The sequence below is a fragment of the Mesorhizobium sp. genome, from assembly GCF_004963255.1.
Lineage (GTDB): Bacteria > Pseudomonadota > Alphaproteobacteria > Rhizobiales > Rhizobiaceae > Mesorhizobium.
Window position 1 is genome coordinate 135,433 of record NZ_SUGA01000008.1, and the last position, 55,903, is coordinate 191,335.

55 protein-coding genes and 1 pseudogene (1 of these 56 cut by a window edge) are annotated in these 55,903 nt (G+C 63.5%); 13 read left to right on the plus strand and 43 right to left on the minus strand.

Annotated features, from left to right (window positions below):
- From E5X34_RS11950 to dusB, 4 genes and pseudogenes are all read right to left on the minus strand, one after another.
- A pseudogene (locus E5X34_RS11950) lies at positions 1-1,041 on the minus strand (PAS domain-containing sensor histidine kinase); the annotation flags it as partial.
- 127 nt (positions 1,042-1,168) lie between these two features.
- Positions 1,169-2,629 carry a nitrogen regulation protein NR(I) gene (ntrC, locus tag E5X34_RS11955; RefSeq protein ID WP_042642300.1) on the minus strand — a complete coding sequence of 487 codons (1,461 nt, stop codon included), beginning with the start codon at positions 2,627-2,629 and terminating at the stop codon, positions 1,169-1,171.
- A complete protein-coding gene (locus E5X34_RS11960; protein ID WP_292564547.1) occupies positions 2,626-3,768 on the minus strand; it encodes a nitrogen regulation protein NR(II) in 1,143 nt (380 codons plus the stop codon). Before E5X34_RS11960 ends, ntrC begins: the two co-directional genes overlap by 4 nt.
- Complete coding sequence (dusB, locus tag E5X34_RS11965; protein ID WP_292564550.1) at positions 3,765-4,793, minus strand: tRNA dihydrouridine synthase DusB; 1,029 nt, start codon at positions 4,791-4,793, stop codon at positions 3,765-3,767. The genes E5X34_RS11960 and dusB overlap by 4 nt, the downstream gene beginning before the upstream one ends.
- 254 nt (positions 4,794-5,047) lie before the next feature.
- Here dusB and E5X34_RS11970 point away from each other — a divergent pair, with 254 nt between their 5' ends.
- Both E5X34_RS11970 and E5X34_RS11975 read left to right on the plus strand, forming a co-directional pair.
- Positions 5,048-6,277, plus strand: coding sequence for a bifunctional 2-C-methyl-D-erythritol 4-phosphate cytidylyltransferase/2-C-methyl-D-erythritol 2,4-cyclodiphosphate synthase (locus E5X34_RS11970; RefSeq protein WP_292564553.1), 1,230 nt, complete (start codon positions 5,048-5,050; stop codon positions 6,275-6,277).
- Positions 6,274-6,780, plus strand: coding sequence for a CinA family protein (locus tag E5X34_RS11975; protein ID WP_292564556.1), 507 nt, complete (start codon positions 6,274-6,276; stop codon positions 6,778-6,780). The genes E5X34_RS11970 and E5X34_RS11975 overlap by 4 nt, the downstream gene beginning before the upstream one ends.
- On the opposite strand, the gene E5X34_RS11980 is transcribed toward E5X34_RS11975, so the two are convergent.
- The 10 genes from E5X34_RS11980 to eno all read right to left on the minus strand — a co-directional run bounded on the left by E5X34_RS11980 (position 6,759) and on the right by eno (position 16,757).
- Positions 6,759-7,214 carry a type II toxin-antitoxin system RatA family toxin gene (locus E5X34_RS11980; protein WP_040982927.1) on the minus strand — a complete coding sequence of 152 codons (456 nt, stop codon included), beginning with the start codon at positions 7,212-7,214 and terminating at the stop codon, positions 6,759-6,761. The two genes, E5X34_RS11975 and E5X34_RS11980, sit on opposite strands and share 22 nt — an antisense overlap.
- A 6-nt stretch (positions 7,215-7,220) precedes the next feature.
- Positions 7,221-8,186, minus strand: a complete 966-nt coding sequence (gene lipA, locus E5X34_RS11985) for a lipoyl synthase (RefSeq protein ID WP_292564559.1) — start codon at positions 8,184-8,186, stop codon at positions 7,221-7,223.
- A 122-nt stretch (positions 8,187-8,308) separates the two neighbouring features.
- Positions 8,309-8,566 carry a GlsB/YeaQ/YmgE family stress response membrane protein gene (locus tag E5X34_RS11990; RefSeq protein ID WP_042642286.1) on the minus strand — a complete coding sequence of 86 codons (258 nt, stop codon included), beginning with the start codon at positions 8,564-8,566 and terminating at the stop codon, positions 8,309-8,311.
- A gap of 174 nt (positions 8,567-8,740) precedes the next feature.
- Entirely contained in the window at positions 8,741-10,189 is a 1,449-nt protein-coding gene (gene lpdA, locus E5X34_RS11995; RefSeq protein ID WP_292564562.1) for a dihydrolipoyl dehydrogenase, read from the minus strand.
- Positions 10,190-10,217: 28 nt separating this feature from the next.
- Complete coding sequence (locus E5X34_RS12000) at positions 10,218-10,856, minus strand: SGNH/GDSL hydrolase family protein (RefSeq protein ID WP_292564565.1); 639 nt, start codon at positions 10,854-10,856, stop codon at positions 10,218-10,220.
- Positions 10,857-10,973: 117 nt separating this feature from the next.
- Entirely contained in the window at positions 10,974-12,344 is a 1,371-nt protein-coding gene (locus tag E5X34_RS12005; protein ID WP_292564568.1) for a pyruvate dehydrogenase complex dihydrolipoamide acetyltransferase, read from the minus strand.
- A gap of 18 nt (positions 12,345-12,362) precedes the next feature.
- Positions 12,363-13,754: a pyruvate dehydrogenase complex E1 component subunit beta gene (locus tag E5X34_RS12010; protein WP_292564570.1), complete on the minus strand. Its 1,392-nt coding sequence runs from the start codon at positions 13,752-13,754 to the stop codon at positions 12,363-12,365.
- Positions 13,755-13,769: 15 nt separating this feature from the next.
- Positions 13,770-14,825, minus strand: coding sequence for a pyruvate dehydrogenase (acetyl-transferring) E1 component subunit alpha (gene pdhA, locus E5X34_RS12015; RefSeq protein ID WP_292078825.1), 1,056 nt, complete (start codon positions 14,823-14,825; stop codon positions 13,770-13,772).
- Positions 14,826-15,001: 176 nt separating this feature from the next.
- Positions 15,002-15,325 carry a septum formation initiator family protein gene (locus E5X34_RS12020; RefSeq protein ID WP_292564572.1) on the minus strand — a complete coding sequence of 108 codons (324 nt, stop codon included), beginning with the start codon at positions 15,323-15,325 and terminating at the stop codon, positions 15,002-15,004.
- Positions 15,326-15,482: 157 nt separating this feature from the next.
- Complete coding sequence (gene eno, locus E5X34_RS12025) at positions 15,483-16,757, minus strand: phosphopyruvate hydratase (RefSeq protein WP_292564575.1); 1,275 nt, start codon at positions 16,755-16,757, stop codon at positions 15,483-15,485.
- 200 nt (positions 16,758-16,957) lie between these two features.
- On the opposite strand from eno, the gene E5X34_RS12030 reads away from it, so the two are divergent.
- Positions 16,958-17,080: a hypothetical protein gene (locus tag E5X34_RS12030; protein WP_280952541.1), complete on the plus strand. Its 123-nt coding sequence runs from the start codon at positions 16,958-16,960 to the stop codon at positions 17,078-17,080.
- Positions 17,081-17,141: 61 nt separating this feature from the next.
- Here the strand turns inward: E5X34_RS12030 and E5X34_RS12035 are convergent, their stop codons facing one another.
- The 6 genes from E5X34_RS12035 to E5X34_RS12060 all read right to left on the minus strand — a co-directional run bounded on the left by E5X34_RS12035 (position 17,142) and on the right by E5X34_RS12060 (position 21,344).
- Positions 17,142-17,507, minus strand: a complete 366-nt coding sequence (locus E5X34_RS12035; RefSeq protein WP_292564578.1) for a PRC-barrel domain-containing protein — start codon at positions 17,505-17,507, stop codon at positions 17,142-17,144.
- A gap of 128 nt (positions 17,508-17,635) precedes the next feature.
- Positions 17,636-18,481, minus strand: coding sequence for a 3-deoxy-8-phosphooctulonate synthase (kdsA, locus tag E5X34_RS12040; RefSeq protein ID WP_292564581.1), 846 nt, complete (start codon positions 18,479-18,481; stop codon positions 17,636-17,638).
- A complete protein-coding gene (locus E5X34_RS12045) occupies positions 18,478-19,353 on the minus strand; it encodes a VOC family protein (RefSeq protein WP_292564584.1) in 876 nt (291 codons plus the stop codon). The genes kdsA and E5X34_RS12045 overlap by 4 nt, the downstream gene beginning before the upstream one ends.
- 72 nt (positions 19,354-19,425) lie before the next feature.
- On the minus strand, positions 19,426-19,716 hold the full coding sequence (locus E5X34_RS12050; protein WP_292564587.1) for a Dabb family protein: 291 nt from the start codon (positions 19,714-19,716) through the stop codon (positions 19,426-19,428).
- Between the two features lie 102 nt (positions 19,717-19,818).
- Positions 19,819-19,947, minus strand: a complete 129-nt coding sequence (locus tag E5X34_RS12055; protein WP_278161972.1) for a hypothetical protein — start codon at positions 19,945-19,947, stop codon at positions 19,819-19,821.
- A 131-nt stretch (positions 19,948-20,078) separates the two neighbouring features.
- A complete protein-coding gene (locus E5X34_RS12060) occupies positions 20,079-21,344 on the minus strand; it encodes an NAD(P)/FAD-dependent oxidoreductase (RefSeq protein WP_292564590.1) in 1,266 nt (421 codons plus the stop codon).
- Between the two features lie 172 nt (positions 21,345-21,516).
- Here E5X34_RS12060 and E5X34_RS12065 point away from each other — a divergent pair, with 172 nt between their 5' ends.
- The gene (locus tag E5X34_RS12065; protein WP_292564592.1) at positions 21,517-22,176 is read left to right on the plus strand and encodes a 5-formyltetrahydrofolate cyclo-ligase; all 660 of its coding nucleotides are present in this window, start codon (positions 21,517-21,519) and stop codon (positions 22,174-22,176) included.
- On the opposite strand, the gene E5X34_RS12070 is transcribed toward E5X34_RS12065, so the two are convergent.
- Positions 22,173-22,523, minus strand: a complete 351-nt coding sequence (locus tag E5X34_RS12070; RefSeq protein WP_292564595.1) for a hypothetical protein — start codon at positions 22,521-22,523, stop codon at positions 22,173-22,175. The two genes, E5X34_RS12065 and E5X34_RS12070, sit on opposite strands and share 4 nt — an antisense overlap.
- A 39-nt stretch (positions 22,524-22,562) precedes the next feature.
- Positions 22,563-23,036, minus strand: a complete 474-nt coding sequence (locus E5X34_RS12075) for an Lrp/AsnC family transcriptional regulator (RefSeq protein WP_040994689.1) — start codon at positions 23,034-23,036, stop codon at positions 22,563-22,565.
- Between the two features lie 198 nt (positions 23,037-23,234).
- Here E5X34_RS12075 and ald point away from each other — a divergent pair, with 198 nt between their 5' ends.
- Positions 23,235-24,350 (plus strand): alanine dehydrogenase, encoded by a 1,116-nt coding sequence (ald, locus tag E5X34_RS12080; protein ID WP_292564598.1) that lies wholly within the window; start codon positions 23,235-23,237, stop codon positions 24,348-24,350.
- Between the two features lie 464 nt (positions 24,351-24,814).
- Here the strand turns inward: ald and E5X34_RS12085 are convergent, their stop codons facing one another.
- The 6 genes from E5X34_RS12085 to E5X34_RS12110 form a co-directional block, all read right to left on the minus strand.
- Positions 24,815-25,282, minus strand: coding sequence for a DUF1203 domain-containing protein (locus tag E5X34_RS12085; protein ID WP_292564601.1), 468 nt, complete (start codon positions 25,280-25,282; stop codon positions 24,815-24,817).
- Between the two features lie 242 nt (positions 25,283-25,524).
- Positions 25,525-26,082: an OmpA family protein gene (locus E5X34_RS12090; RefSeq protein ID WP_292564604.1), complete on the minus strand. Its 558-nt coding sequence runs from the start codon at positions 26,080-26,082 to the stop codon at positions 25,525-25,527.
- 108 nt (positions 26,083-26,190) lie between these two features.
- Positions 26,191-26,754: a GNAT family N-acetyltransferase gene (locus tag E5X34_RS12095; protein ID WP_292564673.1), complete on the minus strand. Its 564-nt coding sequence runs from the start codon at positions 26,752-26,754 to the stop codon at positions 26,191-26,193.
- Entirely contained in the window at positions 26,754-27,605 is an 852-nt protein-coding gene (sseA, locus tag E5X34_RS12100; RefSeq protein ID WP_292564607.1) for a 3-mercaptopyruvate sulfurtransferase, read from the minus strand. Before sseA ends, E5X34_RS12095 begins: the two co-directional genes overlap by 1 nt.
- 23 nt (positions 27,606-27,628) lie before the next feature.
- A complete protein-coding gene (locus tag E5X34_RS12105; RefSeq protein WP_292564610.1) occupies positions 27,629-28,372 on the minus strand; it encodes an alanyl-tRNA editing protein in 744 nt (247 codons plus the stop codon).
- On the minus strand, positions 28,372-29,406 hold the full coding sequence (locus tag E5X34_RS12110; protein ID WP_292564613.1) for a cysteine synthase A: 1,035 nt from the start codon (positions 29,404-29,406) through the stop codon (positions 28,372-28,374). Before E5X34_RS12110 ends, E5X34_RS12105 begins: the two co-directional genes overlap by 1 nt.
- A 191-nt stretch (positions 29,407-29,597) precedes the next feature.
- On the opposite strand from E5X34_RS12110, the gene E5X34_RS12115 reads away from it, so the two are divergent.
- Entirely contained in the window at positions 29,598-30,446 is an 849-nt protein-coding gene (locus E5X34_RS12115) for an SDR family oxidoreductase (RefSeq protein ID WP_292564616.1), read from the plus strand.
- A gap of 84 nt (positions 30,447-30,530) precedes the next feature.
- Positions 30,531-31,520, plus strand: coding sequence for an alpha/beta fold hydrolase (locus tag E5X34_RS12120; RefSeq protein ID WP_292564618.1), 990 nt, complete (start codon positions 30,531-30,533; stop codon positions 31,518-31,520).
- A 55-nt stretch (positions 31,521-31,575) separates the two neighbouring features.
- Here E5X34_RS12120 and E5X34_RS12125 read toward each other — a convergent pair whose 3' ends face one another.
- A complete protein-coding gene (locus E5X34_RS12125) occupies positions 31,576-33,033 on the minus strand; it encodes a DEAD/DEAH box helicase (RefSeq protein ID WP_292564621.1) in 1,458 nt (485 codons plus the stop codon).
- A gap of 388 nt (positions 33,034-33,421) precedes the next feature.
- Between E5X34_RS12125 and E5X34_RS12130 the strand changes: the two genes are divergently transcribed.
- The 3 genes from E5X34_RS12130 to waaF are packed head-to-tail and all read left to right on the plus strand — an operon-like array spanning position 33,422 to position 36,979.
- Positions 33,422-34,954, plus strand: a complete 1,533-nt coding sequence (locus tag E5X34_RS12130; RefSeq protein ID WP_292564624.1) for an acyl-CoA carboxylase subunit beta — start codon at positions 33,422-33,424, stop codon at positions 34,952-34,954.
- 19 nt (positions 34,955-34,973) lie between these two features.
- Positions 34,974-35,915: a glycosyltransferase gene (locus E5X34_RS12135; RefSeq protein ID WP_292564627.1), complete on the plus strand. Its 942-nt coding sequence runs from the start codon at positions 34,974-34,976 to the stop codon at positions 35,913-35,915.
- 59 nt (positions 35,916-35,974) lie between these two features.
- Positions 35,975-36,979 (plus strand): lipopolysaccharide heptosyltransferase II, encoded by a 1,005-nt coding sequence (gene waaF / locus E5X34_RS12140; RefSeq protein WP_292564630.1) that lies wholly within the window; start codon positions 35,975-35,977, stop codon positions 36,977-36,979.
- 18 nt (positions 36,980-36,997) lie between these two features.
- On the opposite strand, the gene E5X34_RS12145 is transcribed toward waaF, so the two are convergent.
- Complete coding sequence (locus tag E5X34_RS12145) at positions 36,998-38,515, minus strand: NAD(P)H-hydrate dehydratase (RefSeq protein WP_292564675.1); 1,518 nt, start codon at positions 38,513-38,515, stop codon at positions 36,998-37,000.
- A gap of 346 nt (positions 38,516-38,861) precedes the next feature.
- On the opposite strand from E5X34_RS12145, the gene E5X34_RS12150 reads away from it, so the two are divergent.
- Together E5X34_RS12150 and glnA are read left to right on the plus strand one after the other, a co-directional pair.
- On the plus strand, positions 38,862-39,200 hold the full coding sequence (locus E5X34_RS12150) for a P-II family nitrogen regulator (RefSeq protein ID WP_018428041.1): 339 nt from the start codon (positions 38,862-38,864) through the stop codon (positions 39,198-39,200).
- 61 nt (positions 39,201-39,261) lie between these two features.
- Positions 39,262-40,671, plus strand: a complete 1,410-nt coding sequence (gene glnA, locus E5X34_RS12155; RefSeq protein ID WP_292564633.1) for a type I glutamate--ammonia ligase — start codon at positions 39,262-39,264, stop codon at positions 40,669-40,671.
- A 321-nt stretch (positions 40,672-40,992) separates the two neighbouring features.
- Here the strand turns inward: glnA and E5X34_RS12160 are convergent, their stop codons facing one another.
- The gene (locus E5X34_RS12160; RefSeq protein ID WP_042642239.1) at positions 40,993-42,030 is read right to left on the minus strand and encodes a glutamine synthetase beta-grasp domain-containing protein; all 1,038 of its coding nucleotides are present in this window, start codon (positions 42,028-42,030) and stop codon (positions 40,993-40,995) included.
- Between the two features lie 312 nt (positions 42,031-42,342).
- On the opposite strand from E5X34_RS12160, the gene E5X34_RS12165 reads away from it, so the two are divergent.
- Positions 42,343-42,534, plus strand: coding sequence for a DUF2735 domain-containing protein (locus tag E5X34_RS12165; protein ID WP_292564636.1), 192 nt, complete (start codon positions 42,343-42,345; stop codon positions 42,532-42,534).
- A 182-nt stretch (positions 42,535-42,716) separates the two neighbouring features.
- On the opposite strand, the gene E5X34_RS12170 is transcribed toward E5X34_RS12165, so the two are convergent.
- From E5X34_RS12170 to rplQ, 12 genes are all read right to left on the minus strand, one after another.
- On the minus strand, positions 42,717-44,606 hold the full coding sequence (locus tag E5X34_RS12170) for an MFS transporter (protein ID WP_292564639.1): 1,890 nt from the start codon (positions 44,604-44,606) through the stop codon (positions 42,717-42,719).
- A 149-nt stretch (positions 44,607-44,755) separates the two neighbouring features.
- Positions 44,756-45,577 carry an ATP12 family chaperone protein gene (locus tag E5X34_RS12175; RefSeq protein ID WP_292564641.1) on the minus strand — a complete coding sequence of 274 codons (822 nt, stop codon included), beginning with the start codon at positions 45,575-45,577 and terminating at the stop codon, positions 44,756-44,758.
- Between the two features lie 10 nt (positions 45,578-45,587).
- A complete protein-coding gene (locus tag E5X34_RS12180) occupies positions 45,588-46,463 on the minus strand; it encodes a DMT family transporter (RefSeq protein WP_292564676.1) in 876 nt (291 codons plus the stop codon).
- Positions 46,464-46,506: 43 nt separating this feature from the next.
- Positions 46,507-47,487 (minus strand): RluA family pseudouridine synthase, encoded by a 981-nt coding sequence (locus E5X34_RS12185; RefSeq protein WP_112129151.1) that lies wholly within the window; start codon positions 47,485-47,487, stop codon positions 46,507-46,509.
- 123 nt (positions 47,488-47,610) lie between these two features.
- Positions 47,611-47,976, minus strand: coding sequence for a DUF779 domain-containing protein (locus tag E5X34_RS12190; RefSeq protein WP_292564643.1), 366 nt, complete (start codon positions 47,974-47,976; stop codon positions 47,611-47,613).
- Positions 47,977-48,046: 70 nt separating this feature from the next.
- Positions 48,047-49,564: an aldehyde dehydrogenase gene (gene adh / locus E5X34_RS12195; RefSeq protein WP_292564646.1), complete on the minus strand. Its 1,518-nt coding sequence runs from the start codon at positions 49,562-49,564 to the stop codon at positions 48,047-48,049.
- A gap of 142 nt (positions 49,565-49,706) precedes the next feature.
- Complete coding sequence (locus E5X34_RS12200; protein ID WP_292564648.1) at positions 49,707-50,675, minus strand: helix-turn-helix domain-containing protein; 969 nt, start codon at positions 50,673-50,675, stop codon at positions 49,707-49,709.
- Positions 50,676-50,845: 170 nt separating this feature from the next.
- Positions 50,846-51,673 carry an aspartyl/asparaginyl beta-hydroxylase domain-containing protein gene (locus tag E5X34_RS12205; RefSeq protein ID WP_292564650.1) on the minus strand — a complete coding sequence of 276 codons (828 nt, stop codon included), beginning with the start codon at positions 51,671-51,673 and terminating at the stop codon, positions 50,846-50,848.
- A gap of 149 nt (positions 51,674-51,822) precedes the next feature.
- Positions 51,823-52,404, minus strand: coding sequence for a DUF930 domain-containing protein (locus tag E5X34_RS12210; RefSeq protein WP_292564653.1), 582 nt, complete (start codon positions 52,402-52,404; stop codon positions 51,823-51,825).
- A gap of 94 nt (positions 52,405-52,498) precedes the next feature.
- A complete protein-coding gene (locus E5X34_RS12215; protein WP_292564656.1) occupies positions 52,499-53,809 on the minus strand; it encodes a replication-associated recombination protein A in 1,311 nt (436 codons plus the stop codon).
- 124 nt (positions 53,810-53,933) lie between these two features.
- On the minus strand, positions 53,934-55,421 hold the full coding sequence (locus tag E5X34_RS12220; RefSeq protein ID WP_292564658.1) for a DegQ family serine endoprotease: 1,488 nt from the start codon (positions 55,419-55,421) through the stop codon (positions 53,934-53,936).
- 192 nt (positions 55,422-55,613) lie between these two features.
- Positions 55,614-55,903, minus strand: the 3' portion of a protein-coding gene (gene rplQ / locus E5X34_RS12225; protein WP_292564659.1) for a 50S ribosomal protein L17. Its footprint extends 142 nt past the window's final position; only the last 290 of its 432 coding nucleotides appear in the window; its start codon lies off the right edge, out of view; it ends in the stop codon at positions 55,614-55,616.

Consider the following 55,903-nt stretch of genomic DNA (forward strand, 5'->3'; position numbering starts at 1 on the left):
GACGTCGAGATTGCCGGTGGCCACCTCGTCGGCGGCGCCGATCAGCTGGCGGATCGGCCGCACGATCCGGTCGGCGACGGCGATGCCGGTCCAGATGGCCGACAGGATGATGATCAGCGTGAGCGACAGGTAAGGCAGCGCAAAGGCAACCTGCGAGGTCCGCCGGTTGTCTTCCAGGTTGCGGTATTCGTCGGTGTTGGCCTTGACGATCTGGCGCGCCTTGATGACGTCGGGATCGACCAGCCGGATCGTATAGAGGTAAAGCCCTTCGATCTCGCGCAGCTTGATGATGGCGCCCATGATGTTGCGGGTGCGCGGCTCGATTAGCACCGGCTTGCCGGCCGCCGCGGTGTCGACGGCGCCCGCCGGCGGTTCAGGCATGGCGAAGTCGGCGTCGGTCTTGGCTTTCATGACGAACGAGCCGTCAGGGTTGATCAGGGCGGCGTGCGCCAGTCCGCGGCCAACGGCTTCCTTGTTCAACAGATCGAGGAAACCACTACGGTCGAGGCCGTAGAGCGTGCGCGAGGCATCGAGATCGTATGCCATCGACAATGTCGTGCCCTGCAGGTTGCGCGCGTTCTCCTGCACATAGGCATCGGCTATCGACAGCGACGAGTTCACGATCGTCTTGGTGCGGATCTCGAACCAGCGGTCGAGACCGATGTCGAGCGTGATCGAGGCGATGATCGCTACCATGATGGCCGGGATGGCGGCAACCAGCGCGAACATCGCGACGATGCGCACATGCAGCCGCGAGGCGGCCCGACCGTGGCGACGCGCCAGGACGATGCGGCGCACCTCGCGGGCGATCAGCGCGATCAGGAACAGGACGAAGACGGCGTTGGCGGCGACCAGGGCCCAGGTCGTGTCGGCGGTCGGCGCGATCGGCGTTGCACCGACCAGGATGGCAAACGAGATCGCCGCCGTGATCACCGCGCCGGCGATGGCGACCACGCCGGGCAGCGCCAGCAGCCGTCGGCCGTCACGCGTGCCGGCCTGGCTGAAAAGCGGTTGGTTCAGGGTCGGAGCCTCAGCTGCCATGTCGCGCTACAGAGTCGGTCATTGCGTCGGATGTATGCAACGCATTGTGGCGATTATGCAACAAGTGTGGCCGAGGACGAAATCTTTCCCCCGTCAATTCGCCAATTACCGAAGGCAAGAGGCGGCGCTATGGCTGCCTGGACGACTTGTAGACGTTGACGCCAAGCTCGCGGATCTTCTTGCGCAGCGTGTTGCGGTTGAGTCCCAAAAGCTCCGCGGCCTTGATCTGGTTGCCCCGCGTCGCCGTCATCGAGGCCAGCACCAGCGGATACTCTACCTCGGCGAGAATGCGCTGGTAGAGCCCCGACGGGGGCAATTCGCCGGCAAAGGAAGCGAAATAGCGCTGCAGGAAATGCTCGACCGCCTGGCCGATCGACAGATCGTCGGGGATGAGCGCGCCGCCATCCGGCACGACCGGCCTTTCGCCGGTCTTGAGCTCGGACTCGATGATCTCCGACGAAATCTCGTCCTGCGAATAGAGGGCGGCCAGCCGGCGCACCAGGTTTTCCAGCTCGCGCACATTTCCCGGCCAGGGATAGCGCTTCATGAGCTCGATGCCGCCGGACGAAATACGCTTGGTCTGCAGGCCCTCGCTGGCGCCCTGCTTGAAGAAGTGCCGGACCAGATCGGGAATGTCCTCGGAACGCTCGCGCAGCGCCGGCAGCCTCAGCGGCACGACGTTGAGGCGATAGAACAGGTCTTCGCGGAAGAGGCCCTGGTTGATCAGCGTGCGCAGGTCCTTGTTGGTGGCAGCGACGATGCGCACGTCGGTCTTGATCGGGGTGCGGCCGCCGACCGTCGTGTACTCGCCCTGTTGCAGCACGCGCAGCAGCCGGGTCTGCGCTTCCATCGGCATGTCGCCGATCTCGTCGAGAAACAGCGTGCCGCCCTCCGCCTGCTCGAAGCGGCCGCTGGAACGGTTCTGCGCGCCGGTGAAGGCGCCCTTCTCGTGGCCGAACAGTTCCGATTCGATGAGGTCACGCGGTATCGCCGCCATGTTGATGGCCACGAACGGGCCGCCGCGGCGTCGGCCATATTCGTGCAGTGCGCGCGCCACCAGCTCCTTGCCGGTGCCGGACTCGCCGCTGATCATGACCGTGAGATCGGTCTGCATCATGCGCGCCAGCATGCGGTAGATGTCCTGCATGGCGGCGGAGCGGCCGACCAGCGGCATCGTTTCCGGCTGATCCTCCGCGCGCGCGTCGAGCTTCGGCCGCTTCGGCTCGGACAGCGCCCGGTTGACGATGTTGAGCAGCTCGGTGAGGTCGAACGGCTTCGGCAGATATTCGTAGGCGCCCGTCTCGGACGCGCGGATGGCGGTCATGAAGGTGTTCTGGGCGCTCATGACGATGACCGGCAGCTCGGGCCGAGCCTTCTTGATGCGCGGCAGCATGTCGAAGGCGTTTTCGTCCGGCATTACCACATCGGTGATGACGAGGTCGCCTTCCCCCGCCGCCACCCAGCGCCACAGGGTCGAGGCGTTCGAGGTGACACGCACTTCGTGGCCGACGCGCGACAGCGCCTGGTTCAGCACGGTGCGGATGGCCGCATCGTCGTCGGCGACCAAAATATTGCCGCGAACGCTCATTTGCGGTCTCCTTCTGCTTCATCGCCTGAGCCGGGCGAAGTCTCCTTCCAGGCCGGCATCAGGACGCGGAACGTAGTGCCCCGCGGCGTCGAATCGCATTCGATGATGCCGCCATGCTCGCCGACGATCTTGGCGACCAGCGCCAGCCCGAGGCCGGAGCCATTCGGCTTGGTGGTGATGAACGGATCGAACAGGATCGGCAGGATGTCTTCCGATACGCCGGGACCGTTATCGTGCACGCAGAATTCCAGCGGCAGCGAGACGCGGTCCTGCGTTCCAGGTACGGAAACGCGAATGCCGGGACGAAATGCCGTCGACAGCACAATCTCACCCTGCGGATCCGATCCGATCGCCTCTGCGGCGTTCTTGACCAGGTTGAGGAAGACCTGGATCAGCTGGTCACGGTTGGCGAAGACCGGAGGCAGTGATGGATCATATTCCTCCAAGATCTTGATCCGCCTGGCAAAACCGTTCTTGGCGATCGCCTTCACATGATCCAGAACCACGTGGATGTTGACAGGAAAACGCTCGATCGGCCGCTCATCGGAAAACACTTCCATGCGGTCGACCAGCGATACGATGCGGTCGGTTTCGTCCGTGATCAGGCGGGTGAGCGCGCGATCCTCGTCCGAAGCCGACAATTCGAGCAACTGCGCCGCGCCCCTGATGCCGGAGAGCGGGTTCTTGATCTCGTGCGCCAGCATGGCGGCCAGGCCGGTGACGGAGCGCGCAGCGCCGCGATGCGTCATCTGGCGGTCGATCTTGTCGGCCATCGACCGTTCCTGGAACATCACGACGACGGAACCCGGAAACTCCGGCACAGGCGCGACATAGAGATCGACCATCTTCTCGATGCCGAGGCGCGGCGACGAGACGTCGACGCGGTATTCGTTGACCGGCGCACGGCGCTCGCGCACCTGGTCGACCAGCGTCAGCAGCGGGCTTCCGAAGGGCACCAGCTTGGACAGCGTGTTGCGGGCAAGCATGGTCGCGCTGGAGCGGAAGAAGTCCTCGGCATCCGCATTGGCGAAAGTGATGAAGCCCTCGGGATCGACCATGATCACCGGGCGGCGGATGGTGTTGAGCACGATGTTGGCGGCGTCCGCCATGCTAGTCGGCTGTGGGGCGTCTGCCTTCATGCCGCGCTCCGCAGGCCGGTCGACTGGGCGCCGTCGACAAAGGTGCGGCGCAATTCGGCAACGACCTCGCCCGGCTCGAAGGATGTGAGAATGCGTTTCCGCTGCTCGGCAGAAACATCGGGAGCATGGCGGTCAAGATACCAGCCGAGATGCTTGCGCGCTTGGCGCAGCCCGCTTTCGATGCCGTAGAGCGAAAGCATGTCCTCGTAGTGCGAGACGACGTAATCGGTTAACTCTTGCGCCGTCAGTGGAATACCCTGTGTCTTTGCGCCGCCCGCGGCTGCCGCAATGCCGCCGGCGATCCATGGCGCGCCGTAATGCGCGCGGCCGATCATCACCGCGTCGGCGCCGGATTGATCGAGGATCGCCGCTGCTTCCTCAGGCGCGCCGACATCGCCATTGGCCACCACGGGAATCGACACGACTTGCTTGATGCGGGCGATGGCGCGCCAGTCGGCCTTGCCCTGATAGAACTGGCAGCGCGTGCGGCCATGCACGGTCACCATGCTGACGCCGGCCTGTTCGGCGCGCCGCGCCAGCATCGGGGCGTTTAGCGCGCTTTCGTCCCAGCCGAGCCGCATCTTCACCGTTACGGGCACCGAAACGGCGCCGACCACCGCCTTGATCAGGGACAGCGCATGGTCGAGGTCGCGCATCAGCGCCGAGCCGGCATAACCGCCGGTCACCTTCTTCGCCGGGCAGCCCATGTTGATGTCGATGATATCGGCGCCCTCGCCCGCCGCGATTCGCGCGGCCTCGCCCATATGGGCGGCCTCGCGGCCGGCTAGTTGCACCATATGTACCGGCAGGCCGGAATGACGTATACGCAGGTCGCAGCCCGCCCTGCCCTTGGCCAGTTCGCCGCTCGCCACCATTTCCGACACGACCAGCCCCGCGCCATGCGCGTGGGCGCGCCGCCGGAACGGCTCGTCGGTGATGCCCGACATCGGCGCGAGGAAAACCCGATTGCGGATTTTCACCCTGCCGACATCGAGTGGCGATGCCAATGTGGTCAGTTCAGCCATGCACAAAAACCAAGCATGTTCGATCGTTGCACATTCTCTAGCCAGAAGTGTGGCATTGTGCAACGCGCAATGACGTCACATTAAGGCGCATTTTGGAAAATGCTGGCCTTCGGCCATCACCCCGACTAGAGCATGATGCCGAAAAGTGTGAGCGGTTTTCGGCCGACATCATGCTCTACTTCTTTGATTTAGAGACGGATTCAGATTTCAGGTCGAAATCGACCTGAAATCATCCGTCTCTAGGACCGATCGGAATGAGCGAGGCAAGCGAAAAGCAAGCGGCGTCCCCAGGCGGCGGGATCGGAGTGGTGATCGTGGCCGCCGGCCGTGGCGCGCGTGCCGGTCAGGCCGACGGTCCGAAGCAATATCAGCGCATCGGCGGCCGAGCCGTTATCGCTCATACTCTGGATATCTTTCTTTCGCATCCGTCGATCGGCCCGGTTGTTGTCGCCATCCACGCCGACGATGCCGAGCTGTTGCAACGCGCCGCGGGGGCACACGCCGAACGTCTCATCACTGTCATCGGTGGCCCGTCGCGCCAGGCCTCCGTCCGGCTCGGCCTCCTCGCGCTGAGGGACCAGGCACCCGAAAAGGTGCTTGTGCATGACGCCGTGCGCCCGTTCGTCGATGCCGGGCTGATCGATCGCACCATCGAGGCCATCGGCGAGCGCCACGGCGCCCTGCCGGCACTGCCCGTGGCCGATACGCTGAAGCGGGAATCGGCCACCGGCATGATCGACGAGACGGTGTCGAGGGCCGGCCTTCATGCAGCGCAGACGCCGCAGGGTTTTCCGTTCTGGCCGCTGCTTGCGGCGCATGAGAAGGCGCATCATCTGGGCAAGACCGAGTTCACCGACGACGCGGCGATCGCCGAATGGGCGCAGATACCGGTCAAGATCGTTCCTGGATCGCCGGACAACGTCAAACTCACCTGGGCAAGGGACATCGCATTGGCCGACGAGCGGCTCTCCAGCGCGCAGCAGCGCTTCCCCGATATTCGCACCGGCAACGGCTACGATGTGCATGCGTTCGAGCCCGGCGACCATGTCACGCTCTGCGGCGTCGCCATTCCCTATGATCGCAAGCTCTCCGGCCATTCGGATGCCGATGTCGGGCTGCATGCGCTGACCGACGCGCTGCTTGCCACCTGCGGCGCCGGCGACATCGGCACGCATTTCCCGCCATCGGACCCGCAATGGAAGGGTGCAGCCTCAAAAATCTTCGTCGAGCACGCGGCCAAGCTGGTGCGCGAGCGCGGCGGCCGCATCGCCAATGCCGACATCACGCTGATCTGCGAGGCGCCGCGCGTCGGGCCGCATCGCGCGGCGATGACGCAGGCGCTTTCCGCCATGCTCGGCATCGCGCCCGAGCGCATTTCGATCAAGGCAACGACCAACGAGAAGCTCGGCTTTGTCGGGCGCGGCGAAGGCATCGCGGCGATCGCCACGGCCTCCGTCGTCTATCCGGGAGAGGTTCCGGCATGAGCAACGCCGAACTTGCCATCGCTTTGCTCCAGGCCTGTCAGCAGCGCGGCATCATGCTGGCGACGGCCGAAAGCTGCACCGGCGGCCTGATCATTGCCGCGCTGACCGACATCGCCGGATCCTCCGCCGTGGTCGATCGCGGCTTCATCACCTATTCCAACGAAGCCAAGATGGAGATGCTCGGCGTCTCCGCCGCCACGCTCGAGGCGCATGGCGCGGTCTCGCGCGAGACAGTGCTGGAAATGGCCGCGGGCGCGCTGGCGCATTCGCAAGCAAGCCTCTCGCTCGCCGTCACCGGCATCGCCGGTCCGAGCGGCGGCTCAGCCGACAAGCCGGTCGGCCTTGTCTGGTTCGGGATTGCATTGGCCGGACAGCCGGTTGTCGCCGAACAGCAATTGTTCGGCCAGAAGGGCCGCGAATTCATCCGGCACGAGACGGTGCGGCACGCGCTGCAACTCGGGTTGCGGGCGCTCGGCGAAAGTCAGGCTGGCTTCGCGCCATAGATGACATCGGCGCGCTTCTCGAAGGCTTCCGAGAACATGCGGAAGGCGCGGTCGAACATCGTGCCCATCAGCGCGCCGAGAATGCGGCTCTTGAATTCGTAGTCGATGAAGAAATGCACCTCGCAGCCGCTGTCGGCGGGATCGAAGCGCCAGATGTTGCTGAGGTATTTGAACGGGCCGTCGATGTATTTGACGTCGATGGCGTTCTCGTCCGGCTTCAGCAGCACCTGCGTCGTGAAGGTCTCGCGGATCGCCTTGTAGCCGATGCTCATGTCGGCAACCAGGATGGTGCGGCCGTCCCGCTCCTTGCGCGAGCGCACGGTGAGCGATTCACAGAGCGGCAGGAATTGCGGGTAGGCCTCGATGTCGGCCACCAGCGCGAACATCTCTTGCGGTGTATGCGCGACGCGGCGTGTCGCCTCGAATTTCGGCATTGAAGATCAGCTGGCCTTCGCGAGCTGCGCCTCGCGCGCCGCGCGCAGCCTGGCGAAATCCTCGCCGGCATGGTGCGAGGAACGCGTCAGCGGGCTCGATGCCACGAGCAGGAAACCCTTGGTCTTGCCGATCGTCTCGTAGGACTTGAACTCGTCCGGCGGGATGAAGCGGATCACCGGATGGTGCTTCTTTGAGGGCTGCAGGTACTGGCCGATGGTCATGAAGTCGACATTGGCCGACCGCAGATCGTCCATCAGCTGCAGCACCTCGTTCCGCTCCTCGCCGAGGCCGACCATGATGCCGGATTTGGTGAAGATCGACGGATCGAGTTCCTTGACCCGCTGCAGAAGCCGGATCGAGTGGAAATAACGCGCGCCAGGACGGACCGTCAGGTAATTCGACGGCACGGTTTCGAGATTGTGGTTGAAGACGTCGGGCTTGGCGGCGACGACGATCTCCAGCGCGCCGTCCTTGCGCAGGAAGTCGGGCGTCAGGATCTCGATCGTCGTCGAGGGCGTCGCCGCGCGGATGGCGCGAATGACGTCGGCGAAATGCTGCGCGCCGCCATCTGCAAGGTCGTCGCGATCGACAGAGGTGATGACGACGTGGCTCAGCCCCATCTGCTTGACGGCGTGTGCCACGCGCGCCGGTTCATCCGGATCGAGCGCTGTCGGAATGCCTGTGGCGACATTACAGAAGGCGCAGGCGCGCGTGCAGATCTCGCCCATGATCATGAAGGTGGCGTGCTTCTTGTCCCAGCACTCGCCGATATTCGGGCAGCCGGCCTCCTCGCACACCGTCACCAGCTTGTGCGACTTCACGATCTCGCGCGTCTCGGCATAACCCTTGGAAACCGGCGCCTTGACGCGAATCCAGTCGGGCTTGCGCAGCACCTCCTGGTCGGGCCGGTGCGCCTTCTCGGGATGCCGCGGGCGCGGCCGGCTGGCGATCGTGTCGACGACTGTGACCATCTCAAACCCTTCGCGGCCGCTATTTTCAGCCGCCTTCCTTCGTCATCTAGGACTTTTCGCGGCAAAGAAAAAGGCCGGGGCAGCGCATGCCGCCACGGCCTTTTTCGCATAGCGCCTTTCCTTCAGCGGCGAACGAGCCGCCCGACGAAGATCAGGAGGCAGGCCCCGATGAAGCCGGTGATCAGATAGGCGACCCAGCCGACGCCGAACGACTGAATGTTGAGAGCCTGCAGGATCGCGTTCAACACGATCGCGCCGACGATGCCCATGATGATGTTCATGAAGATCCCAGTGTTGCTCTTCATGACCATCTCGGCCAGCCAGCCCGCCAGGCCGCCGACGATGATGGCTGCGATCCAGCCGACGCCATTCAAATGCATGTGCCAGTTCCTCCTCGATCAGGTGAAAATGCATCCGGATACGAACTGCCTTGCCGGCGGCTTTCTCCGGCTGCCGCATGTGAGTCTCACCCGACCAATCTAGCATGGATTGGCCATCTATCGCCGATCGGCGGCCTATCACCGATTGGTGACCTGTCATCGGTTGATGACCTGTCATGCGTTCAAAGCGCGGCCATAGGCGTCGAGCACGCTCTCTTTCATCATCTCCGAAAGCGTCGGATGCGGGAAGATCGTGTGCATCAGCTCTTCCTCGGTGGTCTCCAGGTTCATCGCCACCACAAAACCCTGGATGAGCTCGGTCACTTCGGCGCCGACCATATGCGCGCCGAGAAGCTGCCCGGTCTTCTTGTCGAAGATGGTCTTGACGAAGCCCTGGTCCTCGCCGAGCGCGATCGCCTTGCCGTTGGCGCTGAACGGAAAGCGGCCGACGCGGATGTCCTTGCCTTCGGCCTTGGCCTTCGCTTCCGTCAGGCCGACGGACGCGACTTGCGGGCTGCAATAGGTGCAGCCGGGGATCTTCAATTTGTCGATGGCGTGCACGCCCGGGAAATTGGCGATCTTCTCGATGCAGACGACGCCCTCATGCTCGGCCTTGTGGGCAAGCATCGGCGGGCCGGCGACGTCGCCAATGGCATAGATGCCTGGCACATTGGTCTTGCCGTAACCGTCGACGACCATGCAACCGCGGTCCGTCTTCACACCGAGCGCTTCCAGGCCGAGGTTTTCGATGTTGCCCTGCACGCCGACGGCGGAGATCATGCGGTCGGCGGTGATCTTCTCGACCTTGCCGTCCTTCATCTCGACATGCGCGGTGACCGAATTGGCGCCCTTTTCGACCTTGGTCACCTTGGCCTCGAGGATGATCTTCATCCCCTGCTTCTCGAACTGTTTTTGCGCGAATTTCGAGACTTCCGCGTCCTCGACCGGCATGACCTGGGGCAGCAGCTCAACCACGGTCACGTCCGCGCCCATGGTGCGATAGAAGGAGGCGAACTCGATGCCGATGGCGCCGGAGCCCATGACCAGCAGCGATTTCGGCATCTCCTTCGGCACCATCGCCTCGAAATAGGTCCAGATCAGCTTGCCGTCCGGCTCGATGCCGGGCAGCGCGCGTGGCCTGGCGCCGGTCGCCAGGATGATGTGCTTGGCGGTATAGGTGCCCTCGCCCTTGACGCCTTTCGGCACCGGCGGCTGCGGCTCCATCGCCTTCTTCGCCGTCTTCGAAACGACGACCTCGCCGGGCTTGGAAAGCTTGGCCTCGCCCCAGATGACGTCGACCTTGTTCTTCTTCATCAGGAAGCCGACGCCGGTGTTCAGCCTGAGCGACACTTTGCGCGAGCGGTCGACCACGGCGGCGGTGTCGGGGCTGACCTTGCCGCCTTCGAGCTTCAGGCCGTAATCCTTGAGGTGATCCGAATAATGCATGATCTCGGCCGAGCGCAGCAGCGCCTTGGTCGGGATGCAGCCCCAGTTCAGGCAGATGCCACCCAGATGCTCGCGCTCGACGATCGCCGTCTTGAAGCCGAGCTGGGCGGAACGCACCGCCGTGACATAGCCGCCGGGGCCTGAGCCGATGATGATGACGTCGTAGGATTCAGCCACGGGGTTTTCTCCCTGATCTTTCTGAAGGTTAGAGTGAGAGCATCACGCGCACGAGCGGCGCCAGCGCCTTGCCTATGTTGCGCGTGTTCTCGGCATCGAGATGGACGCCGTCGAGCGGCGTGGTGGTGGCGACGGTGCCGGCGTCGAAGAAGCCGCAGCCGGCCTCGTCGGCAAGTGCCGAATATTGCGGCGCCAGACGCTTGGAGGCGTCGTCGCCGCCGGCGAACATTTCCTTGAATTCGGCATTGTCGGTGCGCGTCACCACCGGCGGCGCGACGATGAGGATCTGCGGCGCGGGCCAGTCGAACGGATAGTCATGGCCGCGCACGATGTCGATCAGGCGCTGGATGCCCTGTTTGGCGGCAACCGGATTGCCGTGGATCCACGGCTTCATGTCGTTGGCGCCGAGCATGATGATGATCAGGTCGAGCGGCGCATGGCTGGTCAGGACCGTCGGCAGCACACGGGCACCATTGCGGTCCGCGCCGGCCAGATGGTCGTCGAAGGCCGTGGTGCGACCATTGAGACCTTCGGCGACGACCTGGATATCATCGCCGAGCTCAGCTCCGAGCACGCTCGGCCAGCGATCCTCGAGCGCATGGCGCCCGAGGCTGGCGGCGTCATAGCCCCAGGTGAGAGAGTCGCCATAGCAGAGAATCGTCTTCATGCCTTCGCCCACACCCCTGCCGTCAACTGTCGACCAGGCCGCCAGCGCGCGATCCGCCCGACGGCAAGAACAAGGCGAAAAGGCCGGTGAAGAATGTCCGCACCGCCTTTTCCCGTCCTACACCAGCATGCCCATCGGGTTTTCGATCATGCGCTTGAAGGCGCCGAGCAATTCCGCGCCGAGCGCACCATCGACGGCGCGGTGATCGGTGGACAGGGTCACCGACATCACGGTGGCTATCTTGATCTCGCCCTTCTTCACCACCGCCCGCTCCTCGCCCGCGCCGACCGCCAGGATCGTCGCATGCGGCGGGTTGATGACGGCGGCAAAGTCCTTGATGCCGAACATGCCGAGGTTCGACACTGCCGTGGTTCCGCCCTGATATTCTTCGGGCTTCAGCTTGCGGCTGCGGGCGCGGCTCGCGAGATCCTTCATCTCGTTGGAGATGACCGACAGCGTCTTTTCGTCCGCGTGCCGGATGATCGGCGTGATCAGGCCGCCAGGGATCGACACGGCGACGCCGACATCGGCATGCTTGTGCTTGACCATGGCGTTCTCGGTCCAGGAGGCATTCGCATCCGGCACCGCCATCAGCGCCATGGCCATGGCCTTAATCACCATGTCGTTGACGGAAAGCTTGTAGGCGGGAACTTCGCCTTTGTCGGTCTTCTTCATCGGTGCTGCGGCATTGAGCTGCGTGCGCAGAGCCAGAAGCGCATCGAGCTCGCAGTCGAGCGTCAGATAGAAATGCGGGATGGTGGACTTCGCCTCGACCAGGCGGCGCGCGATGGTCTTGCGCATGTTGTCATGCGGCACGAGCTCGTAGGAGCCTTCGGCGAACAGCTTCAGCACCTGATCGTCCGACATCGGCTTCGGCGCGGGCGCCGGAGCGGACGGGGCGCCGGTGGGCGCCTTCGCAGCCGGCGCGGCCTGGGCGCCGCCGGAAGCGATCGCCGCCTCGACGTCGACCTTCACCACGCGGCCATGCGGACCGGAGCCGGTCAGCGCCGTCACGTCGACGCCGGCATCCTTGGCGATGCGGCGGGCGAGCGGCGAAGCAAAGACGCGATCGCCGGCGGCGTGGCCGTTGGCGACGGGAGCAGGTTCGGGCTTCGCCGGCGCGGGCGCCGCGGTCGCCGCTTTCGGAGCCTCCTTGGGCGCTTCGGCCTTCGGGGCTTCCGCTTTCGGCGCTTCAGCCTTGGGCGCGGCAGCGCCGCCGCTCTTTGCCGCAGCGCCGGCATCCTCGCCCTCGCCGGCCAGGATGGCGATCAGAGCGTTGACCTTGACGCCTTCGGTGCCGGCCGGAACCACCAGCTTGGCGACCGTGCCTTCATCGACCGCTTCGACTTCCATCGTCGCCTTGTCGGTCTCGATCTCGGCGATCACGTCGCCCGGCGAAACCTTATCGCCTTCCTTGACCAGCCATTTCGACAGATTGCCCTCTTCCATGGTCGGAGAGAGCGCCGGCATAGTGATGTTGATTGGCATGATGTCCTCCCGACCGGCTCAGCGATAGGTAACGGCTTTGACCGCCTCGACGACCTCGCCGACATTGGGCAAAGCCAGCTTCTCGAGGTTCGCCGCGTAAGGCATCGGCACGTCCTTGCCGGCGATGGTTATCACCGGCGCGTCGAGGAAGTCGAAGGCGCGCTGCGAGACCTGGTTGGCGATGTGATCGCCGACCGAGTTCTGCGGAAAACCTTCCTCCACCACCACCAGCCGGTTGGTCTTCTTCACCGAGGCGATGATTGTGTCGAAGTCGAGCGGCCGGACCGTCCTAAGATCGATGATCTCGGCATCGATGCCCATGCCGCGCAGCTCGGCCTCCGCCTTGACGGCATAGGTCATGCCGATGCCGAAGGAGACGATGGTGACGTCCTTGCCCTTTTTGTGGATGCGCGCCTTGCCGATCGGCAGCACGAAATCGTCGAGCTTCGGCACATCGAAGGAATGGCCGTAGAGGATCTCGTTCTCGAGGAAGATGACCGGGTTCGGATCGCGGATCGCCGCCTTGAGCAGGCCCTTGGCGTCGGCCGCGGTGTACGGCATCACCACCTTGAGGCCGGGGATGTGGCTGTACCAGGCGGCGTAGCATTGCGAGTGCTGCGCGGCGACGCGGGCTGCTGCGCCGTTCGGGCCGCGGAAGACGATCGGCGCGCCCATCTGGCCGCCGGACATATAGAGCGTCTTGGCGGCCGAGTTGATGATCTGGTCGATCGCCTGCATGGCGAAGTTGAAGGTCATGAACTCGACGATCGGCTTCAGCCCGGCCATCGCAGCGCCCACGCCGACGCCGGCAAAGCCGTGCTCGGTAATCGGGGTATCGACCACGCGGCGCGGCCCGAATTCCTGCAGCAGGCCCTGCGTGATCTTGTAGGCGCCCTGGTATTCGGCGACCTCCTCGCCCATGACGAAGACGTCGCCGTCGCGGCGCATTTCCTCGGCCATGGCGTCGCGGAGCGCCTCGCGCACCGTGGTCGAAACCATTTCGGTGCCGGCGGGAATGTCCGGGTCGGCCGCGACTTCCGTCTTCGGTGCGGCGGCGACAGGGGCCGGAGCTTCGCTCTTGGCGGCAGCGGGCGTCGGCCCAGGCGCGGCTTCAACCTTGGCAGGTTCTTCCTCGCCGATGCCTTCCCCGGCCTTGTCGACGTCTTCGCCGTCGACCGCGAGCACGGCGATCACCGCGTTGACCTTGACGCCTTCGGTGCCGGCGGGAACGACGATCTTGGCCAGCGTGCCTTCGTCGACGGCTTCGACCTCCATCGTCGCCTTGTCGGTCTCGATCTCGGCGATGACGTCACCGGCGACGACCTTGTCGCCCTCGTTCTTCAGCCATTTGGACAGATTGCCCTCTTCCATCGTCGGCGAGAGCGCGGGCATGAGAATTTCGATCGGCATGTCCTTGCCCTCCCCTTAGAGTACGATGTCGGTCCAGAGCTCGGACGGATCCGGCTCGGCGTCGTTCTGGGCGAATTCGGCGGCGTCGGCGACGATGTCGCGAACTTCCTTGTCGATGGCCTTGAGCTCGTCCTCGCTTGCCCACTTCTTGTCGAGCAGCCGCACCCGAACCTGTTCGATCGGGTCGTGCTCGGAGCGCATCTTCTGCACCTCCTCCTTGGAGCGGTACTTCGCCGGGTCGGACATCGAATGGCCGCGATAGCGGTAGGTCTGCATTTCGAGGATGAGCGGGCCATTGCCGGCGCGGCACCATTCGGTGGCGAGATCGGCTGCCGACTTCACGGCGCGGACGTCCATGCCATCGACCTGGATGCCCGGGATCTTGAAGGAGGCGCCGCGATGCGAGAAGTCGGTCTCTGCCGACGAGCGCGACACCGACGTGCCCATGGCGTAACGGTTGTTCTCGATGATGTAGATCACCGGCAGCTTCCACAGCGAGGCCATGTTGAAGCTCTCATAGACCTGGCCCTGGTTGGCGGCGCCGTCGCCGAAATAGGTCAGCGAGACGTTCTTGTTGTCGCGGTAGCGGTTGGCGAAGGCGAGACCGGTGCCGAGCGACACCTGGGCGCCGACGATGCCGTGGCCGCCATAGAAATGCTTCTCCTTGGAGAACATGTGCATGGAGCCGCCCTTGCCTTTCGACAGGCCGCCGCGGCGGCCCGTCAGTTCGGCCATGACGCCGCGCGGCGACAGGTCCATCGCCAGCATGTGGCCATGGTCGCGATAGGCGGTGATCATCTGGTCGCCTTCGACAAGCGCCATCTTCATGCCGGTGACGACGGCCTCCTGGCCGATATAGAGATGGCAGAAGCCGCCTATGAAGCCCATGCCGTAAAGCTGGCCAGCCTTCTCCTCGAAGCGGCGGATCAAGAGCATATGCCGGTAGGCGGAGAGCTCTTCCTCCTTGGTGAAATCAGCGGGCTTGGGCGCTGACAGATTGGGCTGCTTGTCGGATCTGGACTTGTTGTCGGATCTGGATTTGGCGGGCGCTTTTTTGGCGGCGGTGGCCATGCGTCACTCCCTGTTGGCGTCTCTTTGCGGACATTCAGGGAGATCGAAAAGTCTCCCCACCGATTTGCGCGAGGCTAACATGCAAGGATGCATTGCGCCATGCTGAAAAATGCATGGCTGGCATGCATCTAAGCGATTAGAATCATTGCAAATAACGGCGATTAACCGAAATTCGGTTATTTCGTCGCGGAGGGCAGCATGATGGTGATTTCGTCGGGCTGAGACAGATTGAGCGCCTTTCGGGCCTGCTCGTCAAGCATATCCTTTTCCAGCGTGCCTTCATGAATCAACTGGACACGGCGCTCGAAGTCGACCCGGCGCGCCTTCACGGCATCAAGCTGGGCCTGCAGTTCGGCCGCCCGGGCCTCGAGCCGGTATTTGGAATAGATCCCGAATTCGCCGTGATAGGCGTGGAAGCCGAAATAGGCCAGGAACAGCACGCAAAGCGAGGGGATGATCAGCCTGCCGGTGTTTCTCTGCTTGTGCTGACGTGTCCACATGACCCGAACCCTCGCGGCCGCGAACGCAAACGACCATGAGTCGTATTTCGCCTGATTGTGCTTAATGGACGGTTACGGGCGACCTGGTGCGGGGCCGCCGGAAACGAAAAAGGGCGGGAATGCCCCGCCCTTTCCGAACTGTTCCAAACAGGCTGGATCAGCCTTTGAACACCGACTTGCCGGCGTAACGCGCCTGCTTGCCGAGCTCTTCCTCAATGCGGATGAGCTGGTTGTACTTGGCCATGCGGTCCGAGCGCGACAGCGAGCCGGTCTTGATCTGCCCGCAATTGGTGGCGACCGCGAGGTCGGCGATGGTCGAATCCTCGGTCTCGCCCGAGCGATGCGACATGACGGCGGTGTAGCCGGCCTTGTGCGCGGTCTCGACCGCGTCGAGCGTCTCGGTCAGCGAACCGATCTGGTTGACCTTGACCAGGATCGAATTGGCGACGCCCATGCGGATGCCGTCGCGCAACCGCGCCGTGTTGGTGACGAAGAGGTCGTCGCCCACGAGCTGGGTCTTCTTGCCGATCAGGTCAGTCAAATACTTCCAGCCTTCCCAGTCGTCCTCGGCAAGGCCGTCCTCGATGGTGATGATCGGATAGTCGGAAGCGAGCTTGGCAAGGTACTTGGCCTGCGCCTTCGGATCGCGGGTCTTCTTCTCGCCCTCATAGACGTAGTTGCCGTCCTTGAAGAACTCGGTCGCCGCGCAGTCGAGGCCAAGTGCTACATCCTCGCCGGGCTTGAAGCCGGCCTTCTCGATCGATTCCATGATGAAATCGAGAGCCGACGGCGCGCTCTTCAGGTTGGGGGCAAAGCCGCCCTCGTCGCCGACATTGGTGTTGTGGCCGGCATCCTTCAGCTTCTTGCGCAGCGTATGGAAAATCTCCGAGCCCCAGCGCACGCCGTCGCGCAGCGTCGGCGCGCCGACGGGCAGGATCATGAACTCCTGGAAGTCGATCGGGTTGTCGGCATGCGCGCCGCCATTGATGATGTTCATCATCGGCACCGGCAGGACATGCGCCTTGGCGCCGCCGACATAGCGGTAGAGCGGCAGGCCGGCGGCCTCGGCAGCGGCCTTGGCGACCGCCAGCGATACGCCGAGGATGGCGTTGGCGCCGAGGCGGCTCTTGTTCGGGGTGCCGTCGAGCTCGATCATCGTCTGGTCGATATGGATCTGGTTCTCGGCCTCCATGCCGCCGATCGCCTCGAACAGCTCGCCGTTGACCGCTTCGACGGCGCGCTGCACGCCCTTGCCGAGATAACGCGGCCCGCCGTCGCGCAGCTCGACCGCCTCATGCGCGCCCGTCGATGCGCCCGATGGCACCGCGGCGCGACCCATCGAGCCGTCCTCCAGCACCACGTCGACCTCGACGGTCGGATTGCCACGGCTGTCCAGGATTTCACGCCCGACAATGTCGATGATGGCGGTCATTTGCGATGTCCCCGATTGATCGATTGAAGCGTCGCGCCCCTCTTAGCCAAAGCGGCGCAAAAGGCAATCGGCGCGCCAGCAATTATTGCCGCGGGCCGGATTCACGAAGCGCAAATTTCTGTCATCATAAGTCATGCCCATCGCGTGGCCTTCTCGTCTATGGTCGCGTTCGCGCGGGGCGAAACAGGAGGAGTTTCGCCATGTCCCAGTTGAGCGGTATCGTGAGTTTGTTCCTGATCGCGGCGGCGTTCCTGACGTCGTGCGACGACCAGAAACCGCAGCAGAGTTCGGTGGAATTGTCGACGCTCCAAGCGGCGCAGTAGTTCAAAAAGCCAAAGGCCCCCGGGTTTTGCCCGGGGGCCTTTCAGCGCACCTATCAAGCGGTCAATGCCAATAGGGCTTCACGTGATAATACTGGAATGAGGCATCGCGTGCCGCTTCGCCGTCGGCGCCGGTCAGCTCCTCGATCGAATATGCGGGCGCGGCCTGCAATTGCTCCTTGGTGAACGGCACGACATAGCCGCCTTTGTCCTCATCATAGTCGAGCGTCGCCCACGGGACGGCGTGGTACTTCTCGCCCATGCCGAGGAAGCCGCCGAAACCGATCACTGCGAACATGATGCCGTTCGACATCTTATCGAGCATCACGTCCTCGATACTGCCGATGCTCTTGCCTTCGGTGTTGTAAACAGACGTGCCGATGACGCGCGAGGCGGCGATGGCTTCGGTGTGCCCGGACGGGGTGGTCATGGTGGTGCTCCTCTCGATTGAATGCCTGCATTGACAATGAGAGGAGCGGGTGAAGGTTCCCGACTTTTGCATGCTGTCGACCAGGCAGTGCCAACTCCCACAAGCCAGCGCGAGGTCCGTCGCCGCAATCAGTGCCCCTTGGCGATGCGGTCGAAGGCCATCAGCTTTTCCAGCAGCGCCGGCATGTCCTTGAGAGGCACCATGTTAGGGCCATCTGAAGACGTGGAATTGTCGGGGTCCTGATGGGTCTCGATGAAGACACCGGCCACACCGACGGCAACGGCCGCGCGCGCCAGCGTCGCGACGAAGCGCCGTTCGCCGCCGGAGGAGCCGCCCAGCCCGCCCGGCTGCTGCACGGAATGGGTCGCGTCGAAGATCACCGGAGCGCCGATCTCGGCCATGATCGGCAACGAGCGCATGTCCGAGACCAGCGTGTTGTAGCCGAAGGAGACGCCGCGCTCGGTGGTGAGCACGTTCGCATTGCCGGAACCGGTGATCTTGGCGACGACATTCTTCATGTCCCAGGGCGCGAGGAACTGGCCCTTCTTCACATTGATGACCTTGCCGGTCCTTGCCGCGGCGACCAGCATGTCGGTCTGGCGCGACAGGAAGGCGGGGATCTGCAGGACATCGACGTGGGGCGCGACGATGGCGCATTGTTCCTCGGTGTGGACGTCGGTCAGCACCGGGAGCCCAAACTCCTTGCGCAGATCGTCGAAGATCGGCATCGCCGCTTCGAGTCCGGCACCGCGGGTCGCCGAAAGCGAGGTGCGATTGGCCTTGTCGTAGCTGGTCTTGTAGACAAGGCCGATGCCCAGCCGGTCCGTCAGTTCCTTCAGCGCGCCGGCCATGTCGAAAGCGTGCTGGCGCGATTCGAGCTGGCACGGGCCGGCGATCAGCGACAGCGGCGCATTGTTGGCGAAGACGACCTTGCCGACGGTTACCGATGAATTGGGCGCCAGGGGCTTGCTCATGGGATCTCCCGGAAGATGAAGGCGGCGCCCTGCCCGGGCGCCGGCGGAACGAAGATATCATTGCCGCTCATGTTGTGTCGGACTGCGTTGTCCGCAAGCAACTGCTTGGCGGCGGCCGTATCGCGAACCGAGAAAACGATGGCCGTGAAGCGCAGGTTCGGCGATGGCGCGACTTTCAGCCCAAAGCGCGAGCCATAGTCTTCGCACGAAAGAACGCTGAGGACCGCATTCGGCAGCCGCACCGCGTCGCCATCGCGCGCATCCGCTTCGGCGGCGGTCGCGATCAATCCGATCTGGGCTGCGGGCCTGTCACTGACGGCGATGATTTCGAGAATACCCGTCACGCCATTGGCGTGCGCCTGCAGCGCCGTGCGATCGATCTTTGGCGCGTTGATGCGCTGGCAGGCGAAGAAGAAGGCCTCGTCGGCCTCCTTGTCGGATACGAATGCCAACTTGAAGGAAGCCATGTCGCTCTTGCCGTTTGCGTCGGTAAAGGCGCGCGAGAAGCTCAGCATCCCGCCGGCCGAAAGACCGGCCTCGACATAGCGTCTATGATCGGCATCCGCATTGGCCGTTCCGAAGACAACAGCAGAAAAACCTTCCTCGCCAAGGGTTTGACGGTAGAGACGGTCGCGCGCGACGAAGACATTGCCTTCGCTTATGGCGAGGTCCGCCGTCTGTTCATTTCCGATCGCCAGCGGCTCCAGATAGGTGCCGTCGGCGAAAAAGACGCAGGCATTCTCCGTGCCGAAGGGGTGAATGCCCGTGGGCGCGACGACAAAGCCGAGCGACGTCAGGCGCGAGCGGACGGCATCGAGGTTCTGTGCCGGCAGAACGAGATGGTCGAGCGGATGAGCGGATTTTTTGGTCATGCCGGCGCGGTTTGCCCCATTCCGCCCCGCGGTTCAAGGGCGCGGGATCGACAGTATGCGCGCTATGCCGGTTCAGGCCGCGGCAACGACATCGGCCGAATAGCGCAGTTCGCGCATCGGCTTCACCTTGCTGGTCGTATCGGCGTAGATCGGATGCGCCTTGTAGGCGGCAAGCGCCGCCTCGTCCTCGAACTCGGCATAGACGACCACGTCGATCGCGTTGGAGAACAGATCGACCTTGGTGTTGAGCGTCACTTCGAAATGCTTGGAGTACGGAATCTTGCCCAGCGCCAGCAGGCCCGAGCGCACGGCCTCGACATCTTCCTTGCGCCGCACGCTGAAGAAAACGATGTGCCGGATCAAGCCAACCTCCGTGATCGTCGATTCAGCGGTGTTTTTGTGGGAGCGACGCCTGGGCGTCAACCAGCAACGATGTCGCGCCCGCGATATGCAATCCGCCAGGCTTTATCCGGTGACTTGGCGCACGATGCGCGACATTTCCCGCACGGTCACGTCGAGATAGTGACCATGATTGTAGAGGCCATCCCAGATCAGGAAGAAGGCAATGGCTGCGATGACGATTACATAACGCATGGCTAAAACTAGCGCATGTGGACGGCTGGAACCAGACTTGAAGCGGCAGCGGTCCTTCGAGTTCACGGCTTTTTGCGCCGGGCCGCTTCTCCAGGCCGGTCACCAAGCCCTCGACAGCGGCGCCAAGGAAATCAGCTCTTGTCGTCGTCGCCCTGCGTGATCAGGCGCGCGCTGCGCTGACCGGTGAGATATATCCATAGCCAGCTAAGCGAGACCGCCAGGCGGTTGCGAAAATCGATCAGGAAATAGATGTGGGCGATGCCCCACAGCCACCAGGCGAGCCAGCCGGTGAGCTTGATCCAGCCGAAATCGATCGCGGCGGCGCGTTTGCCGATCGTCGCCAGATCGCCGGCATGCCGGTATTGGAAAGACCGCGGGGCGGTGTCGCCGGCAAGCCGCGCCTTGATCGTAGCGGCGACGTGCTTGCCCTCCTGCTTGGCCGACGGCGCTACACCCGGCACAGGCTTTCCATCCGGCCGCAACACATGCGCGGTATCGCCGATCACGAAGATCTCCGGGCTGCCGGGCACGGTCAAATCAGGTTCGACCAGCACCCTGCCCGCCCGGTCGGCGGAAGCGCCCAGCCATTCGGCCGCCGGCGAAGCTGCTACGCCGGCGGCCCAGATGATCGTCCTTGCCGGCAACTGCTTGTCGCCGAAGACGACGCCCTCGGCATCGAGTTGGGTGACGGGGCGGCCGAGCTCGACGGTGACGCCGAGCCGTTCCAGCGCCTTGCGGGCGTAGTCGGAAAGCTGCGGCGCGAAATTGGCCAGGATGCGGTCCCCCGCCTCGATCAGCACGACTCGCGCCTGGCGCGTGTCGATGTTGCGGAACTCGCCGCGCAGCGTGTCATGCGCCAGCTCGACAATCGTGCCGGCGAGCTCGACGCCCGTCGGCCCGCCGCCGACGATGACAAACGTCAGCAACGCCTGGCGCCTGGCGGGATCGGCTTCGCGTTCTGCCTGCTCGAAGGCGAGCAAGATGCGGCGCCGGATCGTGGTGGCATCCTCGAGCGTCTTCAGCCCCGGCGCGAACGGTTCCCATTCGTCATGGCCGAAATAGGCGTGGCGCGCGCCGGTGGCGAGCACCAGCGTGTCATAGGGAACGGAGCTGCCGTCTTCCAGCAGCACGCGCTTGCCGGCGCGGTCGACGCCGGTGACAGTGCCGAGAAGCGTCGTCACGTCCTTGCGCCTGCGTAAGAGATGACGGATCGGCCAGGCCACTTCCGAGGTCGCCAGCGACGTCGTCGCCACCTGGTAGAGCAGCGGCTGGAACAGGTGGTGATTGCGCTTGTCGATCATGGTGATGCGCACCGGCGCACCAGCCAGCGCGCGGGTGAGTTCGAGCCCGCCGAACCCGGCGCCGACGACCACGACATGATGCCTGGCTTCGCTCATTTCATCCACCTCGCGGTGTAAAACTACCACATAGAATGTAGGTATTTTTGTGCGCTGCAACAACATCTTGCCGGCTGGAAACATGCCCCAGAGTCGTCGCGCGGCGTCGTGAATGCATATGTAGCGCGTGCTGCCGCAGGTATAGCGTGAGACCCCATGACAGGAGCCTATCATGGCTGACAATCGCGACGACGAAGGGCGGGCCCAATACGCATCACCGCCCTGCTTCATGCATGAACTCGATCCGGAATACCGGGCGCCGCTGTCCGATTGGACAGATATCAGGCGTTGGCGCAAGGCCGAACGCGAGCGGCTCATCAATGCCCGGCTTGCCGTCTCAGCCGATGCGCGCGCCGCCATGTCGGCACGTATCGCGGACGGCCTCGACGCGCTCATCGGCGACATAGAAGGCCGGATGGTTAGCCTCTATTGGCCGTTTCGCGGCGAGCCGGATCTGCGTGGCTGGATGGCCTCTATCAACGAGCGCGGTGGCCGCACCGCGCTGCCTGTCGTCATCGAGAAGGGTCAGCCGCTGATCTTTCGCGCGTACAAGCCGGGCGACCGGCTGGAAAAGGGCGTCTGGAACATTCCGATCCCGGCCGAAGGTGATCCGGTCCTGCCCGACATCGTGATTTCGCCGATCGTCGGCATCGACCCAGGCAAGTATCGGCTAGGCTATGGAGGCGGCTTCTACGACCGCACGCTGGCGGCCATGCCGTTCAGGCCGCTGGTGATCGGCGTCGGTTACGAATTGCAGCGCATTCCCACCATCTACCCGCAACCGCACGATGTTCCGATGAGCGAAGTGGTGACTGAGGCGAATTCCGCCTAAACGGTCCAGGTCCAATCGATCGGATAGTGGAAAATCGGCGTGAAAGTGACGCCGACCGCCTCCATGTCCCTGCGGCCGTCGACGACCATCTCCTTCAGGGTGTTGAGTTGCGCCGCATGCTCGTCGGTATCCCAGACGCTAACTTGGACCATCTCGCCTTTCGGCGAGACGCCCGAATAAAAGTGGAGGAGCCCCGGCAGCCGTCTGACGGCTGGGATGATGTACTGCGCGGTCTTCTTGCTGGCGGCATCAACCTGGGCAAACCGAGCCGGATCGAAGCTGGCGCGCGAGATGCGGATGACGGAGGTTGTCGGCAATGACTCGGCGAGCGTAGTTCTTTCTGTCATATCGCAGCTGCTGCCTCCTGCTGGTTACGAGTCCAGATACTAGGCCATCTCGGGCCGCAGCCCGACTGCCGTACGGTCGACGATCTCGCGCAGCGCGAAGGACGAGTTGATCTTCGTCACATGCGGCATGGCCGACAGCCATTCCTTGTGGATGCGCTCATAGTCGACAAGGTCCTTCGCCGCTATGCGCAGGATGTAGTCGTATTCGCCCGACATCAGATGGCAGGAGAGCACGTTCGGGCAGCGTTTGATCGCCGCCTCGAAATCCGACAGCGTCTTTTCGAATTGGCCCGACAGCGATATGTGCACGATCGCCGTCATCTGGTGGCCGAGCGCGGAATTGGACAGCCTGGCGTGATAGCCGCGGATGGTTCCGGACTTTTCGAGATTGTCGAGCCGGCGCGAACAGGCCGATTGCGACAGGCCGACCTTCTCGGCAAGCGCCGCGTTGGGTATCCGGCCATCCTTCTGCAAAGTCTCCAGAATGGCGATATCAATCCTGTCGAGCGGCATTTTTCGTGATTCCTGCGAACTTCTTCCTATTTTGCGCAACGATTATCGAAGAGCAGCCCTTGCCGCAAGTGCATTCGCAAACACATACGGAACGATTCGTGGTTGACTGCCATTACTGCATGTCGCCTTCGTGCTCGAGGCCGATGGCATGCACGAGTGACAGGGAGAGCGCCCTTCGAAGGCGCACAGGAGAAGAAAATGCGTGTCGGCTGCCCCAAGGAAATCAAGAACCATGAATATCGCGTCGGCCTGACGCCCGGCTCGGTCCGCGAATATGTCGCGCATGGCCACGAGGTGCTGGTCGAGACCGGCGCCGGCGCCGGCATCGGCGCCGATGACAACGCCTATCGCGCCGCTGGCGCCACCATCGCCAAGACGGCCGCCGACGTGTTCGCCAAGTCGGACATGATCGTCAAGGTCAAGGAGCCGCAGCCTAATGAATGGATGCAGCTGCGCGACGGCCAGATCCTCTACACCTACCTGCACCTGGCTCCGGATCCGGAACAGACCAAGGGCCTTCTCGCTTCGGGGGTCACAGCGATTGCCTACGAAACCGTGACCGACGACCGCGGCGGCCTGCCGCTGCTCGCGCCGATGTCGGAAGTCGCCGGCCGCCTGTCGATCCAGGCCGGTGCGACGGCGCTGCAGAAGGCCAATGGCGGCCGCGGCGTGCTGCTTGGCGGCGTGCCCGGCGTGCTGCCCGGCAAGGTGACCGTGCTCGGCGGCGGCGTCGTCGGCCTGCATGCGGCCAAGATGGCGGCCGGCCTCGGCGCCGACGTCACCATCATCGACCGCTCCATCCCGCGCCTGCGCCAGCTCGACGACATCTTTGGCGGCCGCGTCCACACCCGTTACTCGACCGTCGAGGCGCTGGAAGAGGAGTGCTTCTCGGCCGACGTCGTTATCGGCGCCGTGCTGATCCCGGGCGCAGCGGCGCCCAAGCTCGTCACTCGCGAGATGCTTTCCGGCATGAAGAAGGGCTCGGTGCTCGTCGACGTCGCGATCGACCAGGGCGGCTGCTTCGAGACTTCGCATGCCACGACCCATGCCGATCCGACCTATGAGGTCGACGGCGTGATCCACTATTGCGTCGCCAACATGCCAGGCGCCGTGCCGGTCACTTCGGCGCACGCGCTCAACAACGCGACGCTGCACTATGGCCTGCAGCTTGCCGACAAGGGCCTCAAGGCGCTGGTCGACGACCATCATTTGCGCAACGGCCTCAATGTCCATAAGGGCAAGATCACCAACCGCGCCGTCGCCGAAGCTCTCGGCTACGAAATGGTCGAGCCGAAGGCGGTGCTTGCCGCCTGACATCCGTCAAGAATTCCTCCTGTCACGCCCGCCGGGTCATTCCGGCGGGCTTTTTCTTGCGCGCAAGCAAGGCTCTCGACAGGAAATCCGGGCAACAAAAAAGCGGAGCAAAAGCCCCGCTTCCTCGAGGTTGCGATCTGCCGCCGGTCCATCCGCGGTCGACTGATCATCAACCACTGCTTTTTAGCGCAGCAGTACGACGGGAATACGACAGTCTTGAAACGCTCGGTTTCCATCTTACCGGCCATCGTGCCGCCTGTGTGAAGTGCTTCACATTCGCTCGGCGGGAAAGATGCCTAGACACGCAGTGCTACTGGCGGTCTGTGCTGCTTGCCGGGTTCGGACAATCCCGGCCTGGCAGCACTTGCCGACAGCTTCTGTCAGACCCTCCAACGGCCCGCCTGACCATCGGCGGGCTTCTTTTTTCTGGGGGCATGTTCGTTTGCGATCGGACCGGTTTGGGATCAGGCCCGCTCGATGCGGCATTGATAGCAATTGTTCCGCGCCGAGCGGACATGGATGTAGGCGATGTCGTCACGCTCAAGCAGTGTCGTCGCGCGAGCGGCGATGTCGTCCGTCGGCGTGACCGCGCCGCTGCCATAGACGATGCGGTCGTCCTTGCCATAGCCCCTGACGATATAGTCGCTGCTAGCGAGCATTTCCGGCAGCGCCTCCCCGTCGGCGGCGCGTTCGCATTCCTCGGCGTGCAGGAAGATCGGGCCGGTCTCGGCATAGGGCTGCAGTTCCGGGAACGGCCTGTAGGCCACGATGAGATAGCCATCGCCGGCTGCGACGTTTTTCAGACAGTGCCTGCAGGGCACGCCGTCGCCGTCGGAGATCCGGTGTTCCGGGGCAAGGCCATAGGCGTCGGGCCCTCCCCGCTGCAAGGCGCGCACGGCTGCGGTCGGCAAGGCTTTGAACTGGATGCTCATGGCAATCTCCGCTGTCGATGTCCGGAAATTACGCCTTGGCGGTAGTGCCTCCCACCCGATTCCTGCCGAGAGCGTTTCACCGGTTCACGGAAACGGCGAACCGCTCTAACTCTTTGTTTTTCCGCAATTCCGGACGGAAAACCGCTCACACTTTTCCTGGAATTGCTTGAGCGGCGCGCACATGAAGAGCCCGGCTGCCTTGCACAACCGGGCCCTCGACTATCGGCGTTCTCGGCTGAGCGTTACCGCACGAAATCGTCAAAGCGGCGCAGCGTCACGCGGCGGTTGCGCCAGTTCTCCTGCTGGGTCGGCACGAGCAGGAATTCCTCGCCATAGCCGACGGTTTCCAGCGCGAAGGAGGGCACGCCGAACTCGCCTACCAGGGTCCGCTTCAGGGAGGCGGCCCGGCGCTCGGACAGGACCTGGTTCGATTCGAAGGAGCCCACGGCGTCGGTGTGGCCCTCGATCAGGATGCGGGCGCCACGGTCGCGGCGCAGGATGCGATGGAGCGCGTCGGCGATGATCTCGACCTTGCCGTATTGCGAAGAGGCGATGGCGGCCGAGCCGAACTCGAAATTGATTGACTGGATATCGATCGAACGCGCCATGCGCCGCAGATCCGGCCGGCGCTTGAACTCGCGAATGGTGACACGTTCATTGGGGCGCAGCTTCTTCCTGGGCGCGGCGTCGAGCTGCCGCTCGATCGTCGCGGCCGAAGGCGTGGTCGCCTGCGCGAATGCCAGGCTCGGCATGGCAATTGCAGCGATCGCGGCGACAGCAAACATACGTCGGGTCAACATGTCTTTCTCCTGCAAGCTCGGCCTCGTAATGCGGCCGGACAATGACAAAGACAGTCTGAAGCGGCGATGAACGGGATGTTCAGGCCCAAGGCAATTCAAGGGAACGGCTTAGCCTCGCATGACGCTGGCCGAACGCTCGGCGAAGGTCAGCGGGTGCACGACTTCCTTCTTCTGCGCCACGGGCGTGAAGCCGAGTTTCTGGTACAGCGGTAGTGCCGCCGGATGGTCGAGCGTGCAGGTCTGCACGGACACGAACTTTGGCCCATATGCCCAGGCCGCAGAGATCGCCGCGCCGAGGAACCAGCGGCCGATGCCCTGGCCATGTGCATGTTCCATCATGCCGAAATAGGCGAGCTCCACTTCGTCCGGAAGATGCGGCTTTAGGTCGAAGAAGCCGGCTGGAGCGCCGTCGAGATAGAGCACCCTGACGTCGCGGTCCTCGCGGTGCAGGCCGGCAGCAAGCTCCTCGTCGCTCATCCTCAGCACATTGACCCAGTGCCATTTGCGCCCGACGCGATCTATCAAATAGCGGTAGAAATGGAGCGGGATGTCCTTGGTCTTCAGCAGCGCGATCTGCCGGTTGTAGGGGATGGGCGGCGAAACCGCGGGTGCGGCATGCATCTCCAGGAACGTGACTGTGACATCGATAGCTTGCGGCGCGCCGTCTTCCATCATTCTTTCCCCGTCGCCACCGGCGTGTCGCTGAGACCGCCCCATTCCGTCCAGGATCCGTCATAAAGCCGGTTCTCGGTATGGCCGAGCGTCTCCAGCGCCAGCGTGATCGCCGCCGCCGTGATGCCCGAGCCGCAGGAGGTGACGACCGGCTTCGACAGGTCGATACCGGCATCCTCGATCACCTTACGCAGTCGATCCGTGGGCAGCAGTTCGCCATTCTCGGCAAGCGCAGTGATCGGGACATTATGCGCGCCCGGCATATGGCCCGAACGGACGCCAGGGCGCGGCTCCGGATCGGTTCCGGCAAAACGGCCGGGCGAGCGCGCATCGGCGATCTGGCTCTGGCGGCCCTCGACGATCCTGCGCATCTCGTCGAGGCCGACAACCCGGCCGGCATCGAAATCGGCATGGAAGACGCTCGGCGCGATCTTGGTCGGCTCGGACGTCACGGGCCGCCCCTCGGCCTTCCAGCGGTCGAAGCCACCGTTCAGGATGTAGACCTGGAAAACGCCCATGACGCGGAACATCCACCAGGCGCGCGGCGCCGAGAACAGGCCAGGCCCGTCATAGATGACGATGGTGTCATCAGCCGTAACACCCATGGCGCCGACATATTGGGCAAAGTGCTGCGGCGAGGCCAGAGTGTGCGGCAGGTTGGAATCCGGATCGGAAACTGCATCCTGGTCGAGGAAGCGCGCACCTGGAATGTGCGCGGCATCGTATTCGGCGCGGGCGTCTCGCTTTTGCGCCGGCAGATACCAGGAGGCGTCGATGATGGTGAGGCCGGGCTCGCCAAGCTGCTTCTCCAGCCAGTCGGCGTCGACGATGAAAGGACTGTCCTGCGCCATTTTTTTGTTCTCCCTGGCCCGCCTCAGTTCGCCGGCATTGGTCCGAAGCGGATGCGAAAGCGGCGGTTCTCGCGGCCTTTCTTCTCGATCTTGCCGATATGAATCTCGCCGACCTCGCCGGTCGACTTCACATGCGTTCCGCCGCAGGGCTGGCTGTCGACCGAGCCGTTGTCGCCGATGCAGACCAGGCGGATTTTTCCTGTGCCGACCGGCGGGCGGACGTTCTTCGATTTGACCAGGCCGGGATTGGCGGCGAGCTCTTCGTCGGTGATCAACCGGGTGAAGATCGGATGATCGGCGCGCACCAGTTCCATCAGCCGGGCCGTCACATCTTCCTTGGTGAAGCCGGTGTCGGGGATATCGAAATCGACACGGCTGTCGTCCTCGGCTACCGCCGCCCCAGTGATCGGAAACGGGCAAACGACGGTCAGCAGGTGGCAGGCGGTATGCATGCGCATCAGAAGGTGCCGCCGCTGCCAGTCGATCGAGAGCTTCAGCCTTTCGCCGACAGCGGGGAGCGGCTGCTCCGGCGGCGGCACGTGGATGATCTCGTCCTTGGTCTCGCCTGTGATGGTGGCGGCGATCGCGATGCGGCCGCCGTCCGCTCGTTCGAGCGTGCCGGTATCGCCCGGCTGTCCACCCGACGTGGCGTAGAAGATGGTGCGGTCGAGAAGGATGCCGCCCCGATCGTTGATGGCGACAACCTCGGCCTCGGCCGTCGTCTGATAAGCGTCGTCGCGAAACAGCGCCTCTGTCTTGTGCGCCATCATGCTACCTTTTCGAACGGCACGGAAATGTCGGCCTTTTCTTCCATCCAGCCCGGCACCGGAAGGTTCTTGCCGCGCAGGAACTCCGGATTGAAGAGCTTGGACTGGTAGCGCGTGCCGTAGTCGGCAAGGATCGTCACGATGGTGTGGCCGGGTCCGAGCTCGCGCGCGAGCCGAATGGCGCCGGCGATGTTGATGCCGGTCGAACCGCCGACACAGAGGCCCTCTTCCTGGATCAGGTCGAAGATGATCGGCAACGCTTCCTCGTCCGGGATCTGGTAGGAGAAGTCCGGGCTGAAGCCTTCCAGATTGGCGGTGATGCGGCCCTGCCCGATGCCTTCGGTGATCGAGCTGCCGTCGGATTTCAACTCGCCGCTGGTGTAGAAACTGTAGAGCGCGGCGCCCAGCGGATCGGCGAGCGCGATCTTGACGTCCTTGCTCTTGCCCTTGAGCCCCAGCGCGACACCGGCGAGCGTGCCGCCGGAGCCTACGGCCGAAACGAAGCCATCGACCTTGCCGCCGGTCTGGGCCCAGATCTCCTCGGCCGTCGTGCGGACATGACCGTCGCGGTTGGCGACGTTGTCGAACTGGTTGGCCCAGATCGCGCCGTTCGGCTCCGAGAGCGCCAGTTGCTCGGCAAGGCGGCCCGACAGCTTCACGTAATTGTTCGGGTTCTTGTAAGGCACGGCCGGCACTTCGATGAGCTCGGCGCCCAGGATCTTGATCGTGTCCTTCTTTTCCTGGCTCTGCGTGTCGGGGATGACGATCACGGTGCGGTAGCCGAGCGCCTTGGCGACCAGCGTCAAGCCGATGCCGGTGTTGCCTGCAGTGCCTTCGACGATAAGCCCGCCCGGCTTGAGCAGCTTGCGCTGCTCGGCGTCGCGAATGATGAACAGGCCGGCCCGATCCTTCACCGATTGCCCCGGATTCATGAACTCGGCCTTGCCGAGGATCTCGCAGCCTGTCGCTTCCGAAGCCTTGTTGAGCCGGATCAGGGGCGTGTTGCCGATCGCTTCGATCACAGAACGGGGCATGCGGGATTCCTTCATGTGTGCGGCGAGACCCTAAAAACCGGACGCCGCGGTTTCAAGGCAAGATTTTGCCTGGTCCAGTCGCATTGCGGATGGTGCAACGCTCGCGACCATTTCGGCGCCAGGTGCAAAACCGCTCTTTTCAACCGAATTCTCCGCCGCTAGAGCAAACCGGAACATCGGCAGGACACCCTATGACACTCTACCGGGCCAATCCGAAAGACGGTGTCGCTTGGATCACGGGCGGCAGCAGCGGGCTTGGTCGCGCGCTGGCCAAGGATCTCGCCAATCAAGGCTATGCCGTCGCGGTGACCTCACTGCCGGAAGATCCAGCCGACACGCTGATCGTCGAAACGGCGCAAATGTCCGGGCATGTGAGGTCCTTTCCCTGCGACGTCACCGACGAGCAGGGCATGGCGCGCACGGCCGCCGCGATCGAGGAGCAGATGGGACCGATCGTGCTTGCCGTCTTCAACGCCGGCAACTACATCGCCACCCCCGGAGAGAATCTGGTGGTGCGCGATTTCCATCGTTCCTTCGCCGTGAACTATTTCGGCATCGTCAACGGCGTGGTGCCTGTCGTCGAGCATATGCGCGGACGCGGACGCGGCCATGTCGTTCTTGTCGGATCGGTCACCGCCTATTCCGGCTGGCCGACAACGGCGGCCTATGGCGGCACCAAGGCCGCGATCAACATCCTGGCGGAATCGCTGAAATACGACTTCGACAAGATGAACATCCGCATCCAGGTCATCAATCCGGGGTTCATCGACACGCCCTTGACCGAAAAGAACAAGCTGCCGATGCCGGGCCTCATGCCTGTGCATCGCGCCTCGCGCCGCATGGCGCGCGGCATCAGGAAGGGCGGCTTCGAAGTCACCTTCCCGTACCACATAAGCTGGCCGTTGAAGCTGCTCGGCCTGCTGCCGCGGCCGATCGGCCGCTTCGTCATCGGGCTCACCACTCACTGGTGGGGGCGGCCACTGCATTTCGATCGCAGGCCGGCGGGCGGAAAAGACCCATCCCGCGACAAGGCGTCATAAACCGGCGCAACATAAGCCAGCGAAACAGCGATTGCCTGGCGCCGGGGACGGCCATAGGTTGAGAATCATTGCTTGGAGACCGGAATGGGGCGGCGGATCGTGCTGGCGGTGCTTGGCCTTGCAGTCATCCTGGTCGCCGGCTTCTTCCTTGGCCCGCGCGTGCCGGTAGACACCACAATCCGCTTCAATCCATCGGTGATCGGCGACGATCCGCAGGCCTATCTGGCGCGGGAAGAGGCTGCCGTGCCCAACATCCGCGACGGGCTCGACAAGGAGATCATCTGGGCGAACCCGATGGTCCACGCCAAGACGCCTTTGGCCATCGTCTATATCCATGGCTTTTCCGCCTCAAAGGGAGAGGTTCGCCCGCTGCCGGACGATGTCGCGGACGAATTGGACGCCAACCTTTATTTCACGCGCCTGACCGGTCACGGCCAGGACGGCGCGGCCATGGCGCAAGGAAGCGTCAATGCGTGGATCAACGACTATGAGGAGGCTTTGGCCATCGGCCGCGAAATCGGCGATAAGGTGATCGTCATCGGAACCTCGACCGGCGGCTCGCTGGCGGCATGGGCAGCGACAGAGCCGGGTGCTTCCGACGGTGTCGCGGCCATCGCGTTCATTTCACCGAATTTCGGCGTCAAGGCCTCCGGCGAGGAGCTGCTGACCATGCCCTGGGGCGGACAGATCGCCGAGCTTGTCGGCGGCAAGGAGCGCAGTTTTCCCGCGCGCAACGCGCTCCATGAAAAATTCTGGACGACCAAATACCCGATGAAAGCGGTGCTGCCGATGGCCGCGCTCACCGAGCTCGCCTATGGGGCGCCGGTCGAGAAGGCAAAGATCCCTGCCCTGTTCATCTTCTCGGATTCCGACAAGGTGGTGCGGCCGGATCGCACACGCGAGATCGCCGGGCGCTGGGGCGGTCCGCACGAGCTGGTGCCGGTCGACGATACCGGCGATCCGGACAATCACGTCATCGCCGGCGATGTGCTGTCGCCGCAGACCACACGCTTTCTAACGGAGCGTATCGTGGTCTGGGTGAAGGCGTTGATGCAGCAGCAATCTGGCCAGTGAAACGAAAACGGCCGGAGCATTCGCTCCGGCCGTTCCTCGATCAGATTTGATGAGCTCAAGCAGCGCGGTTCGCCGGACGCTTGCCGCCGAAGCGGCGCTTGTTGTTGCCCTTGAAGCGCTTGAAACCGCCGGGTTTGCGCTCGCCGTTCGGCTGCGCGGCCGCCGGGCGTTCGCCCTGCGGCTTCGGTCCGCGCTCGCCGTTGGGCTTGCCGGCGAAGTGCTTCTTGCCACCGCCATTGCCCGGTCGGCGGCCATCGCGGCGGCCGCCATGATGCTCGCGGTCATTGGCCGGCTCGAAATGGCGCTCGGTCTTTTCCCTGGGGTCGCGCTGCGGATCCGGGCTGCCGAGGTGGTCGGCAACGACCGGCAGCTTCATGCGGATGATGCGCTCGACCTGCCGCAGCTTGGCATTCTCCGAAGGATCGCAAAGCGTGATCGCGATGCCGTCCCTGCCGTTGCGACCCGTCCGGCCGATGCGATGGACATAGCTTTCCGCTTCGTCCGGCAAGTCGAAATTCACGACATGGCTGATGCCGGGCACGTCTATGCCGCGCGCCGCGATATCGGTCGCGACCAGGATGCGGACCGAGCCGTCGCGGAAATCGTTGAGCGCCTTCTGACGGGCGTTCTGCGACTTGTTGCCGTGGATGACGGCGGCTTCAAAACCGTCGCGCACAAGATCCTTGGTGACACGATCGGCGCCATGCTTGGTGCGCGAGAACACGATCACCGTGCGCATCGCCTCGTCGGCCAGCATATTGGACAGCACCTGGCGTTTCTGCCTTGTGCGGGCAAGCACCACGCTCTGCACGATCTCGGCGGCGGTCGTGCTCTGCGGCGAGACCTCGACGCGGACCGGATTCTTCAGGAGGCCCTTGGCAAGCTCGGCGATCTCGTCGGGCATGGTGGCCGAGAACAGCGCCGTCTGGCGATCCGGCGCGGTTGCCTTGGCGATGCGCTTGACGTCGTTGATGAAACCCATGTCGAGCATGCGGTCGCCCTCGTCGAGGACGAGCCATTTGGTGTCGGCAAGGATAAGGTCGCCCTCACGCACCAGGTCGGTCAACCGTCCAGGCGTGGCGATCAGGATGTCGACGCCGGGCGCGATCTTCTTCACCTGGCTGAAGCGCGAGACGCCGCCGAGCACCAGCGCGGTCGAGATATGCGCGCCCTTGGCGAGCAGCTTGATGGTGTCCTCGATCTGCACGGCGAGCTCGCGCGTCGGCGCCAGGATCAGCGCGCGCGCCGTCTTTGGTCGGCGCTTGGTGCCGAGGCCGATGATCTTCGACAGGATCGGCAGCGCGAAGGCGGCCGTCTTGCCAGAACCGGTCTGGGCGATGCCGAAAATGTCGCGGCCTTCGAGCTGCGGCGGGATGGCCTGCACCTGGATCGGCTTCGGCTCGGTGAAGCCGGCGGCCAGCGTGGCCTTCAGCAGCGCGCCGCCGATGCCAAGGGCCGCGAAACCGGAGAGTTCCCCAGCGTCGTTGTTGGGGAGAGTGTTTTCGTTGGTCAAATTTATCTTCTTTCAAGCGGCGCAATCGCCGCAAACGTCGATGGCGGCAGGGCGCAACCTGCCGTCGAAACAAATATAAGGAAACGACAAGGCGGCGGACGTGTTCGTCCGCGCGGCTGCGCTGTCGTGCCCGTGGACTTCATGCCTCGGGGCTTTTTCGCCGTCTCGCCGATCGACCTTGGTCGACTTGAAAGAGGGAAAACAGACGCAACCAGTCTCATTCGTGGAGAAAGCCGGACAGGCCGGCCCAAGCGCCTATGGGTTGCATATGGCCGAGTTCGCCTTGGAATGCAAGGGGCGTCATGTTGCAATGCAACAAAACGAGGGTGCTTGCGCTCTCCTGCCCTCGCCATTACCACAAACCACTTATCCGTTTTGGGGACCAGCGATGAAAGACGTGCTGAAAGAACTCGAACGCCGCCGCGATATTGCCCGTATGGGCGGCGGCAAGGACCGTATCGAGGCGCAGCACAAGAAGGGCAAGCTCACCGCCCGCGAGCGTATCGAGGTCTTCCTCGATGAGGGCTCGTTCGAGGAGTTCGACATGTATGTCGAGCATCGCTCGACCGATTTCGGCATGGAGAAGACCAAGATCGCCGGCGACGGCGTCGTCACCGGCTGGGGCACGGTCAACGGCCGCCCGGTCTATATCTTCGCCAAGGATTTCACCGTGTTCGGCGGTTCGCTGTCGGAGGCGCATGCCGAGAAGGTCATCAAGGTGCAGGAGATGGCGCTGCGCAATCGCGCGCCGATCATCGGCCTCTATGACGCAGGCGGCGCGCGCATACAGGAAGGTGTGGCGGCGCTTGGCGGCTATGCGGAGATTTTTCAGCGCAACGTGCTGGCCTCGGGCGTCATCCCGCAGATCTCGTTGATCATGGGCCCTTGCGCCGGCGGCGATGTCTATTCGCCGGCCATGACCGACTTCATCTTCATGGTGCGCGACACTTCCTACATGTTCGTCACCGGACCGGATGTCGTGAAGACGGTGACCAACGAGACGGTGACCGCAGAAAGCCTCGGCGGAGCTTCCGTCCACACCACCAAATCCTCGATTGCGGACGGCGCCTATGACAACGATGTCGAGGCGCTGCTGCAGATGCGCCGGCTGGTCGATATGCTGCCGGCATCCAACACGGCGGAGATTCCCGAGATCGAGTGCTACCAGTCGGTGACGGACCACGACCTGTCGCTCGACCGGCTGATCCCCGACAACGCCAACAAGCCCTATGACATCAAGGAACTGATCCTGAAGGTCGCCGACGAAGGCGACTTCTTCGAAATCCAGCAGAGTTTTGCGAGAAACATCGTCACTGGCTTCGGTCGCGTCGAGGGGCGCACGGTGGGCTTCGTCGCCAACCAGCCGATGGTGCTGGCCGGCGTGCTCGATTCCGACGCCAGCCGGAAGGCGGCGCGCTTCGTGCGCTTCTGCGACTGTTTCTCGATTCCCATCGTCACCTTCGTCGACGTGCCGGGTTTCCTGCCTGGCACCGCACAGGAATATGGCGGGCTGATCAAGCATGGCGCCAAGCTGCTCTTCGCCTATGCCGAAGCGACCGTGCCGAAGATCACCGTCATCACCCGCAAGGCCTATGGCGGGGCTTATGACGTTATGGCGTCGAAGCATCTGCGCGGCGACATGAACTATGCCTGGCCGACGGCGCAGATCGCCGTGATGGGCGCCAGGGGCGCGGTCGAGATCATCTACCGCAAGGACATCGGCGATCCGGAGAAAATCGCGGCTCATACAAAGACTTACGAGGATCGCTTCCTGTCGCCCTTCGTCGCCGCCGAACGCGGCTATGTCGATGAGGTGATCATGCCGCATTCAACCCGCCGCCGGGTGGCGCGCGCGTTGCGCATGCTGCGCAACAAGGACATGCAGAACCCCTGGAAGAAGCACGACAACATCCCGTTGTGAGAAGCCGCGCCGACAAGAAATGCGCATAACCCTTGCAGCTCAGAGCCTTATTCCGGCCAAGGGGTATGGCGGCACGCAGCGCCAGGTCGAATGGCTGGTCACCGAACTGGTCAGGCTGGGGCACCAGGTCCTCCTGATCGCCGCGCCGGGATCGTCGCATCCGATGTGCGAGGTCAGGCATGCGGTCAGCGATGCCGAGTGCAGGGCGGCGATCCCCCGCGACACGCAGATCGTCAATCTCCACGCCTGGAAAGTCGAGGTCCCCTTCCCGACGCTCAACACCGAGCACGGCCACCTTCCGGACTATCCGCGGCCGCAGCCCAACTGGAACTTCCTCAGCGCCCGTCATGCCGAGCTGCATGGCCGCAAGACCTTCGTCTACAACGGGTTTCCTGTGGACGCTTACCGGCTGACGCCGACGAAGAACGATCATCTCTTCTTCATGGCGGCGATTGCGCGCGCCGGAAAGGGGCTGAACCGCGCGGTGGATCTTGCCAAGAAATTCGACTTCATCCTCGATATCGCCGGCGGCTCGCGCTGGAAGCTGCTCGGCCGCAGCAAGACGCGCCGCGAGGGCGTGTTTTTCAAGAGCCTTTCCGCCCGCTACCGCTTTCACGGCATGGTCGACGGCCAGGACAAGCTGCGCCTGCTGGGTGAATCGAAAGCATTCCTCAACCCGATCTCCTGGGAAGAGCCGTTCGGCATGGCGCAGGTCGAGGCGATGTTATGCGGCACTCCCGTGCTCACCACGCCACGCGGCGCGCTGGTGGAAACCGTCGATGCCGATACCGGGCGCTTCTTCCAAACCGACGAGGAGTTTGGACGCGGTCTTGCTGAGATCGGAGGCCTGTCGGCGCAACGATGCCGCCAGTCGGCCGCCGACAGGTTCCCCATCGAGAAGACGGCGCAGGCCTATCTGGAACTCTATGCGCGCATCCTTGATGGCGAAGCGCTTCCGTGACAAATCACCGTTATATTAGCCGTTGGTGGCGATTGTTCCGGATCTAAAGGTAGCGCCTGTTGCGTCCCATCCTCGTCTTCTGCTTGCCGGCGATCGGAGACTTCATTCGTTGCCATTCGGCAATTCAGATTCTGGCCGAGAAGTTCCCCGGGCATCCGATCGACGTCGCCACCTCGCCGCTTGCCGCGCCGCTGGCGCGGTTGATGCCGCATATCAGGAAGACATGGATTGTCGAGAAACACTGGAAGCCCGGGCTGAAACAACGGGCCGGTCTGGCGCGCGAAATCCGCAAGGAGAACTACCAGGCGGCCTATATGCTCACCAGCAGCACCAAGGCCGCGCTCGTGCCATGGCTGGCCGGCATACCGGAACGCATCGGCTATCCACGGGAATTCCAATTCGGCATCATCAACCGCCTGCCTGCCGGCTGGCTGAAGAGCTTCATGGCGTTCGGTCCGCGCAAGACCAGATTGTACGAACAGGTCTGCGCCATCGCGATGCTGGGTGAAAAGCCAGCCGATCGCATGAGGTTGCCTGCGCCGCAAATGGCTATTTCGGCCGCAGAGCTTTCCGATTGGCGCGCCCGACACGGGATCGATCCTGCGCGACCGGCGCTGGCGCTTTACACGTCCGCTTTCACCAACTTCCGCTCATGGCCGGCGGAGCGTTTCATCTCGATAGCGAAGGATCACGCCAGGCGCGGCTGGTCGGTTTGGCTCACCGGCGGCCCACGAGAACGCGAGGCCGCCGCGCTGATACGGGCAGCGCTTCCGGAGGCGGTGGATTTCACGTCGACACCGCAACTGACCGACGCCATGTGCCAGATCGCCGCTTCGACCGTCTTCCTCGGCGTCGATGGGGGCCTCTGCCATGCGGCCGCAGCCTTGGGCGGACCATGCGTGCTTATCTTCGGATCAAATCGGTCTTATGAGACAGGACCTGTAAACGATCAGGTGCGTTATCTCGAGCCGCCGATTTCGACGCCGAGCTGGGTGCTTGATACACGCGGTGTCAGCGAGGAGCGGGTTCTCGCGGCCTTGGCCGACGCAGCATCTGGAAAATGAATCTGAGCGCCGTTCGAATCATCGGGCAGTGCCCTCCAGCAGGTCGCGAAGAACCGGGAGCATGGCCAGGGGCAGGTCTTCGGCTATCAAGCCCGGCCCGAAACGGCTGCCAGCCTCGGCATGGATCCAGACCCCGGCGCAAGCCGCGTCGAAGGCTGGCATGCCCTGGGCAAGGAGGCCCGCGATGATGCCTGCCAGCACGTCGCCCGAACCGGCGGTGGCAAGCCAGGGCGCGCCATTGCCGTTGATCGCGGCGCGGCCGTCCGGCGCGGCGATCACGCTGTCGGCGCCCTTGTAGACGATCACGGCGTTGGCGCGTTGCGCGGCGGCGCGCGCCTTGGTCAGCTTCGACAAAGCCTTGTCGCCGGCAATGTCCGCGAACAGCCTGCCGAACTCACCCTCATGCGGCGTCATGATCAACGCTGGCGCATCTGGCCTGCCGGCTGCCTCGAACAGCGTCGAGGCCGCATTGCGAAAGGACGTGATGCCGTCGGCGTCGAGCACGAGGCCCTCTACCCCGCCGTCCTGTCGCTTCCTGGCCAGCACGGCGAGCGTGAAATCGCGCGCCTTGTCGCCGATGCCGAAGCCGGGGCCGAGGACAAAGCTGGACGGCCGGCGATCGCCGATCAGGTCATGCACGTCCTCGATCGCGTCAACCTTGCGCAGCATGATGGAGGTCAGATGCGCCGCGTTGACCTGCATGGCGTTTGCCGGCGAGAGCACGGTGACGGCCCCTGCCCCGCTTCTTGCGGCCGCCAGCGCCGACAGCCGCGCCGCACCGGTCGCCGATGGTCCGCCCGAAAAGACGCTCGTATGGCCGCGCTTGTATTTGTGCGCGTCGACCGCCGGCGTCGGAAAGTTCGCGATCCAAAGCCCGGGTCGGTTCTCGAAGGTCCTTGGCGCGATCTCGTCGATGATCTCGTCGCGAATGCCGATATCGGCCAACACGATCTCGCCGCATCGCTCGCGGCCCGGCAGCAGCAGGTGCCCGGGCTTCTTTCGTGCGAAGGTCACCGTGAGGACCGCGCGAAATGCCGAGCCAAGAACTTTGCCGCTATCGCCGGAAACGCCCGAAGGCAGGTCGATCGCGACCACCGGCAGGTTCATCCCTGTCACGATGTCGACCGCTGCCTTGGCGTCGCCGGTGAGAGGCTTCGACAGGCCAGCGCCAAAGAGCGCGTCGACGACCAGCGAACCGGCTTCGGGAGAGAGGGCCGACAGCGGTCGCCGCTCCAGGGTGCAGGCGGCAGCCGCGAGCGCGGCGTCACTGCCTGGCCGCGGTTCGCCTAACGCCCACAGAGCCACATCGACGCCGGCCTCAGCCAACAGCCGCGCCACGACATAACCGTCGCCACCATTGTTGCCGGGGCCGCACAGCACATGCGCCCTCTTCGCGCCCGGGTGGCGCGCCAGCACCAGGGTCGCGACTGCTTCGCCGGCGCGTTGCATCAAACCGTAGCCGTCGAGCGGCCCGGCCGCGATCGCCAGTCTGTCCGCCTCGGCCATTTCGGCCGTCGATAGAAGTTCATTGCGCATGGGATTGCCGATCTCCGTGCGATCAAGCATTGTCCAGTTTTCGGTTCGAAGCAAACCGCCGCGGCCGCGCATCGTTTGCAGATGCGGCCGCATCCGAGAGGGGTCTGATTGCTATTTGCGCTTCCTGCCCATTTTTTATGCAGGATTGAGGAGGGGCGATGTATAGGGTTTGGGCGTCCATGCCGCATCCGGCGCAGCGGATGACGCGAATTTGCATCCGGGCGCGATGCGGAATCGAAAACGCCCTGCGCCGCCTCTGCTCCCCTGGATTGGCACGGTTCGTGCTAGATGGAGGCGCAAGCGGGGTACACAACCCGTCTTCTTGGCAGTGGAGGCCATTTTTTACATGAAAAAGATCGAAGCGATCATCAAGCCATTCAAGCTGGACGAAGTGAAGGAAGCGCTTCAAGAGGCCGGACTGCAAGGCATCACCGTCACCGAGGCCAAGGGTTTCGGCCGTCAGAAGGGGCATACCGAGCTTTATCGCGGTGCCGAATATGTTGTCGACTTCCTGCCCAAGGTGAAGATCGAGGTGGTGCTCGGCGACGAAGCCGTTGAAGGCGCCATCGAGGCCATCCGGAAAGCGGCGCAAACGGGCCGTATCGGCGATGGAAAAATCTTCGTTTCCAACATAGAGGAAGTCGTGCGCATCCGTACCGGCGAGACCGGGATCGACGCCATCTAACGTCCCCCATCTTTCTGCAACGTCATCATCAAAAACACGTCATCACACAGGGATACATGACATGACGACAGCCAAAGACATCATGAAGCAGATCAAGGACAACGACGTGAAATTCGTCGACCTCCGCTTCACCGATCCACGCGGCAAGCTGCAGCATGTTACGATGGATGTCGTCGAGGTCGAGGAAGACATGTTCGCCGATGGCGTCATGTTCGACGGCTCCTCGATCGCCGGCTGGAAGGCAATCAACGAGTCCGACATGGTGCTGATGCCCGACACGGATACCGTCCACATGGATCCGTTCTTCGCGCAGTCGACCATGGTCATCCTGTGCGACATCCTCGATCCGATCTCCGGCGAGGCCTACAACCGCGACCCGCGCGGCACGGCCAAGAAGGCCGAAGCCTACATGAAGTCGGAAGGCATCGGCGACACCATCTATGTCGGCCCCGAAGCCGAGTTCTTCGTCTTCGACGACGTGAAGTACAAGGCAGACCCCTACAACACCGGATTCCGTCTGGACTCCACCGAATTGCCGTCCAACGACGACACCGACTACGAGACCGGCAATCTCGGCCACCGTCCGCGCATCAAGGGCGGCTACTTCCCCGTGCCGCCGATCGACTCCGCCCAGGATATGCGCTCCGAAATGCTGACCGTGCTGGCCGAGATGGGCGTGCGCGTCGAGAAGCACCACCACGAAGTCGCCGCCGCCCAGCATGAGCTCGGCATCAAGTTCGACACGTTGGTGCGCAACGCCGACAAGATGCTGATCTACAAGTATGTCGTGCACCAGGTCGCCAATGCCTACGGCAAGACGGCCACCTTCATGCCGAAGCCGGTGTTCGGAGATAACGGCTCGGGCATGCATGTGCACCAGTCGATCTGGAAGGGCGGCAAGCCGACCTTCGCCGGCAACGAATATGCCGGCCTCTCCGAAACCTGTCTCTTTTACATCGGCGGCATCATCAAGCACGCCAAGGCGATCAACGCCTTCACCAACCCGCTCACCAACTCCTACAAGCGTCTGGTGCCGGGCTATGAAGCGCCGGTGCTGCTCGCCTATTCGGCGCGCAACCGCTCGGCTTCCTGCCGCATTCCGTTCGGCTCCTCGCCGAAGTCGAAGCGCGTCGAGGTCCGCTTCCCCGATCCGGGCGCGAACCCCTATCTCGGTTTCGCCGCCATGCTGATGGCCGGCCTCGACGGCATCAAGAACAAGATCCATCCGGGACAGCCGATGGACAAGGACCTCTACGACCTGCCGCCGAAGGAATTGAAGAAGATCCCGACCGTCTGCGGCTCGCTGCGCGAGGCGTTGCAGAACCTCGACAAGGATCGCGGATTCCTGAAGGCCGGCGGCGTCTTCGACGACGATCAGATCGATGCGTATATCGAACTCAAGATGGCCGAGGTGATGCGCTTCGAAATGACCCCGCATCCGGTCGAGTACGACATGTACTACTCGGTCTGACGACCGAACTTCTCGGCATCGGCGACTAAGACGGACCCCGGCGTTTCGCCGGGGTTTTAGCATGGGCAGTCCATCGGAGGGCTGTCGCCTTTCCGCAAACCCATCGGAGCCATGCAGGATCCGGCCAGTCCGCCGCTGCAGAAGCAGCAGTCATGCCAAAGTGGTCGCGGCGCTCAATCGCGTGGCGTTGCTGCCGCTGACGGCGGCGGGAGGCAAAACATTGCCGCGGGTCGTTTGCATGTAAAAAAAGCCCCGGCGAAGAACGCCAGGGCTTTCGACAATTGAAACTTACGAGGCGCGGGCGAGCCCGCGCCGCGATGATCAGGCGGCGGCCGAAACGGCGTCGGTCGAAACCTGCGAGATCGTCTTCAGGATCTGCGAAGCGATCTGGTAGGGGTCGCCCTGCGAGTTCGGGCGACGGTCTTCCAGATAGCCCTTATAGTCGTTCTTGACGAAGGAATGCGGCACGCGGATCGAAGCGCCGCGGTCGGCGACGCCGTAGCTGAACTTGTTCCACGGCGCGGTCTCGTGCTTGCCGGTCAGGCGCTTATCGTTGTCCGGACCGTAGACGGCGATGTGGTCCATCAGGTTCTTGTCGAACTGCGCCATCAGCGCCTCGAAATAGGCCTTGCCGCCGACTTCGCGCATATAGGCGGTCGAGAAGTTGGCGTGCATGCCCGAGCCGTTCCAGTCGGTGTCGCCGAGCGGCTTGCAGTGGAACTCGATGTCGATGCCGTATTTCTCGGTCAGGCGCAGGAGCAGGTAGCGCGCCATCCACATCTGGTCGGCGGCCTTCTTGGAGCCCTTGCCGAAGATCTGGAATTCCCACTGGCCCTTCGCCACTTCGGCGTTGATGCCTTCATGGTTGATGCCGGCGGCGAGGCAGAGGTCGAGATGCTCCTCGACGATCGTGCGCGCGACATCGCCGACATTCTTGTAGCCGACGCCGGTGTAGTATGGGCCCTGCGGCGCCGGGTAGCCGCTCTCGGGGAAGCCGAGCGGACGGCCATCCTTATAGAAGAAATACTCCTGCTCGAAGCCGAACCAGGCGCCCTCGTCGTCGAGGATGGTGGCGCGCTTGTTGGAGACATGCGGGGTGACGCCATCGGGCATCATGACTTCGCACATGACCAGCACGCCATTGGTGCGGGCCGGATCCGGATAAACGGCGACGGGCTTCAGCACGCAGTCGGAGCTGTGGCCCTCGGCCTGGTTGGTGGACGAGCCATCGAAGCCCCACAGCGGCAGCTGCTCGAGCGTCGGGAACTCGGCAAACTCCTTGATCTGGGTCTTGCCGCGCAGGCTGGGGGTCGGGACATATCCGTCGAGCCAGATATACTCGAGCTTGTATTTGGTCATTCCAGTGCCTCTCGTTGCTAGGACGCCACCATGGCGGCATCGATGCATGGCCGGATCGAGCCGGCCTGCCGATGGTTAAAAAGCAATTCGTATGCCACTCCGCCGTCGGCGGGTGCGGCAAAATAGTCGCGGCAACACGTGGATTTTGCTCAGCCGCCTCAATAATGTGCTCGGATCGCTCAATCGAGATTTCTGCATAAATAATTGGCAAATAATGATCTTTTTGTAGGCATATTGCCTAAACGAATCGCAGAACCTATCTTGCTGTCTAAGTTGAATCGACAGGTCCCTAGACAAGCAAGGAGGTTGCCAATGCAAGTCATGCAACCGCGTCCATCGGCAAAAATCCTGATGTTCCCGCTGGCAGGGCGCAAGTCTGCCTCAAATTTAGGCGCTAAGGCGAAATTCGCGGCAGAGCTTGCGACGCTTCGCGGCCAGTACGCCGACTTTGACGGCTGGTATCACGAAGCAGCCGTCGAGGAAGAAAATCAGCGCAAGAGCTGATCGCCCTTAAAGCGCGTCGCGCTGAAACGGATTCAAGCGACGCGCTTTAAGTCTTTGTTTTGATGCATGTCGTTGTCCCAGAACCGCTACGCACTTCTGAGCGACATGCATTAGGTTTTATGGACGAAAAAGCCCGGCGCGATCGTTCGCGCCGGGCTTTCTTGTCGAGCAGATGACCGAGGTCAGTCCTTGGCGTGCAAGTCGGTGCCGAGCGTATCCCTGACGAAGATCATGCCGATGATCAGCGACATCGCCGCGATGATCACCGGGTACCAGAGGCCGTAGTAGATATCGCCCTTGTAGGCGCTGAGCGCGAACACGGTCGCGGGCAGCAGGCCGCCGAACCAACCGTTGCCGATATGGTAAGGCAACGACATGCCGGTGTAGCGGATGCGGGTCGGGAACATCTCGACCAGGATCGCGGCGATCGGCCCATAGACCATGGTCACAAACAGCACCAGGATGAACAGGATGCCGATCGTCATCGGCCAGTTGATGGCCGCCGGATCGGCGAACATGGCGAACGCGCCGCCGCCCGGTATGGTGTAGACCGTGACTTCCGTCGCGCCGGCCGCCTCATCCTTGGTCAGGATCTTGTCGGCGATCGCCTGTTCGGCCGGAACCGTGGCTTTCTCGCCGCCACGGATCGTGGCCGCATCGAGCTTCAGTTCGGGATTGGCCGCGATGAAGGCGTCGAGCTTCTGGTCCGCCACCTTGGCCGCAGCGCGCTTCAGCGGATAGCCGCCGTCCTTCAGCGCCATGTTAACCGCCTTCTGGAAGACCCCCTCCTTGGCCTTGGCCTGATCGCCGGCAGCAACGGCATCATAAGAATCCACCGTCTCGTTGCCGATCTTGACCGTGGCCGCAGTTCCAGGCGCGGCCGTCGTGACAACGTCGTATGGCACTGAGTTCTTGGTCAGGAACGAGGTCGCGATATCGCAGGATGTCGTGAACTTCGCCGTGCCGACCGGGTTGAACTGGAACCTGCAGTCGCCGGGTGCTGCGGTCACCGTCGCGCGGGTGTTCTGCTGGGCGGTGGCCAGAGCCGGGTTGGCGGCCGAGGTCAACGCCTTGAACAGCGGGAAGGTGCAGACGATGCCCAAGGCCAGTCCGGCCATGATGATCGGCTTGCGGCCGATCTTGTCGGACAGCCAGCCGAACACGACGAAGAAGATCGAGCCGATGGCAAGCGCTATGGCGATCATGATGTTGACCGACTGCGCGTCGACCTTCAGCACGTTGGTGAGGAAGAAGAGGGCGTAGAACTGGCCATTGTACCAGATCACGGCCTGGCCGGCGGTGAGGCCGAGCAGCGCCAGAAGGGCGATCTTGGCATTTTTCCACTGGCCGAAAGCCTCCGTCAGCGGCGCCTTGGAGCCCTTGCCCTCGTCCTTCATACGCTGGAAGGTGGGCGATTCCGACAGCGACAGCCGAATCCAGACCGAAACGGCGAGCAGCAGGAAGGAAACGATGAAGGGAATGCGCCAGCCCCAGCTTGCATAGGTTTCCTTGCTGAGCGAGGCCTGCACGATCAGAATGACGATGAGCGACAGGAACAGGCCGAGCGTAGCGGTCGTCTGGATCCATGACGTGTAGTAGCCACGGCGATCGTCGGGCGCATGCTCGGCGACATAGGTTGCCGCACCGCCATATTCGCCCCCGAGCGCCAGGCCCTGCAGCATGCGCAGCCCGATCAGGATCACCGGCGCCGCGATGCCCCAGCTCGCATAGCCGGGCAGCAGGCCGACCAGGAAGGTCGACAGGCCCATGATCGTCATAGTGACTAGGAATGTGTATTTGCGGCCGACCAAATCGCCGATCCGCCCGAACACCAGCGCCCCGAACGGACGCACGAGGAAGCCGGCGGCAAAGGCCAGCAGCGCGAAGATGTTGCGCGTCGCCTCCGGAATCGCCGGACTGAAGAAGGTCGAGCCGATGAAGGCTGCCAGCGAGCCGTAAAGATAGAAATCATACCATTCGAAAACGGTGCCGAGCGATGAGGCGAAGATGACTTTCTTCTCCTCTCGCGTCATGCCGCGGCTGGTTCCGCCGGCGGCCGATGCCATTGCCATTTGCATATCCTCCCGTGAGATCCCGTCTGTCCTCGACAGCTGCGCGCCGCACTCCTCCGAACGCGGACTCGAAAACGCAGCCAACGAAGCAAAAAATGACAGAAATGACGGCCGAAAGGCACCGCGACGATGGGATTATGACTTTGGTATTAGGTGCGTTGCGGGAGCGGCGCATCGCTCAGCCTTTGCAGTGCCTCGAGCAGGCTGACCGCCGCCATCATGTCGCGTTTGCGGGCCGAGCGGCGCGCGACAGCCTCCGCGTCCTGGCCCCAGTGCTCGATCTGCCAGTCCTCGTCGACATGGGCCGCTGCCCAAGCTTCCTCGGCGTCCAGCTCGCCGAAATCCACGGCCAGCGCCAGCAGCGCCGAACCGGTCAGCGCCGTCATGACATGGATGGCGGCCAGCCGCATCGGCTCCGAGCGTTGGCCAAGATGCGCGCCGAGGATCGAGATCGCTTCGCGCGGTTGCTCGACATGGATGATGCCTTCGGCAAGGTTGAAGCGCGCGCCGAGGCTGCTGCGCGCCCAGTCCAGCACCGGATCCCACAGCTTGTTCTGGCGATCGACCAAGCCTTGCGGACCGTCGGCGCGGTAGCAAAGCAGATCGGACGAGGCGAAGCGCAGCACATCCTCCAGCACCGCCTGCGGGTCCGAGGCGACGCCGTCGATGGCGGTGTTGACGAGGCGCATGACCGGCATCGTCACGGGGTCGATCACTTCGTCCTGTGCGCTGAATTCGCCCGCCACAAGTGCTGCGGCCTTTTCGGTCGGCAGCACCATCACGGCTTTGCCCGGCGTGCGCACCGGACGGCCGTCGAGATGAACGGCAAAGCCGTTTTCCACCGGGACAACCGAAACCGCCTTGTAGAAGCGCTTCGGCAGCGGCGTCTTCATCTGGATTTGGGCGCGGCGCACGGGATCGGGATCGGAAAGCAGTTTTCCGGCTTCGAGGTCTTCGAGGATGTCGCGCATGTCAAACTTCCTAAACTGTCGGCTGCCTGCGCGCCGGCCGGTTGACGATGATGAGGCCGGCGGCGATCAGGGCCAGAGCCAGGAATATCCTGGTCGTCGGCGCTTCACCAAGGACCACCGCGCCGCACAAGACGCCGAACACCGGCGACAGGAAGGCGAAGCTCGACAGACCGGACGCGGGGTAGCGCCGCAGCAACCAGAACCACAATACATAGGTGAAGGCGACGATATAGAAAGACTGGAAGAGCAGCGCCAGCGTCGGCAAGGTTGCAACCGCGCGAATGGGCGGGCCGGCCAAGGGCATCACCAGGAAACCGACTATCGCCGCGCCGGCCAGTTGGTAGAGCAGAAGTTTCTCGGCGCTGGTCGCGACAAGTTTCGAGCGCTTGATGACGATGCTGGTCGCCGCCCACAGGACGCCGGAACCCAGGCTGAGCAGATCGCCCGGAAGGGTCGTGTCGGTGCCGGCGACAATGCCGTCCGAGAACACGGCCACCAGGCCGCAGAAGGCGAGAACAAGCCCGCCGAGCTTGCGCGCGTTGATGTGCTCGCCGAGCAGGAAATGACCGCCGATCAGCACCCAGAACGGCATGGTGTTGACCAGCAGCGTGTTGCGGGCGACGGTGGTGTATTCAAGCCCGATATAGAGGCACAGGAACTCGACGCCGAAAAGCACGCCGACGACGATGCCGGCGGCCAGCGTCCCATCCGCTTCGAACAGCTTGATACCGCGCAGCCGGCACCAGGCAAGCACGCAGGCTCCCCCGATGAGCGACCGTGCGATCGAGACGAAGACGGGGTCGTAGCCTGCGTAGGAAATCTTGGCGGCGACGTAGTTCAGTCCCCACGAGAAGGTCAGCCCGACCATGATGGCCGCGGCCGCCATGTCGACCGCGTCGCGGCGATCCAGTGCGGGCGCAACGGTCAATCTAGTCCTCCGCGCTCTGTTCGTCGAAGCCGAGCAGGTTCCAGCTCTGGCGCATATGCGGCGGCATCGGCGCCGTCACATCGATGACGCCCTGGTCCGGATGCGGGATGACGATGCGGCGGGCGTGCAGATGCAGGCGGTTCTGGATGCCCCCCGGGAATTCCCAGTTGGTATCGGCCTCGAAATATTTCGGGTCGCCGATGATCGGGCAGCCGATATGGGCTGCGTGGACGCGCAACTGATGCGTTCGGCCGGTATAGGGCTCCATCTCCAGCCAGGAAAGCGACTGAGCCGCCTGCTCGACGACGCGATAGTAGGACACGGCATGGTCGGCGCCCTTCTCGCCATGCTTGGCGACACGCACGCGGTCGCCGTCCGGCGTTGCCTCCTTGACCAGCCAGGTCGAGATCTTGTCCTCGCGCTTCGGCGGCACGCCCTTGACCAGCGCCCAGTAGGTCTTCTTGGTCTCGCGCGCCCGGAATGCTTCCGAGAGCTTCATCGCGGCAAGACGCGTGCGGGCAACCACCAGCACGCCGGACGTGTCGCGGTCGAGGCGGTGGACAAGCCGCGGCTTCTCGCCCTTCTGGTTGCGCCAGGCTTCCAGCATGTCGTCGACATTGCGGGTGACGCCCGAGCCGCCCTGCACCGCCAGGCCGGCCGGCTTGTTGAAGACGAAGACCTTCGGGTCCTCGTGCAGAAGCATCTTGGCGAGCACGTCGGCATCGCCCTGGTTGCGGATCGAGTGGCCGGTAAGCGGCGCATCGCCTTTCTTGTCGATGTCGAGCGGCGGGATACGCACCGTCTGGCCTGGCTCGACGCGCGTGTCTGCCTTCGCCCGGCCACCGTCGATGCGGATCTGACCCGAGCGCAACAGCTTCTGCAGGTGGCCAAAGCCGAGGCCCGGATAATGGACCTTGAACCAGCGGTCGAGCCGCATGCCCGCCTCGCCGGCCTCCACCGTGATCTGTTCTACACCTGCCATGGATACGCTTTTCCGTTTGAAAGCGGCGCCATAGCACTAAGGCAAACAGGTTGCGAGCCAAAGACCCAACAAAGCCGGACGATTACCCCAATCGCGACGCTGATGACGGGCTGGTCCGTTCGCTCAGTCGGCGGAGGATGGCGGCGATAACGCGCAAACCGTCGAGCGCGTCAGGAAGCGCTTCTCGCGGCCATTGTCGAGCGAGAACATGCCGCCCCTGCCCTTCACCACGTCGATGATCAGGTCGGTGTGCTTCCAAACTTCATACTGCGAGGCGCTGATATAGACCGGCGTGTCACCGATCTCGCCGAGCATCACGTCATTGTCGCCGATCATGAACTCGCCGCGCGCATAGCACATTGGCGAGGATCCGTCGCAGCAGCCGCCGGACTGGTGAAAGAGCACCGGCCCGTGGTCGGCAATGATCTCGGCCAGCAGCGCCTTGGCCGCCGCCGTGGCCGAGACTTTGCCCAATGAAGCCCTGTCCATGGCAATCCTCCTATGTCGAAGGGAGGGCGCCGTTCTTGGCGCCCTCCCTTCCCCCTTCGCTCTGGGAGGATCAGAAGAAGCCGAGCTTCTTCGGGCTGTAGCTGACCAGCATGTTCTTGGTCTGCTGGTAGTGGTCGAGCATCATCTTGTGCGTCTCGCGGCCGATGCCGGACTGCTTGTAGCCGCCGAAGGCGGCATGCGCCGGATAGGCGTGATAGCAGTTGGTCCAGACGCGGCCTGCCTGGATGGCGCGGCCGAAGCGGTAGCAGCGGTTCGCGTCGCGGCTCCAGATACCGGCGCCGAGGCCATAGAGCGTGTCGTTGGCGATCGACAGCGCCTCGTCATCGTCCTTGAAGGTCGTCACCGACACCACCGGCCCGAAGATTTCTTCCTGGAAGATGCGCATCTTGTTGTGACCCTTGAAGACCGTCGGTTTCACGTAATAGCCGCCGGCCAGGTCGCCCGGCAGGTGGTTCTGCTCGCCGCCGGTCAGCACCTGGGCTCCCTCCTGGCGACCGATATCGAAGTAGGAGAGGATCTTTTCCAGCTGCTCGCTCGAAGCCTGTGCGCCGATCATGGTGGCCGGATCGAGCGGATCGCCCTGCACGATCGCCTCGACGCGCTTCAGCGCGCGCTCCATGAACTTGTCGTAGATCTTCTCATGCACCAGCGCGCGGCTCGGGCACGTGCAGACCTCGCCTTGGTTGAGCGCGAACATGACGAAGCCCTCGATCGCCTTGTCGAAGAAGTCGTCATCCTCGGCAACCACGTCCTGGAAGAAGATGTTGGGCGACTTGCCGCCGAGTTCCAGCGTTACCGGGATGAGGTTCTGCGAAGCATACTGCATGATCAGGCGGCCGGTCGTCGTCTCGCCGGTGAAGGCGATCTTGGCGATGCGGTTCGACGATGCCAGCGGCTTGCCGGCCTCGAGGCCGAAGCCGTTGACGATGTTGAGCACGCCTTCCGGCAAAAGGTCGCCGATAAGGTCGGCCCACAGCATGATGGTGGCAGGCGTCTGCTCGGCCGGCTTCAGCACCACGCAATTGCCGGCGGCGAGCGCGGGAGCGAGCTTCCAGCAGGCCATCAGCAACGGGAAGTTCCAAGGGATGATCTGGCCGACGACACCCAGCGGCTCATGGAAATGATAGGCGACCGTGTCGTGGTCGATCTCGGAAAGGCTGCCCTCCTGGCTGCGAAGGACGCCGGCGAAATAGCGGAAGTGGTCGATGGCCAGAGGCAGGTCCGCCGCCGTCGTCTCGCGGATCGGCTTGCCGTTGTCCCACGTCTCGGCGAGCGCCAGCAGGTCGAGATTGTCTTCCATGCGGTCCGCAATGCGATTGAGGATCAAGGCGCGGGCCGCCGGGCTGGTCTTGCCCCAGGCGTCCTTCGCCTTGTGCGCGGCGTCGAGCGCGGCTTCGACGTCCTGCGCGTCTGACCTTGCGATCTCGCAAAGCGGCCGGCCGGTCACCGGCGAGATGTTTTCGAAGTATTTTCCGGCATGCGGGGCGACCCAGCGGCCGCCGATGAAGTTGTCATAGCGCTTGGCGAAGGGGACCTTGGCCGCGCGTGAGAACTCAACCTTGTTCATTGTCTGCCTCCCAGCAAAACGGCGTCACGGAATGTGGCGCGTCGCTGGAGACACTTGCGGATGCTCTTCAGTGTGTCATCCCCAGGAGAACGGATCGTGGCTGCCGAGTGTCGCAGAACTGCGACAGGTCAGGCTGCGCAAATCAATGCGGGCGGCGGATGCTGAAACGGGCGAGCTTGCGATGCAGCGTCGCGCGCGAAATGCCGAGGCTCTGTGCCGCTGCCGAGACATTGCCGCCGGTGCGCGCCATCGCACGCTGCAGCACGCTGCGTTCGGCATCGTCGAGATCTTCGCGGGCCCTGGCCGTATCCCCAAGGATGTCTGCGGCAAGCAGGCCCCTGGCCAGGCCTTCCGACGTTATGCCAAGAGCAAGCCGCGCCGAGCGTGTCGCGCCGATCACAAGGTCGTCGGCGTCGACGGCGATCAATGCGCCGGCGCTGCGCTCGGCAACCGGTGCAAGCAGGATGCGGGCATTGGAATAGACCATACGGAAATTCTCGGCCTCGATACGGCGCGCGGCATCGCCCACCGCGACCGAGATAAGCTGGACGAAGCCTTCCGTGAGGTCGGAGCGGCAGGACGATACGTCGAGCGCGGCTGCCAAATTGCCTTCATGGTCAAAGACGGGAGCCGTGGTGCAGCTCATCAGCGTGTTGCGCGAAAAGAAATGCTGGTCGCGATGGATGGTGAGCGGCCGCTGATCGGCAAGACAAGTGCCGATGCCGTTGGTGCCTTCACTGTCTTCGCTCCAGACCGTGCCGGTCCACAGGCCCCATTCGTCGAAGGTCTCGTCGTCGGCAACCGCGCCCCGGCGCTCGACCGGGATGCCGTCGCGGTCGGCCAGCATCACGCAGCAGCCGACCCCGCCGACCGCCTGATAGAGCCGGTTGAGGCTTGTCTCGGCCGCGCGGATCATCCGTTCCATGCGCTGCCGTGCCTGCCGCAATTCGGCTTCGGTCAGCCGCCTTGGCGCCTTGCGCTCGGCCGGATCGAGGTGATGCAGTTGAAGGGAACGCCGCCACGAGGCGACCAACGCCGAATGGGCCGCATCGCTTCTGGCGATCGAAGCCTGGACGAAATCCGCATGACCGGCTGCTTGCCGCCCGCTCAAACCTATCCTCCCAGCGAGCGGACCTCCTTCCGCCCGTCGTTATATCCTTGTGGATATATCCGATGGAAGAGTTGTAACGGTTGCAGCGTATCGGCGCTATAGGACGTTGGTTTAAGAGCATCGAGGCCCGGCCGAGCACGCCGAGCCAGGAGATTGAAGAGGCGCCAGAATCAGTTGGCGGCCGCCTTCGGCTTGGACGAGCCGATCATCTTCCAGTTCTTGTAGAAGACCGAATTGATGCGCTCCACGCTGACCGAGACGATGGCGAGAAGGCCCGCGATCAGTTTTGGGAACGGAGACGGCCTGATGATGTCGACGAAGACGCAGTAGCGGCGGCCGTCATATTCGTTGACCGAGCGGTGGAACAGCGTGTCGTCGAAGATGAACAGAGGGTTGTCGTACCAGTAGTTCTTCTTGCTGCCGCACTGGACGAAGATCTCCGCCTGCACCGGGATCAGATTGTAGAGGATGCGCAGGCTGAGGCGGAGCGGACCGAAATGCCAGGACGTGGATTCGCGCTTGCTGAAAACGGATACGGCGATCGTCTTGATGTATTTGTAGTCCTTGTTGAATTCGGGAACGTTGTCGATCTTGTGCTTGCCGTACCACTGATAGACATACATGCCGCGCCGGCCGGCGCCGAAATTGGCGTCGATGTCGGCGATGATCTCGTCCTTGCGGGCCTTGAAGACACCCAGGACCTCGTTGATCTCGCGCTGATAGTCTTCAGGGAATTGTTCGGGCTTCCAGACGCCGGGGTTGCGGTAGCAGAGAAGGTCGACAATCAGGTTGAACGGCGACAGTAGCCAGGTGAACAGGCCGTTGCCGAGGAAATAGCGCTCGAACAGGTTTCGGTTCTTTTGATCGTTGCGCATGACGTCGATCAGGCCGCAGACGACCCAGATCGTAGTCAGAATCGGGATGAAGTAGAAGGCGAGCGCGAGAACCACGACCGCGATGGCAGCCTTGCGGAGCGACTTGACGGTTTGCTTTTTCATTGTCCTACGCGCGGGAGCGCGATCCTGTTCCATGAGACAAAATCACGGCGACCCCCGCCAGCCGTGCGTCTTGATAAGATTTTTTGTTTCCCGGCACAATGCCGTCGCACGGGCCCGAGCGGTCTGTCAGCGCAAATATTTGGAGCGAGCTACTCCACTTCAGCTCCATGTCCAGCCGCCAGGCCGAGTTCATCCCATCGTTCCCTGGGAATCTGGCCGCCGACCAGGAATTCGAAGCCAACGACGCTTTCGCCGTCTCGAGCCAGTTCACAGTTGAATTTGAGCGCGTACCACTTCCCGCGGCTGCGAAAGGCGGCGCCTTTGATCGTGGTGCCTTTGACCGTCTCGTCGGCGGTCGCGTAAGGCGCGACCTGCTCCGGCTGGAATTCCGCCTTCCATTTCCTTATTTGGTCGAGCGCTTCCAGATTGCACAATTGCACCATTCGCTCCTCGGAGGCGAAGGTGGCGAGATCGGCGCGCGCCTGACGGCTGCGCGGATCGGCAAGCGTCTTGCCGGACAGCATTTCGGTGGCGCGGACCATGGCGGGCTTGGCCGGAGGCGCAGCCTGGGCTGGCGCAGGAGGGAGCGGCTGTGACGTCGGCGTCGCCTCGATTGTCGGTGCCGGCCGCGGTCGCGTCGAGGCCTGGGACTGCTGGGGCGTCAGAATGTTGACCGAGACTCGCTCTTCCTCCAGTCGCCTCAGTGACTTGGGCAGCGGCATCAACGCCATCGCGCCAGCGAGCAGCACGTGCAGCCCGACCGATGTGGGTATGCCCCATGGCGTGGCTTCGCGACCAAGCGCGCCGACCGCCGGGCGGCGCAACTCAGCCGTTCCGTTCGCTGCGCAGCTTCGCCCAGTATTCCAGCCGCTTGCGGATGTCGCGCTCGAAACCGCGTTCCGGCGGATCGTAAAAAGTGTGCCGGCCCATCTTCTCCGGAAAATAGTCCTGGCCCGAAAAGGCGTCCGGCTCGTCATGGTCGTAGCGGTAGCCGGCGCCGTAATCCTCCTGCTTCATCAGCTTGGTCGGCGCGTTGAGGATGTGCTTGGGCGGCAGCAGCGAGCCGAACTCCTTGGCGGACGCGGTCGCAGCCTTGAAGGCGGTGTAGACAGCGTTCGATTTCGGCGCGGTGGCGAGATAGACGGTGGCCTGCGCGAAGGCGAGCTCGCCCTCGGGCGAGCCTAGATAGTCATAGGCGTCCTTGGCCGCGTTGGCGACGACAAGCGCCTGCGGATCGGCGAGCCCGATATCCTCCACCGCCATGCGCACCAGCCGGCGGCCGAGATAGAGCGGATCCTCGCCGGCATCGAACATGCGGGCGAGGTAATAAAGGGCAGCATCCGGATCGGAGCCCCGTACCGATTTATGCAACGCCGAGATCAGGTTGTAATGGCCGTCCTGGCCCTTGTCGTAGATCGGCGCGCGGCGCTGGATGACGCGCTGCAGGCCCTCCGGGCCGAACACTTCGCCTTTCTTGGCGGCGCGCCAGACTTCCTCGGCCAGCGTCAGCGAGGCGCGGCCGTCGCCGTCCGCCATGCGGATCAGCATCGCGCGCGCCTCGTCGTCAAGCGGCAGCGCCCTGCCCTCGGTTTCTTCCGCCCGCGCCAGAAGCTTGGCGATGCTCTCTTCGCCCAGCGAACGGAACACCAGCACGCGCGCGCGGGATAACAACGCAGCGTTCAACTCGAAGGACGGGTTCTCCGTGGTGGCGCCGACCAGCACCACGGTGCCGTCTTCCATCACCGGAAGAAAGCCGTCCTGCTGGGCGCGGTTGAAACGATGGATCTCGTCGACGAAGAGCAGGGTCTGACGGCCGTTGGCGCGCCTGAGCTTCGCCGCCTCGAACACTTTCTTGAGGTCCGCGACGCCGGAAAACACCGCCGAGATCTGCTCGAAGGCGAGATTGGTCTCGCCAGCGAGCAATCGCGCCACCGTCGTCTTGCCGGTGCCGGGCGGACCCCAGAAGATCATCGAGCCGAGCGAACCGGAATCGATCAGCCTGGTCAGCGCCCCGTCGGGACCGGTCAGATGCTCCTGGCCGACGACCTCGCCGAGGTTTTTTGGGCGCAGCCGGTCGGCCAGCGGCCGCCCGGGCGGCGCTTTCTCTGGCTCATCGGAACTGAACAGATCGGCCATGCAAGTCTTTTGGTTGAAACGCGATCCCGCTCATCTGAGAGCATGATCTTGTCCAAACACCGGTTCTCGCTTTTTGCCAAGCGGAGCTTCGGTTCGGGATCATGCTCTAAATGGGCAGACCGCCTCAATAACGCAACACCTGGCGCAGTATCTGCCCGCCGCGCTCGACGGTAAAGCGCCACCAGCGCGTATCCTGCTGGGCGACCTGTGCCAGCGTCGCCGCGGTGTCGATGCTGGTGCCGTTCACCTCCCGCACGATATCGCCGGGCTGGAAGCCGAAATCGGCGGCCGGCGAATCGCGGCTGATATCGATGACGGTGACGCCCTTGAGATCGGTGCGAAGGCCAAGCCGCTGGGCAAGCCTGGGCGACAGCTCCGCGACCTTGGCGCCGGCGAAGGGACTGCGGCCGCGCAAGGTGACCTCGCTGGGCTTGGCGCCTTCCGGCGCGCGCTCCAGCGGGATTTCCAGCGTCGCCTGCTGGCCCTTGCTCAGCACGACGAAGGTCGCCTTGGTGCCGATCGACAGCGTCGCCATGCGGTAGTCGAGCGCCTCGATGCTTTCGACCGGCGTGTTGTTGAGCGACAAGATGACGTCGCCCGGCTTCAGGCCGGCCTTGCCGGCGGGGCCGGAGCCCTCGACCGATGAAACCAATGCGCCGGTCGGCTTCTCCATGCCGAGCGATTCGGCGATCTGCGGCGTCACCAGTTCGAACTCGGCGCCGATATAGGGCCGCTCGAAGAAGTCGAGCCCGGCCTTGGCGGCGTCGGCAAAGGCGCGCACCATGTTCGAGGGGATGGCGAAGCCGATGCCGATCGAGCCGCCACTGCGGCTGTAGATGGCCGTGTTGATGCCGACCAGTTGGCCGCCCATGTTGATCAGGGCGCCGCCGGAATTGCCGGGATTGATGGCGGCGTCAGTCTGGATGAAATAGCCCGAATCCGAGACGCCGATATGGCTGCGGGCAAGCGCCGAGACAATGCCGCTGGTGGTCGTTTGGCCGACGCCGAACGGGTTGCCGATGGCGAGCACCAGGTCGCCGACCTCGAGAGCGTCGGAATCGCCGATCGCGATCACCGGGAACGGCTTGTCGGCTGAAATCTTGAGCACGGCAAGATCGAGCGTCTCGTCCTTGAGCATAACCTTGGAAGTGAACTCGCGCCCGTCGGCTGTCGCGACCTTCACCTCATCGGCGTCCTTGATGACATGGAAATTGGTGACGATGACGCCGCTCGGATCGACCAGCACGCCCGAGCCCAGCGAAGACTGCGCGCGCGGCTGGGCGCGGCCGAAGAATTCCTCGAAGAAGGGGTCGCCCTCGAAAGGCGACGTCACCTTGGCGGTCTGCGAGGCATAGACATTGACCACGGCAGGCGCCGTCTGCTTGACCAGCGGCGCGAATGAGAGCTGCACCTCCTCACGGCCGAACGGCACCCGCTTGTCCGGGCCGGACGTGCCATTCTCACCTTCGACGCCATGCAGCAGGTCGGTCAGCACATCGGAGAGGCCCGGATCCGCCGGCTTGGCGGCGTCCTCGGCAAAAGCCTGTCTTGCGGCCGGTGCCACGGCGAAGACGGCCAGCGCGGCAACAAGAAACAGTCGTTTGAGGCGCATTTTCGAATCCCTCCAAATCGGGCGCCATTGTCCCGACGATTGTGCAGAATGAAAGGCTAATGCACACAAATGCGACACTTGTCGCGCAAAAGCTTGACGCTGGACGTTAAATTCAGCTCGCTCGGCTCAAACCGCTCCAAATGCAAAAAGGGGCCCGAAGGCCCCTTGAAGTCATTGAGGAAAACGCAAGGCTCAGGCGGCCGCGGCTTCCTCATTGGCGCCCTCTGCCTCAAGGCGAGCGCGGTCGGCGGCGCCCTTTGCGGAGGTGTCGCGGTCGACGAATTCGATGACCGCCATGGCAGCATTGTCGCCCTTGCGGAAGCCCGCCTTCATGATGCGCAGGTAGCCGCCGTTGCGGGTGGCGTAGCGCGGAGCGAGGGTCTCGAACAGGCGCTTCACGACCGGCTCGTTGCCGATCTGAGCGATGACCTGACGACGGGCGTGCAGATCGCCGCGCTTGCCGAGCGTCACCAGCTTCTCGA

Bases quoted from the DNA above. Each gene is read 5' to 3' on its own strand.
- ntrC (WP_042642300.1), bottom strand. From the start codon at position 2,629: ATGAGCGTTCGCGGCAATATTTTGGTCGCCGACGACGATGCGGCCATC.
- E5X34_RS11960 (WP_292564547.1), bottom strand. From the start codon at position 3,768: ATGAAGGCAGACGCCCCACAGCCGACTAGCATGGCGGACGCCGCCAAC.
- dusB (WP_292564550.1), bottom strand. From the start codon at position 4,793: ATGGCTGAACTGACCACATTGGCATCGCCACTCGATGTCGGCAGGGTG.
- E5X34_RS11970 (WP_292564553.1), top strand. From the start codon at position 5,048: ATGAGCGAGGCAAGCGAAAAGCAAGCGGCGTCCCCAGGCGGCGGGATC.
- E5X34_RS11975 (WP_292564556.1), top strand. From the start codon at position 6,274: ATGAGCAACGCCGAACTTGCCATCGCTTTGCTCCAGGCCTGTCAGCAG.
- E5X34_RS11980 (WP_040982927.1), bottom strand. From the start codon at position 7,214: ATGCCGAAATTCGAGGCGACACGCCGCGTCGCGCATACACCGCAAGAG.
- lipA (WP_292564559.1), bottom strand. From the start codon at position 8,186: ATGGTCACAGTCGTCGACACGATCGCCAGCCGGCCGCGCCCGCGGCAT.
- E5X34_RS11990 (WP_042642286.1), bottom strand. From the start codon at position 8,566: ATGCATTTGAATGGCGTCGGCTGGATCGCAGCCATCATCGTCGGCGGC.
- E5X34_RS12000 (WP_292564565.1), bottom strand. From the start codon at position 10,856: ATGAAGACGATTCTCTGCTATGGCGACTCTCTCACCTGGGGCTATGAC.
- E5X34_RS12005 (WP_292564568.1), bottom strand. From the start codon at position 12,344: ATGCCAATCAACATCACTATGCCGGCGCTCTCTCCGACCATGGAAGAG.
- E5X34_RS12010 (WP_292564570.1), bottom strand. From the start codon at position 13,754: ATGCCGATCGAAATTCTCATGCCCGCGCTCTCGCCGACGATGGAAGAG.
- pdhA (WP_292078825.1), bottom strand. From the start codon at position 14,825: ATGGCCACCGCCGCCAAAAAAGCGCCCGCCAAATCCAGATCCGACAAC.
- E5X34_RS12020 (WP_292564572.1), bottom strand. From the start codon at position 15,325: ATGTGGACACGTCAGCACAAGCAGAGAAACACCGGCAGGCTGATCATC.
- eno (WP_292564575.1), bottom strand. From the start codon at position 16,757: ATGACCGCCATCATCGACATTGTCGGGCGTGAAATCCTGGACAGCCGT.
- E5X34_RS12030 (WP_280952541.1), top strand. From the start codon at position 16,958: ATGTCCCAGTTGAGCGGTATCGTGAGTTTGTTCCTGATCGCGGCGGCG.
- E5X34_RS12035 (WP_292564578.1), bottom strand. From the start codon at position 17,507: ATGACCACCCCGTCCGGGCACACCGAAGCCATCGCCGCCTCGCGCGTC.
- kdsA (WP_292564581.1), bottom strand. From the start codon at position 18,481: ATGAGCAAGCCCCTGGCGCCCAATTCATCGGTAACCGTCGGCAAGGTC.
- E5X34_RS12045 (WP_292564584.1), bottom strand. From the start codon at position 19,353: ATGACCAAAAAATCCGCTCATCCGCTCGACCATCTCGTTCTGCCGGCA.
- E5X34_RS12055 (WP_278161972.1), bottom strand. From the start codon at position 19,947: ATGCGTTATGTAATCGTCATCGCAGCCATTGCCTTCTTCCTGATCTGG.
- E5X34_RS12060 (WP_292564590.1), bottom strand. From the start codon at position 21,344: ATGAGCGAAGCCAGGCATCATGTCGTGGTCGTCGGCGCCGGGTTCGGC.
- E5X34_RS12065 (WP_292564592.1), top strand. From the start codon at position 21,517: ATGGCTGACAATCGCGACGACGAAGGGCGGGCCCAATACGCATCACCG.
- E5X34_RS12070 (WP_292564595.1), bottom strand. From the start codon at position 22,523: ATGACAGAAAGAACTACGCTCGCCGAGTCATTGCCGACAACCTCCGTC.
- E5X34_RS12075 (WP_040994689.1), bottom strand. From the start codon at position 23,036: ATGCCGCTCGACAGGATTGATATCGCCATTCTGGAGACTTTGCAGAAG.
- ald (WP_292564598.1), top strand. From the start codon at position 23,235: ATGCGTGTCGGCTGCCCCAAGGAAATCAAGAACCATGAATATCGCGTC.
- E5X34_RS12085 (WP_292564601.1), bottom strand. From the start codon at position 25,282: ATGAGCATCCAGTTCAAAGCCTTGCCGACCGCAGCCGTGCGCGCCTTG.
- E5X34_RS12090 (WP_292564604.1), bottom strand. From the start codon at position 26,082: ATGTTGACCCGACGTATGTTTGCTGTCGCCGCGATCGCTGCAATTGCC.
- E5X34_RS12095 (WP_292564673.1), bottom strand. From the start codon at position 26,754: ATGGAAGACGGCGCGCCGCAAGCTATCGATGTCACAGTCACGTTCCTG.
- sseA (WP_292564607.1), bottom strand. From the start codon at position 27,605: ATGGCGCAGGACAGTCCTTTCATCGTCGACGCCGACTGGCTGGAGAAG.
- E5X34_RS12105 (WP_292564610.1), bottom strand. From the start codon at position 28,372: ATGGCGCACAAGACAGAGGCGCTGTTTCGCGACGACGCTTATCAGACG.
- E5X34_RS12110 (WP_292564613.1), bottom strand. From the start codon at position 29,406: ATGCCCCGTTCTGTGATCGAAGCGATCGGCAACACGCCCCTGATCCGG.
- E5X34_RS12115 (WP_292564616.1), top strand. From the start codon at position 29,598: ATGACACTCTACCGGGCCAATCCGAAAGACGGTGTCGCTTGGATCACG.
- E5X34_RS12120 (WP_292564618.1), top strand. From the start codon at position 30,531: ATGGGGCGGCGGATCGTGCTGGCGGTGCTTGGCCTTGCAGTCATCCTG.
- E5X34_RS12130 (WP_292564624.1), top strand. From the start codon at position 33,422: ATGAAAGACGTGCTGAAAGAACTCGAACGCCGCCGCGATATTGCCCGT.
- E5X34_RS12135 (WP_292564627.1), top strand. From the start codon at position 34,974: ATGCGCATAACCCTTGCAGCTCAGAGCCTTATTCCGGCCAAGGGGTAT.
- E5X34_RS12145 (WP_292564675.1), bottom strand. From the start codon at position 38,515: ATGCGCAATGAACTTCTATCGACGGCCGAAATGGCCGAGGCGGACAGA.
- E5X34_RS12150 (WP_018428041.1), top strand. From the start codon at position 38,862: ATGAAAAAGATCGAAGCGATCATCAAGCCATTCAAGCTGGACGAAGTG.
- glnA (WP_292564633.1), top strand. From the start codon at position 39,262: ATGACGACAGCCAAAGACATCATGAAGCAGATCAAGGACAACGACGTG.
- E5X34_RS12160 (WP_042642239.1), bottom strand. From the start codon at position 42,030: ATGACCAAATACAAGCTCGAGTATATCTGGCTCGACGGATATGTCCCG.
- E5X34_RS12165 (WP_292564636.1), top strand. From the start codon at position 42,343: ATGCAAGTCATGCAACCGCGTCCATCGGCAAAAATCCTGATGTTCCCG.
- E5X34_RS12170 (WP_292564639.1), bottom strand. From the start codon at position 44,606: ATGGCAATGGCATCGGCCGCCGGCGGAACCAGCCGCGGCATGACGCGA.
- E5X34_RS12175 (WP_292564641.1), bottom strand. From the start codon at position 45,577: ATGCGCGACATCCTCGAAGACCTCGAAGCCGGAAAACTGCTTTCCGAT.
- E5X34_RS12180 (WP_292564676.1), bottom strand. From the start codon at position 46,463: ATGGCGGCCGCGGCCATCATGGTCGGGCTGACCTTCTCGTGGGGACTG.
- E5X34_RS12185 (WP_112129151.1), bottom strand. From the start codon at position 47,487: ATGGCAGGTGTAGAACAGATCACGGTGGAGGCCGGCGAGGCGGGCATG.
- E5X34_RS12190 (WP_292564643.1), bottom strand. From the start codon at position 47,976: ATGGACAGGGCTTCATTGGGCAAAGTCTCGGCCACGGCGGCGGCCAAG.
- adh (WP_292564646.1), bottom strand. From the start codon at position 49,564: ATGAACAAGGTTGAGTTCTCACGCGCGGCCAAGGTCCCCTTCGCCAAG.
- E5X34_RS12205 (WP_292564650.1), bottom strand. From the start codon at position 51,673: ATGAAAAAGCAAACCGTCAAGTCGCTCCGCAAGGCTGCCATCGCGGTC.
- E5X34_RS12210 (WP_292564653.1), bottom strand. From the start codon at position 52,404: ATGGCGTTGATGCCGCTGCCCAAGTCACTGAGGCGACTGGAGGAAGAG.
- E5X34_RS12215 (WP_292564656.1), bottom strand. From the start codon at position 53,809: ATGGCCGATCTGTTCAGTTCCGATGAGCCAGAGAAAGCGCCGCCCGGG.
- E5X34_RS12220 (WP_292564658.1), bottom strand. From the start codon at position 55,421: ATGCGCCTCAAACGACTGTTTCTTGTTGCCGCGCTGGCCGTCTTCGCC.